This is a genomic window from Lentibacillus populi, assembly GCA_014642895.1.
GTDB classification, from domain to species: domain Bacteria; phylum Bacillota; class Bacilli; order Bacillales; family Amphibacillaceae; genus Lentibacillus_C; species Lentibacillus_C populi.
On the sequence record BMJD01000020.1, the window covers coordinates 1 to 56,749 of the forward strand.

65 protein-coding genes, 1 other RNA gene, 2 pseudogenes and 2 riboswitches (1 of these 70 cut by a window edge) are annotated in these 56,749 nt (G+C 39.8%); of the genes and pseudogenes, 19 read left to right on the forward strand and 49 right to left on the reverse strand.

Annotated features, from left to right (window positions below; genetic code table 11):
• Together IEX12_RS12580 and IEX12_RS12585 are read right to left on the reverse strand one after the other, a co-directional pair.
• On the reverse strand, positions 1–134 hold a 134-nt coding region (locus tag IEX12_RS12580; protein ID WP_188725284.1), incomplete at its 3' end, for a helix-turn-helix domain-containing protein.
• 766 nt (positions 135–900) lie between these two features.
• Positions 901–1,404 carry a DNA-deoxyinosine glycosylase gene (locus IEX12_RS12585; protein ID WP_155555630.1) on the reverse strand — a complete coding sequence of 168 codons (504 nt, stop codon included), beginning with the start codon at positions 1,402–1,404 and terminating at the stop codon, positions 901–903.
• A gap of 295 nt (positions 1,405–1,699) precedes the next feature.
• On the opposite strand from IEX12_RS12585, the gene IEX12_RS12590 reads away from it, so the two are divergent.
• On the forward strand, positions 1,700–2,635 hold the full coding sequence (locus IEX12_RS12590; protein WP_155555629.1) for an NADP-dependent oxidoreductase: 936 nt from the start codon (positions 1,700–1,702) through the stop codon (positions 2,633–2,635).
• 97 nt (positions 2,636–2,732) lie between these two features.
• Positions 2,733–3,338 carry a hypothetical protein gene (locus IEX12_RS12595; RefSeq protein WP_088049578.1) on the forward strand — a complete coding sequence of 202 codons (606 nt, stop codon included), beginning with the start codon at positions 2,733–2,735 and terminating at the stop codon, positions 3,336–3,338.
• A 19-nt stretch (positions 3,339–3,357) separates the two neighbouring features.
• Here IEX12_RS12595 and IEX12_RS12600 read toward each other — a convergent pair whose 3' ends face one another.
• From IEX12_RS12600 to IEX12_RS12610, 3 genes are read right to left on the reverse strand one after another with little or no spacing between them, the layout of a single operon-like run.
• The gene (locus IEX12_RS12600) at positions 3,358–3,543 is read right to left on the reverse strand and encodes a hypothetical protein (protein WP_188725285.1); all 186 of its coding nucleotides are present in this window, start codon (positions 3,541–3,543) and stop codon (positions 3,358–3,360) included.
• A 43-nt stretch (positions 3,544–3,586) separates the two neighbouring features.
• Positions 3,587–3,976 (reverse strand): type II toxin-antitoxin system RelE family toxin, encoded by a 390-nt coding sequence (locus IEX12_RS12605; RefSeq protein WP_088049577.1) that lies wholly within the window; start codon positions 3,974–3,976, stop codon positions 3,587–3,589.
• Between the two features lie 4 nt (positions 3,977–3,980).
• Positions 3,981–4,367 (reverse strand): hypothetical protein, encoded by a 387-nt coding sequence (locus IEX12_RS12610; protein WP_088049576.1) that lies wholly within the window; start codon positions 4,365–4,367, stop codon positions 3,981–3,983.
• A gap of 239 nt (positions 4,368–4,606) precedes the next feature.
• Here IEX12_RS12610 and IEX12_RS12615 point away from each other — a divergent pair, with 239 nt between their 5' ends.
• Complete coding sequence (locus IEX12_RS12615; protein ID WP_155555627.1) at positions 4,607–5,566, forward strand: DMT family transporter; 960 nt, start codon at positions 4,607–4,609, stop codon at positions 5,564–5,566.
• 37 nt (positions 5,567–5,603) lie between these two features.
• On the opposite strand, the pseudogene IEX12_RS12620 reads toward IEX12_RS12615, so the two are convergent.
• The 10 genes and pseudogenes from IEX12_RS12620 to IEX12_RS12665 form a co-directional block, all read right to left on the reverse strand.
• Positions 5,604–5,975, reverse strand: a pseudogene (locus tag IEX12_RS12620) (VOC family protein).
• A 142-nt stretch (positions 5,976–6,117) separates the two neighbouring features.
• A non-coding RNA gene (gene ssrS / locus IEX12_RS12625) (6S RNA) lies at positions 6,118–6,303 on the reverse strand.
• A gap of 130 nt (positions 6,304–6,433) precedes the next feature.
• Complete coding sequence (locus IEX12_RS12630; protein ID WP_188725302.1) at positions 6,434–6,682, reverse strand: sigma-G-dependent sporulation-specific acid-soluble spore protein CsgA; 249 nt, start codon at positions 6,680–6,682, stop codon at positions 6,434–6,436.
• Positions 6,683–6,706: 24 nt separating this feature from the next.
• Positions 6,707–6,847: a small, acid-soluble spore protein L gene (sspL, locus tag IEX12_RS12635; RefSeq protein WP_088049573.1), complete on the reverse strand. Its 141-nt coding sequence runs from the start codon at positions 6,845–6,847 to the stop codon at positions 6,707–6,709.
• A gap of 106 nt (positions 6,848–6,953) precedes the next feature.
• The gene (locus IEX12_RS12640) at positions 6,954–8,558 is read right to left on the reverse strand and encodes an acyl-CoA synthetase (protein ID WP_286171131.1); all 1,605 of its coding nucleotides are present in this window, start codon (positions 8,556–8,558) and stop codon (positions 6,954–6,956) included.
• A 131-nt stretch (positions 8,559–8,689) separates the two neighbouring features.
• The gene (locus IEX12_RS12645; RefSeq protein ID WP_188725286.1) at positions 8,690–9,385 is read right to left on the reverse strand and encodes an ABC transporter ATP-binding protein; all 696 of its coding nucleotides are present in this window, start codon (positions 9,383–9,385) and stop codon (positions 8,690–8,692) included.
• 20 nt (positions 9,386–9,405) lie between these two features.
• A complete protein-coding gene (locus tag IEX12_RS12650; RefSeq protein WP_188725287.1) occupies positions 9,406–11,928 on the reverse strand; it encodes an ABC transporter permease in 2,523 nt (840 codons plus the stop codon).
• A gap of 119 nt (positions 11,929–12,047) precedes the next feature.
• A complete protein-coding gene (locus IEX12_RS12655) occupies positions 12,048–12,578 on the reverse strand; it encodes a chromate transporter (protein ID WP_088049568.1) in 531 nt (176 codons plus the stop codon).
• Complete coding sequence (locus IEX12_RS12660) at positions 12,575–13,132, reverse strand: chromate transporter (protein ID WP_088049567.1); 558 nt, start codon at positions 13,130–13,132, stop codon at positions 12,575–12,577. The genes IEX12_RS12655 and IEX12_RS12660 overlap by 4 nt, the downstream gene beginning before the upstream one ends.
• Positions 13,133–13,477: 345 nt before the next feature.
• Positions 13,478–14,548: a M42 family metallopeptidase gene (locus tag IEX12_RS12665; RefSeq protein WP_188725288.1), complete on the reverse strand. Its 1,071-nt coding sequence runs from the start codon at positions 14,546–14,548 to the stop codon at positions 13,478–13,480.
• A 192-nt stretch (positions 14,549–14,740) separates the two neighbouring features.
• Here IEX12_RS12665 and IEX12_RS12670 point away from each other — a divergent pair, with 192 nt between their 5' ends.
• Both IEX12_RS12670 and IEX12_RS12675 read left to right on the forward strand, forming a co-directional pair.
• Positions 14,741–15,151, forward strand: coding sequence for an AbrB/MazE/SpoVT family DNA-binding domain-containing protein (locus IEX12_RS12670; RefSeq protein WP_088049565.1), 411 nt, complete (start codon positions 14,741–14,743; stop codon positions 15,149–15,151).
• Between the two features lie 97 nt (positions 15,152–15,248).
• Positions 15,249–15,449 (forward strand): type II toxin-antitoxin system RelE/ParE family toxin, encoded by a 201-nt coding sequence (locus IEX12_RS12675; protein WP_268811320.1) that lies wholly within the window; start codon positions 15,249–15,251, stop codon positions 15,447–15,449.
• A gap of 38 nt (positions 15,450–15,487) precedes the next feature.
• Here IEX12_RS12675 and IEX12_RS12680 read toward each other — a convergent pair whose 3' ends face one another.
• Complete coding sequence (locus IEX12_RS12680; RefSeq protein ID WP_088049564.1) at positions 15,488–16,855, reverse strand: FAD-binding oxidoreductase; 1,368 nt, start codon at positions 16,853–16,855, stop codon at positions 15,488–15,490.
• A 282-nt stretch (positions 16,856–17,137) separates the two neighbouring features.
• On the opposite strand from IEX12_RS12680, the gene IEX12_RS12685 reads away from it, so the two are divergent.
• Positions 17,138–17,647: a spore coat protein gene (locus tag IEX12_RS12685; RefSeq protein WP_088049563.1), complete on the forward strand. Its 510-nt coding sequence runs from the start codon at positions 17,138–17,140 to the stop codon at positions 17,645–17,647.
• A 284-nt stretch (positions 17,648–17,931) separates the two neighbouring features.
• Here IEX12_RS12685 and IEX12_RS12690 read toward each other — a convergent pair whose 3' ends face one another.
• Both IEX12_RS12690 and IEX12_RS12695 read right to left on the reverse strand, forming a co-directional pair.
• Complete coding sequence (locus IEX12_RS12690; protein ID WP_088049562.1) at positions 17,932–18,540, reverse strand: 3'-5' exonuclease; 609 nt, start codon at positions 18,538–18,540, stop codon at positions 17,932–17,934.
• A 70-nt stretch (positions 18,541–18,610) separates the two neighbouring features.
• Entirely contained in the window at positions 18,611–19,039 is a 429-nt protein-coding gene (locus IEX12_RS12695) for an RDD family protein (RefSeq protein ID WP_188725289.1), read from the reverse strand.
• 211 nt (positions 19,040–19,250) lie between these two features.
• A riboswitch (SAM riboswitch) is annotated at positions 19,251–19,398 on the forward strand.
• Positions 19,399–19,498: 100 nt separating this feature from the next.
• Between IEX12_RS12695 and IEX12_RS12700 the strand changes: the two genes are divergently transcribed.
• Positions 19,499–20,611, forward strand: coding sequence for a methionine biosynthesis PLP-dependent protein (locus IEX12_RS12700; RefSeq protein ID WP_088049560.1), 1,113 nt, complete (start codon positions 19,499–19,501; stop codon positions 20,609–20,611).
• Positions 20,612–20,940: 329 nt separating this feature from the next.
• Here IEX12_RS12700 and IEX12_RS12705 read toward each other — a convergent pair whose 3' ends face one another.
• The 3 genes from IEX12_RS12705 to IEX12_RS12715 are packed head-to-tail and all read right to left on the reverse strand — an operon-like array spanning position 20,941 to position 23,506.
• Entirely contained in the window at positions 20,941–21,942 is a 1,002-nt protein-coding gene (locus IEX12_RS12705) for an aliphatic sulfonate ABC transporter substrate-binding protein (protein WP_088049559.1), read from the reverse strand.
• Positions 21,943–21,978: 36 nt separating this feature from the next.
• Complete coding sequence (locus tag IEX12_RS12710) at positions 21,979–22,740, reverse strand: ABC transporter permease (protein ID WP_102415586.1); 762 nt, start codon at positions 22,738–22,740, stop codon at positions 21,979–21,981.
• A complete protein-coding gene (locus tag IEX12_RS12715) occupies positions 22,724–23,506 on the reverse strand; it encodes an ABC transporter ATP-binding protein (protein WP_188725290.1) in 783 nt (260 codons plus the stop codon). Before IEX12_RS12715 ends, IEX12_RS12710 begins: the two co-directional genes overlap by 17 nt.
• A 490-nt stretch (positions 23,507–23,996) precedes the next feature.
• Between IEX12_RS12715 and cysK the strand changes: the two genes are divergently transcribed.
• The gene (gene cysK / locus IEX12_RS12720; RefSeq protein ID WP_188725291.1) at positions 23,997–24,923 is read left to right on the forward strand and encodes a cysteine synthase A; all 927 of its coding nucleotides are present in this window, start codon (positions 23,997–23,999) and stop codon (positions 24,921–24,923) included.
• 121 nt (positions 24,924–25,044) lie between these two features.
• On the opposite strand, the gene IEX12_RS12725 is transcribed toward cysK, so the two are convergent.
• Positions 25,045–25,296 (reverse strand): type II toxin-antitoxin system MqsA family antitoxin, encoded by a 252-nt coding sequence (locus IEX12_RS12725; RefSeq protein ID WP_188725292.1) that lies wholly within the window; start codon positions 25,294–25,296, stop codon positions 25,045–25,047.
• A 25-nt stretch (positions 25,297–25,321) separates the two neighbouring features.
• Positions 25,322–25,666: a DUF4258 domain-containing protein gene (locus IEX12_RS12730; RefSeq protein WP_286171134.1), complete on the reverse strand. Its 345-nt coding sequence runs from the start codon at positions 25,664–25,666 to the stop codon at positions 25,322–25,324.
• A 150-nt stretch (positions 25,667–25,816) separates the two neighbouring features.
• Positions 25,817–25,914, forward strand: a riboswitch (SAM riboswitch).
• Positions 25,915–26,004: 90 nt separating this feature from the next.
• Here IEX12_RS12730 and IEX12_RS12735 point away from each other — a divergent pair.
• Positions 26,005–27,054, forward strand: coding sequence for a homocysteine S-methyltransferase family protein (locus tag IEX12_RS12735; protein WP_088049555.1), 1,050 nt, complete (start codon positions 26,005–26,007; stop codon positions 27,052–27,054).
• 42 nt (positions 27,055–27,096) lie between these two features.
• Entirely contained in the window at positions 27,097–27,834 is a 738-nt protein-coding gene (locus IEX12_RS12740; RefSeq protein ID WP_188725293.1) for a cyclase family protein, read from the forward strand.
• Positions 27,835–28,116: 282 nt separating this feature from the next.
• Here IEX12_RS12740 and IEX12_RS12745 read toward each other — a convergent pair whose 3' ends face one another.
• Both IEX12_RS12745 and proB read right to left on the reverse strand, forming a co-directional pair.
• Complete coding sequence (locus IEX12_RS12745; RefSeq protein ID WP_088049553.1) at positions 28,117–29,364, reverse strand: glutamate-5-semialdehyde dehydrogenase; 1,248 nt, start codon at positions 29,362–29,364, stop codon at positions 28,117–28,119.
• Complete coding sequence (gene proB, locus IEX12_RS12750) at positions 29,361–30,464, reverse strand: glutamate 5-kinase (protein ID WP_188725294.1); 1,104 nt, start codon at positions 30,462–30,464, stop codon at positions 29,361–29,363. The genes IEX12_RS12745 and proB overlap by 4 nt, the downstream gene beginning before the upstream one ends.
• A 457-nt stretch (positions 30,465–30,921) precedes the next feature.
• Between proB and IEX12_RS12755 the strand changes: the two genes are divergently transcribed.
• The gene (locus IEX12_RS12755; RefSeq protein WP_088049551.1) at positions 30,922–32,109 is read left to right on the forward strand and encodes an MFS transporter; all 1,188 of its coding nucleotides are present in this window, start codon (positions 30,922–30,924) and stop codon (positions 32,107–32,109) included.
• A gap of 52 nt (positions 32,110–32,161) precedes the next feature.
• Here IEX12_RS12755 and IEX12_RS12760 read toward each other — a convergent pair whose 3' ends face one another.
• Positions 32,162–33,097, reverse strand: a complete 936-nt coding sequence (locus IEX12_RS12760; RefSeq protein ID WP_088049550.1) for a fumarylacetoacetate hydrolase family protein — start codon at positions 33,095–33,097, stop codon at positions 32,162–32,164.
• A gap of 143 nt (positions 33,098–33,240) precedes the next feature.
• On the opposite strand from IEX12_RS12760, the gene IEX12_RS12765 reads away from it, so the two are divergent.
• Positions 33,241–33,624, forward strand: a complete 384-nt coding sequence (locus tag IEX12_RS12765; protein WP_159457749.1) for a calcium-binding protein — start codon at positions 33,241–33,243, stop codon at positions 33,622–33,624.
• 212 nt (positions 33,625–33,836) lie between these two features.
• Here IEX12_RS12765 and proC read toward each other — a convergent pair whose 3' ends face one another.
• A complete protein-coding gene (proC, locus tag IEX12_RS12770; RefSeq protein WP_088049548.1) occupies positions 33,837–34,679 on the reverse strand; it encodes a pyrroline-5-carboxylate reductase in 843 nt (280 codons plus the stop codon).
• 462 nt (positions 34,680–35,141) lie between these two features.
• On the opposite strand from proC, the gene IEX12_RS12775 reads away from it, so the two are divergent.
• Complete coding sequence (locus tag IEX12_RS12775; RefSeq protein WP_188725295.1) at positions 35,142–35,303, forward strand: hypothetical protein; 162 nt, start codon at positions 35,142–35,144, stop codon at positions 35,301–35,303.
• A 51-nt stretch (positions 35,304–35,354) separates the two neighbouring features.
• Here IEX12_RS12775 and IEX12_RS12780 read toward each other — a convergent pair.
• A pseudogene (locus IEX12_RS12780) lies at positions 35,355–35,880 on the reverse strand (hypothetical protein).
• A 4-nt stretch (positions 35,881–35,884) separates the two neighbouring features.
• Complete coding sequence (locus IEX12_RS12785) at positions 35,885–36,100, reverse strand: YdbC family protein (protein WP_088049547.1); 216 nt, start codon at positions 36,098–36,100, stop codon at positions 35,885–35,887.
• A 339-nt stretch (positions 36,101–36,439) separates the two neighbouring features.
• Here IEX12_RS12785 and IEX12_RS12790 point away from each other — a divergent pair, with 339 nt between their 5' ends.
• The 4 genes from IEX12_RS12790 to IEX12_RS12805 all read left to right on the forward strand — a co-directional run bounded on the left by IEX12_RS12790 (position 36,440) and on the right by IEX12_RS12805 (position 39,925).
• Positions 36,440–36,622: a YjzC family protein gene (locus tag IEX12_RS12790; protein WP_088049546.1), complete on the forward strand. Its 183-nt coding sequence runs from the start codon at positions 36,440–36,442 to the stop codon at positions 36,620–36,622.
• Between the two features lie 353 nt (positions 36,623–36,975).
• Positions 36,976–38,241, forward strand: coding sequence for a hydroxymethylglutaryl-CoA reductase, degradative (locus IEX12_RS12795; RefSeq protein WP_088049545.1), 1,266 nt, complete (start codon positions 36,976–36,978; stop codon positions 38,239–38,241).
• A gap of 92 nt (positions 38,242–38,333) precedes the next feature.
• Positions 38,334–38,570 carry a hypothetical protein gene (locus IEX12_RS12800; protein ID WP_088049544.1) on the forward strand — a complete coding sequence of 79 codons (237 nt, stop codon included), beginning with the start codon at positions 38,334–38,336 and terminating at the stop codon, positions 38,568–38,570.
• 2 nt (positions 38,571–38,572) lie between these two features.
• Positions 38,573–39,925: a tripartite tricarboxylate transporter permease gene (locus IEX12_RS12805; RefSeq protein ID WP_088049543.1), complete on the forward strand. Its 1,353-nt coding sequence runs from the start codon at positions 38,573–38,575 to the stop codon at positions 39,923–39,925.
• A gap of 202 nt (positions 39,926–40,127) precedes the next feature.
• On the opposite strand, the gene IEX12_RS12810 is transcribed toward IEX12_RS12805, so the two are convergent.
• The 6 genes from IEX12_RS12810 to IEX12_RS12830 all read right to left on the reverse strand — a co-directional run bounded on the left by IEX12_RS12810 (position 40,128) and on the right by IEX12_RS12830 (position 45,826).
• Complete coding sequence (locus IEX12_RS12810) at positions 40,128–40,403, reverse strand: hypothetical protein (RefSeq protein WP_088049542.1); 276 nt, start codon at positions 40,401–40,403, stop codon at positions 40,128–40,130.
• Between the two features lie 44 nt (positions 40,404–40,447).
• On the reverse strand, positions 40,448–41,614 hold the full coding sequence (locus IEX12_RS12815; protein ID WP_188725296.1) for a TraB/GumN family protein: 1,167 nt from the start codon (positions 41,612–41,614) through the stop codon (positions 40,448–40,450).
• Between the two features lie 194 nt (positions 41,615–41,808).
• Positions 41,809–41,928: a small protein YxzF gene (gene yxzF / locus IEX12_RS24020; RefSeq protein WP_503826792.1), complete on the reverse strand. Its 120-nt coding sequence runs from the start codon at positions 41,926–41,928 to the stop codon at positions 41,809–41,811.
• Between the two features lie 80 nt (positions 41,929–42,008).
• A complete protein-coding gene (locus IEX12_RS12820) occupies positions 42,009–43,688 on the reverse strand; it encodes an FAD-binding dehydrogenase (protein WP_286171140.1) in 1,680 nt (559 codons plus the stop codon).
• Positions 43,689–43,921: 233 nt separating this feature from the next.
• The gene (locus IEX12_RS12825; RefSeq protein ID WP_088049539.1) at positions 43,922–44,350 is read right to left on the reverse strand and encodes a cell wall hydrolase; all 429 of its coding nucleotides are present in this window, start codon (positions 44,348–44,350) and stop codon (positions 43,922–43,924) included.
• Between the two features lie 570 nt (positions 44,351–44,920).
• The gene (locus tag IEX12_RS12830; protein ID WP_159457748.1) at positions 44,921–45,826 is read right to left on the reverse strand and encodes a TetR/AcrR family transcriptional regulator; all 906 of its coding nucleotides are present in this window, start codon (positions 45,824–45,826) and stop codon (positions 44,921–44,923) included.
• A gap of 167 nt (positions 45,827–45,993) precedes the next feature.
• Here IEX12_RS12830 and IEX12_RS12835 point away from each other — a divergent pair, with 167 nt between their 5' ends.
• Complete coding sequence (locus IEX12_RS12835) at positions 45,994–47,529, forward strand: DHA2 family efflux MFS transporter permease subunit (RefSeq protein ID WP_088049537.1); 1,536 nt, start codon at positions 45,994–45,996, stop codon at positions 47,527–47,529.
• Positions 47,530–47,617: 88 nt separating this feature from the next.
• Here the strand turns inward: IEX12_RS12835 and IEX12_RS12840 are convergent, their stop codons facing one another.
• The 5 genes from IEX12_RS12840 to IEX12_RS12860 form a co-directional block, all read right to left on the reverse strand.
• Positions 47,618–47,914, reverse strand: a complete 297-nt coding sequence (locus IEX12_RS12840) for a hypothetical protein (protein ID WP_088050946.1) — start codon at positions 47,912–47,914, stop codon at positions 47,618–47,620.
• Between the two features lie 70 nt (positions 47,915–47,984).
• A complete protein-coding gene (locus IEX12_RS12845) occupies positions 47,985–48,134 on the reverse strand; it encodes an NUDIX hydrolase (protein WP_088049536.1) in 150 nt (49 codons plus the stop codon).
• 5 nt (positions 48,135–48,139) lie between these two features.
• Positions 48,140–48,586 carry a GNAT family N-acetyltransferase gene (locus tag IEX12_RS12850; protein WP_308777781.1) on the reverse strand — a complete coding sequence of 149 codons (447 nt, stop codon included), beginning with the start codon at positions 48,584–48,586 and terminating at the stop codon, positions 48,140–48,142.
• Between the two features lie 168 nt (positions 48,587–48,754).
• Positions 48,755–49,159 carry a VOC family protein gene (locus IEX12_RS12855; RefSeq protein WP_088049535.1) on the reverse strand — a complete coding sequence of 135 codons (405 nt, stop codon included), beginning with the start codon at positions 49,157–49,159 and terminating at the stop codon, positions 48,755–48,757.
• Between the two features lie 4 nt (positions 49,160–49,163).
• A complete protein-coding gene (locus IEX12_RS12860; protein WP_088049534.1) occupies positions 49,164–49,622 on the reverse strand; it encodes a stage III sporulation protein AH in 459 nt (152 codons plus the stop codon).
• Between the two features lie 411 nt (positions 49,623–50,033).
• On the opposite strand from IEX12_RS12860, the gene IEX12_RS12865 reads away from it, so the two are divergent.
• The gene (locus IEX12_RS12865) at positions 50,034–50,573 is read left to right on the forward strand and encodes a shikimate kinase (RefSeq protein ID WP_088049533.1); all 540 of its coding nucleotides are present in this window, start codon (positions 50,034–50,036) and stop codon (positions 50,571–50,573) included.
• A gap of 38 nt (positions 50,574–50,611) precedes the next feature.
• Here the strand turns inward: IEX12_RS12865 and aroD are convergent, their stop codons facing one another.
• The 9 genes from aroD to IEX12_RS12910 form a co-directional block, all read right to left on the reverse strand.
• The gene (aroD, locus tag IEX12_RS12870; protein ID WP_088049532.1) at positions 50,612–51,364 is read right to left on the reverse strand and encodes a type I 3-dehydroquinate dehydratase; all 753 of its coding nucleotides are present in this window, start codon (positions 51,362–51,364) and stop codon (positions 50,612–50,614) included.
• A 212-nt stretch (positions 51,365–51,576) separates the two neighbouring features.
• Positions 51,577–51,843 (reverse strand): cupin domain-containing protein, encoded by a 267-nt coding sequence (locus IEX12_RS12875; protein ID WP_308777784.1) that lies wholly within the window; start codon positions 51,841–51,843, stop codon positions 51,577–51,579.
• A 15-nt stretch (positions 51,844–51,858) separates the two neighbouring features.
• Entirely contained in the window at positions 51,859–52,260 is a 402-nt protein-coding gene (locus IEX12_RS12880; protein WP_088049530.1) for a DnaJ family domain-containing protein, read from the reverse strand.
• Positions 52,261–52,272: 12 nt separating this feature from the next.
• Entirely contained in the window at positions 52,273–53,148 is an 876-nt protein-coding gene (locus IEX12_RS12885) for a phosphotransferase family protein (protein WP_188725298.1), read from the reverse strand.
• Between the two features lie 14 nt (positions 53,149–53,162).
• Entirely contained in the window at positions 53,163–53,675 is a 513-nt protein-coding gene (locus IEX12_RS12890; RefSeq protein WP_102415597.1) for a GNAT family N-acetyltransferase, read from the reverse strand.
• A 69-nt stretch (positions 53,676–53,744) separates the two neighbouring features.
• A complete protein-coding gene (locus IEX12_RS12895; protein ID WP_188725299.1) occupies positions 53,745–54,413 on the reverse strand; it encodes an HAD family hydrolase in 669 nt (222 codons plus the stop codon).
• A 112-nt stretch (positions 54,414–54,525) separates the two neighbouring features.
• On the reverse strand, positions 54,526–55,536 hold the full coding sequence (locus tag IEX12_RS12900) for an SIS domain-containing protein (RefSeq protein ID WP_088049526.1): 1,011 nt from the start codon (positions 55,534–55,536) through the stop codon (positions 54,526–54,528).
• Positions 55,537–55,570: 34 nt separating this feature from the next.
• Complete coding sequence (locus IEX12_RS12905) at positions 55,571–56,641, reverse strand: SIS domain-containing protein (protein WP_200809507.1); 1,071 nt, start codon at positions 56,639–56,641, stop codon at positions 55,571–55,573.
• A 97-nt stretch (positions 56,642–56,738) separates the two neighbouring features.
• On the reverse strand, positions 56,739–56,749 hold the end of the coding sequence (locus tag IEX12_RS12910; RefSeq protein WP_155554946.1) for a PTS system mannose/fructose/sorbose family transporter subunit IID. Its footprint extends 847 nt past the window's final position; only the last 11 of its 858 coding nucleotides appear in the window; its start codon lies beyond the right edge, outside the window; its stop codon occupies positions 56,739–56,741.

Below are 56,749 nucleotides of genomic sequence, written 5' to 3' on the forward strand. Positions count from 1 at the left end.
TTCGATTGTCTGTATTTACGTTGTTTGTCGAGAAGTGCAGAGTTGTATGTTAGCCGACAATAGGAAAGCCAGGTCTCCAGTATTTCTATTTGTTCAGATGAAGGGAAAATTTCATATTTTTGATTCAGTAACATGAATGCACCTCCTAACCCTATTATGGATCATGCGTTTGGGGTTTGCAAGCATCTTACTAAAGCAAACCGAAATTCATCTCCCCCTTAGCCTTTAGGGGTTGCCAGTAACAGGCTTGAAGAGGGAGACTTCTTTCGGAAGGCAGTTAAAATTAAGTAACAGGTGTGGCTTTCCATTTATCTGGAAAGCTGTTTTATAGGTGATAAGTGGAAAGACATATGTATAAATAGGTAGTTTAACCGTAGTTAACCGATTTCCATGAATATTGTACCATTTTCAAATAATTACAAGCTTTTCCAATTGTTTTATTGTATAATGGAGAGGACAGGTAACGCAGGGTGGGCTTCACTGAAGCTGCATAGGGAAGCTTCTTTAATCGGCGGCTTTTATCCCCTAGGAAAGGGGCTGAAGCAATTGATTCCAATTGAGAAAGCGATTGAGTTGATGCTGATGTTCTCAACTCTAATATTGTTAGTTGTCAACAGCCGAGAAAAAAAGTAATCACCCCTGTCGATGACGTAAACGGGATAATTACTTTTTTCGTTCCCTATAACAAAGTCGTCGCGCCTTGCAGTACTGTCAGAGTCGCAAGTTGCCGCTTGCGGCTCACCTTTTTATTCTATTCTCTTTATTTCAAAAAAACAACAACAAAACAAAATACTTCGAAATTGAGCCATTTCTACTACATTAAATGCTTTGACTTCACATCTACCTTCTAAGAATATTATACCACAAAAGGTTAACCATCCGTTCGATACATGATAATCTTCATAAATATGTTAAAATCCTGCTCCACTCTTCTACCTTACCAGCAAATGACTTTGTATATCGTCCTGGTACTGGACTTGTTGATGGCAGTTTAATCACGTCAACATGTTGCAACTTTACCCCACCAAAAAACTTCTTAAACGTTTGAAAGGATTTTGTCCCATTGCATGCAATTAACCGGACACTCGAATGCTTCTTTACTAAGCCGATGACATCATTCGGTTCTTCATTTGTTATGTTTGCATCCAGACTGCCTTCCCTGAAACACGTTCCAATCGTGTCCCACAAAGCGATGTGATGCTGTTTTACAAAGCTTCGTTTTTCATCATAAGTGGCAAGCGGTGCCTGGTTAAATAATTCATAAAGTATATCCCAGAAATGATTCCTTGGGTTTCCATAATACTCTTGTTTCGCTAGTGACATTCCCCCAGGCATTGAGCCAAGAATAAGCACTTTCGGATCTGCAGGAAGAACAGGAGGAAATGACGTTAATTTTTCTTTTATTTTTCACAACTCCTTCCATGTTTTTGGAATGATTATAACGGGAAGTACAATGATAGCATTATTTAATACAAATTGGTAACACTACAGGTGTGTGTTCACCGATTAGGGCTTAAAGATCAAGGCAGCGCAGCTCCCGACATCTGGCTTGTACAGGGACAAGCTGATTTCTGCTATTTACGATTACTGAGCAGTTTCAATCGGAGATCCCATAACAGTGTTTGTAGTGACTTCTTGAACATCCTCTAAATATAAGTATCCATTTTTTGATATATTACGCGGAAAGAAGGTATTTTTGATGAAGGCAATTGTAATTGAACAATATGGTTCAGCTGATCAGCTTAAGGAAAGAGATGTGCCTATACCTGAAATTAAGGATAATCAGGTGTTGGTTGAATTATATGCTACATCGATTAACCCCATTGACTGGAAAGTTCGGGAAGGCTATTTAACAGAAAGACTTCCATTTGATTTTCCGATTATCTTGGGATGGGATGCAGCAGGAATCATTCAAGCGGTTGGTGACAATGTTTCCAGCTTTACAACTGGTGATCGTGTTTTTGCCAGACCAGCTACAACTGCAAACGGAACATACGCTGAATACACTGCTGTCGATGAAAACCTGTTGGCAAAAATCCCGGAAAATATAAGTTTTGCGGAGGCGGCTGTGGTACCTTTGGCTGGATTAACGGCATGGCAATGTCTAGTCGATTTTTGCGAGATCAAAGCGGGTGACAATGTGTTAATTCATGCCGGTTCTGGTGGTGTAGGAAGCTTTGCGATCCAAATTGCCAAAAATTTTGGAGCATACGTGGCCGCAACAGCCAGTGGAAAAAATGAAGCATTCCTGAACGAACTAGGTGTGGACAAATTTATTAATTACAAAGAAGATGATTTTGCCGAACTTATCGATGATTATGATATTGTTGTTGACACGATGGGCGGTGCTATTCAGGAAAAGAGCTTTGACGTGTTGAAAAAAGGGGGTAAGCTGGTCTCCATTGCCCAGCCTCCTGATGAAAGATTAGCAGCAGAAAATGGAGTGAAAGCTGGCTTTCTCTGGCTAGAACCGGATGGAAAACAGCTAACCGAGCTCGGAAAGCTTCTGGAAAATGGCAAGGTAAAGGCGAATATTGGTCATACCTTTCCATTGAATCAGGATGGGCTGCGGTCGGCGCATGAACTTAGCCAATCCCATCATGCAAAAGGGAAAATAGCAATAGAAATTAAATAACAACCTACAGCCTGAGTCAGCACGGTCTATTGTAACCAAAATACACAACCATCCATTTGCTGAATAAAATAGGCTCCAAAACAAAAGCTACAAGCATATGCTACGTTTCGGAGGGCAAACAAATGAATGGGAACAACTGTATCACAAAATATATGAAACAAAAGAAGATCTGCAAAACCTGGTAGGACAATATTGGCATCAATTTTCCGGTCCTGATACATGGTACTTTTGGTTTAATGTTGCCAGTGTAATAATACCACTTGCTATTCTTTATATCGTGATCGATAAGCAACGACTATTTGAAATTTGTTTCTACGGCTATACGGCACATGTTTTATGGCTAAATCTCGACAGTACGTTATCCGCCGGGAATTTTTTCGTTTATCCTCACAGTCTTACTTATCTAATCCCAACTGGCATTAACATAACAGCAGTTGTTTTCCCGATTACATTCATGTTGATCTATCAGTATTGTACAAACAACAGGAAAAATTTTTATTTATATTCCATTATTGGTACCATCATCTTTACTTACGGATTTGCGTCATTCTGTCTGGCGGTTGAGCTTGTAAAAATGGATAAGGGCATGAATGTAACCTATTTATTTCTAATTGATACTGCCGTTGTCTTTATTTCATTTTGGTTTACAAAGCTGTTCATTTGGATTAAGGAAAAGCATTTAGGACAAAAAGCAGAAAAATAGCAATGCGGAAAGTACATTGCTATTTTTCTTTATGATTCATTAGCTTGTCAATTTTATCTTCAAGACGGTTGTACTGCTTTTTTCTTTTGAGCCGCAAAACGATTAGACTGATGATAACAACGGTAAACAAAAGAAAAACAAGTTGTGCAATTATATCCCCAAGGAAAATATTAAAAAACAATGGATATCCCCTCTTTTCTCCCATGACTTGCCTCGGATAATGCGAAGGCGATACGGTTTCAGATAGTTTAGTCATTATTCTTTTCCATTTCTTCAGCAAAATTTAGTAGCCGTTCTGCCGCCAGTTGATAAACCTTATTCTTATCCCTTGGCCCAATTGCTATTATTTCCATTTTTATGACACCGCTATCACTTTCCGTAGGACGGTATATTATTCGAATGTTTAAAGCCCTTAGTTTAAGTTTCACAAACTTGTTCAAAGGTGCTCGAAGTGGTTCACCAATTCCCCTTGGCTTTATTAAAGGACCATTTTTTGCCCTTCTTACAATTTCCAACAGCACAATAGACCTGTTTCCTTTTTTGATTTTCTTTATATCTTGCGCAGCACTTCTAGAAAAACGAATATCAACATTATAGGATTGCAACACATACTGCTTTATCTTTTCTATCTCTCTCATACGACTACCTGTTATTTTCTTTCAGTTGCTTTATTAATTTTTCATAATCAAAATCACCATCATCGAATACCTCATCCAAGGTCAGTTGCGCCTTTTCCTCTTTTCTTTCTTTTGCGATATGATACATATAATCGTCTACAGCATGATCAACAACTTCCTTGTATTTTAATAAACGCTCGAAATACTCAAAGTCTACGATAACAGCTTGTGAATTTCTTTTTTTGCTGTTTTGGATGACATAGACTTCCTCACTTTCCCTGCCAACATATTGATTCAAAATATCGGATAGCTTATTGGTACGGGTTAGATCCGTAACGTTCAATACATTATCTTTTAAAAAGTTTAGTGTAGTACTCGAGATCGACTTATTGTTTTGTGAGTTCTTTTCCATTTTACCTTTTCCCTCCCAGGTTTCTAAGTGTAAGGTATGCAAAACATTATTTTTATGTTCTTATTATATCACATAAAGTGTGTTGTTTTATACACATATTAGGCCAATTTCACACCTCCTTTCCGGGTTCTGTTCGTTATATGCCTAGTAACATAATGTCCATAAATTATTTTTTACTTTTCGGATTATATTTCTGGTATGATTACATAAACATACTTATCAAAATAAGGGGGGAGACAATGAAAGCAACTGTTATTGGTATTTTGGCGGCTTTGTTTTTTTCCGTAACGTTCATCCTGAATCGGGCGATGGAGCTTGAAGGGGGCAGTTGGGTGTGGAGTGCTTCACTACGATTTATCTTCATGCTGCCAATGCTCCTTCTCATCGTTGGTTATCAAAAAAATATAAAACAGGTTTTGTCACACATGAAAAAAGCGCCTTTTTCATGGATCTTATGGAGCACAATCGGATTCGGATTATTTTATGCTCCGCTAACCTTCGCGACCATTTATGGACCAGGCTGGCTCGTTGCTGCAACGTTTCAAATTACAATTATTGCTGGATCATTGCTTGTTCCATTTTTAAATAAGGGAAAAAAACAGCGTATCCCGATACAAAGCGTCTTCATTTCCTTAATCATTCTATCCGGAGTTGTTATGATGCAACTGCAACATGCAGCCTCGGTACCGGTCAAAGCTGTCTTGTTCTGTGTAATTCCGCTAATCATCTCAGCATTCAGCTATCCGCTCGGCAATCGAAAAATGATGCAGGTTGTTAATGGTGAATTAACTACCTTACAGCGTATTCTTGGAATGACTATCGCAAGTATGCCATTTTGGCTCATTCTGTCGATTTATGGAATAACCTCCCAAGGTCTTCCTAGTTCGACGCAAATAACGCAAACATTTATTGTAGCCGTAACATCGGGAATTATTGCGACAGTATTGTTTTTCTATGCAACAGAGCTTGTTAATCACGATAACCAAAAGATGGCGGCTGTTGAGGCAACACAATCTGGTGAAGTCGTATTTGCTTTATTTGGGGAGCTAATTTTTTTGCGTGCACCTTTGCCAAGCTTGTTTTCATTCGCTGGTATGGCGCTTGTTATGATAGGAATGATGTTACATAGTGTGATATCCGCACTAGCAAACCGAAAAAAGATGCAACTATATAAGAAGGTTTCAGAGGGGAGTGAATAAAGCGCTATGGAAGCGAGCTAAATTACTCGTTCCATAGCTAATCCGCGCATTCCAAAAACTCCAGCCTGTTCCCAAATGGGTCATCCAAATAAAACCTGGTGGCACCAGGCAATTTATCATCCGTTTTAAACGCTACATTTTTTTGGCGTGTAAATATGCTTCATGGCTTCCAAATTTTTTACCCGAAATGCTGGATGTGCCTTCTTTGCCGGGTGAAAATCGTCTTCCACACCAATATGTACATGAACCGTTCCAAATTGAAACCAAACACCACCTCGATTCCTTAATGATACCGGTTTGTAACCTCTTCAAAACCCAATAAATCCCCGTAAAACTTGCGTGCACGATCCTCTCCACTGATCGGTGCTGCCAACTGCACATGATCGATCTGTTCAACCTTAAATAGCATTTGCTCATCTCCTTTCCCTTTCCATGATACTGTTCCTGATAAGAAATGCATAATACTATTTTGAATCGATATGTAAAAGGTACATTTATTGCAAAAACTAAAAGACCAGCTCTAATTAGAACTGGTCTATCACATTTAGTAGTTAACAGCCACAATTGCCGTAATTGTTATACAAAAGTTTTAAACCACCACTTCACAAAGTGGGTGTTTGCAGAAGCCTTCCTGTCTTCCGCTCTATGGCGGCCCGACATTAGAGCTCCGATCTAAAACTCCCTATTCTTACATTAGAGGTTAAAACTTATTATGATTACGAACATCGTAGCTTGTATTTATATAGTACAACTTCTCCCACTACATTTCAATGGTATTTTTGCCCATTTTTTATTTATCACACTAGGTAAATAGGATTATTAAATTTTCTAAAAAATGTTCAAATGTGATGTTTTCCTGAATCTCCACTAAAATAATAGTTCATATACCTCGTTCAGTTCCTTTACCCGTTCATCATGCTGCACATTTTTAGCGTAAGCGATTTCCCTTTTTAAGATAGCATCCAAATATCCAATTTCATCATCATCTAAATCCTTTACAAACTCACCTTCACCTGTATAATTTCCAGATTCCAGCATGTGATAAATTTTTTGGGCCATGTCATTTTCTATATAGTTGGATACGGATTCACGCAAATAATCTAGTGTGTGATCGATTGCCTCCACCTTCTTGCCTGTCTATTATAGTTTCGTGTTGCTTTTTTTCGCTCTTTGTTCGAGCTGGGATTTAGGCCGCTGTTCTTCCATATCTTCCGTGAGCCCCTGTGGATTAACGCTGGATCTAACCCGCTTTTTATTCCAATTATCCTGCTTCTCACTCATAACAACACCTCCAGTACTTAGTGTTGCAAAAATTTGCGTTATTATACAGCGCTGACAATTGAGAATGCAAAAAATAACGCTGCATTATCGCAACGTTATTTCTAATCTATTTAGAACTTAATTTTTCATACTGTTCTCTCAACGACCGCTTCAGAACCTTACCGCTCGGATTCTTCGGCAATTCATCAGTAAAATCTACGTACTTCGGCACTTTAAATTTTGACAGTCTAGCTCGGCAAAATTCGATTACTGCTTCTTTCGTTAAATTTGCTCCCGACTTTGGTACGATAATCGCTGTAACGGCTTCGATCCAATATGCATCGGGGATGCTGACGACTGCTACTTCGGAAACACCGTCCATCTGGTAAATCATTTCCTCAACTTCCCTGCTTGAAACGTTGACACCGCCTGTATTAATCATATCCTTTTTCCGGTCCACAACTGTCACATAACCTTCTACATCCATTACTCCAAAATCTCCGCTATGGAACCAGCCGCCGCGAAACGCTTCAGCCGTCTTTTCCGGATCATGCAAATAGCCTTGCATTGCATGTGGAGTGCGGTGAACAATTTCGCCGATTTTTCCGCGAGCTACCTCATTATCATTCTCATCAACAATTTTCGTTTGAACGTTTAATGTTGCTGTTCCTGCAGAACCCAATTTTCGCAATTGGTCTTCCGGCTGCAATGCAGTCGCAAGAGGGGCAACTTCTGTTTGACCGTAAAAGTTCCAGAAACGTGCATTTGGCAGCCGTTCAGCAAGTTCTTTTAAAATTTCCCGTGGCATAATCGCAGCACCATAATAGCATTTTTCCAACGTTGATAAATCACGCCGATCGAAATCCGGGTGGCGCAGCAGGCTAATCCAAACTGTTGGTGGAGCGAATACCTGTGTTGCCCCCTCTTCCTCTATTGTTTTTAAAATAACTTCGGGACTTGCAGCACCTAAGATAATTCCGCTTGAACCAACATAAATACTTGGACCTAAAAATACATGAAGTTGGGCGCTATGATAAAGTGGCAATGCGTGAATGGCGATATCACGTGATTCCATTTTTCCATCTACAATACTGCTGACATATTCACTTATCAGACTTTTATGGGTCAGCATCACCCCTTTAGGCCGGGATTCTGTTCCACTTGTATACAGGACATGGGCAAGATCATCGTCCATATTATCTGCTTCAACGAATGTTACTGGCTGCTCTTTACGAAGAGCCGACAATAGTTCCCATGCAGCCAGCTCATTTTCATTATCTGCTGGTACGTCCATCAAATACCGGTGCTTAATTTTAGCGCTTCCTGCTGCCTGATCAAGTACAGGTGCATATTCCTTCGAGGCAATGAATCCGGTTACTTCGGCATGCTCAATAATATATTGCACGTCTTCACCAGTGAGCATGTAATTAACTGGGATCATCACAGCGCCTATCCGTGCTAAGGCAAAATTCACCACAACAAAATCCAAACTGTTTTTGGACATCACCGTGATCATCTCACCCTTATTCATTCCTTTTGCCAAAAATCCATGTGCTGTCTGGTTCACTAAATCGTCCAGTTCCGCATATGTCAATCGTTTATCCTCGTATTTCAAAGCAAATTTTTCCGGAGTCCTATCCCTGGTCCTGGCCAATAAATCTCCTAATGTATTGCGTCTTGCCCTTTGCAGCATACTTGATAACTGATCATTTACATTTACTGAACCTTCCATTTTCCCATCCCCTAACATGGATTTTTGCTCTTTCCTTTCATCGGCCGAATATTCTACCTCTTATTTTATTTTAGATAATTGTAATTAGCAAGTACATAATTGATAAATCTTCAGTGCGTTCCAATTGTGTCTCATACCTTCGCAAACAACGAATCAGACTCTATTACACCATCCTTCATATGAATAATACGATTGCCATATTTCGCCGCTTCCTGGGAATGCGTAACCTGAACAATGGTTATTCCTTTTTCCTGATTAATTTTGCGAAATAGCTCCATGATTGCGGTTCCCGATTTACTGTCTAAATTTCCAATCGGTTCATCTGCCAATATTACCTTAGGATTAACGATCAAAGCCCTGGCAATGGCAACACGCTGCTGCTGCCCTCCCGACAATTCTCGCGGTGTAAAGTTTCGTCGATCCGTTAAGCCGACAATTTCCAGTTTTTCGTTCAGTTCGTCTTGATAATCCTTGCTCTTTTTTCCATCCATTGTTATTGGCAATAAAATATTCTCCGCTACTGTGAGATTCTGTACTAAATTATAAAACTGAAACACAAATCCTAGCTGTCTTCTTCGTATCATGCTTTTCTTTTTATCGTTCATTTTGTTAATATCTTCCCGTTTAAAATATACACTTCCTGAAGTCGGGACATCAATACCGCCAAGTAAATAAAGCAGTGTACTTTTCCCGCAGCCTGATGGCCCCATGATCGAGACAAATTCACCTTCTTCTATGGCTAATTCCATACGCTCAAGGACCGGTATCTCACGTTTGCCAACATAATAGCTTTTACATAATTGTTCTGTCTGAATAACACTGCCCACAAAATTAACCCCCTAGTAAACTATTCATACCGTAATTCATCCAGTACATTCATTTTGACAATCTTCCTGACGATAGACAGTGTTGATAAAGCCAGTAACACAAACACGAGTCCACAAAGAAGCGCAAATAATGAATAATTAAAATCAAACTGGATGACCAAACCAATTGCATGCAGAAATTTTGTTAACACAACATTCATTAGCAGCCCACCGGCACACCCAATCACGACAACGGCGATAAACGTCATGACCATTTCATAAAATAGCATTCTGACAATCTGATTTTTACTCATACAGACAGAGTAGAGTACTGCAAGCTCTTTCCTTCTCTGTCTGTATGACACGGTAAGATTGTTGGTAATTCCTAATAAGCCGACAATCAATCCCATTAAAATAACCGCTTTTATACCGACTAATAATGTATCAACCGTAGCCTTCTGGGATGCAAGAAGTTCATCAAATGTGTATATATCCATATTTGCATCAGCATACTTATCCTTGATGGTTTTTTTTACCTGATCCGCATCATATCCCTGACTAACCTTTAAAGCTATTTCATTATGGCTGCCGTTAAAGTGATCATTGAAGAGCTCCAAATTTACCAGCACCGATGATCTGTTTGATGTAAAACTTGCACTGTCCATTAGTCCGGCAACAACCATTTCCACATAATCTCCATCTTTATGAAGCGGTTTCCCTTGTTCAGTTAATGGCAGGAACTGGATGGTATCGCCAACAGCTACATCATATTTTCCTGCTTGATATTGATCGATAATGACACCATTCGGCAATGTGGCGATTTTTTTCATGGCATCATCTTTAAATACTACGCCCGAATAAAATGAATTAAATTTTTCAATGTTATCAATGCCAACTACGCCAAACTCACCATGATCCCGGTTTATTTGATAGTGGGCCAAGCCGATATATTGTTTTGAAATATCGGATACACCATCTACTTTTGCTAACTCTTGCTCATATGCGGCAGGGTCCTTCTCTAAATTGCCGATCATCACATCCGAGTCCCGTTTTATGATATCGCTTATATAATGATCAAGCCCGGCACTCGTAATCCCTACCACCATCAGTAACAGGACGACGACAATGATCATACTGGAATTATTGGCAACCATCTTATTATTTGCAACACTTTTGATTCCCAGCGCCATTTCACCGTTTGCACTACCCGCAACTAGTGTACTGCATAGTTTGACGATCATATTTATGAACAGCTGCATCAGGAGTACAATCGCAATGAACAACATTGCTAAGGCGACCAACCCGAAGGAAAGACTATCCTTCGTATTGAAGAAATAAACAACGAAGGCACCGACAAAGAAAAATACCCCAATTATTTCCGTTATGATAGATCGTTTTTGAACTGTATCAGGAGTATTAAGAATAATAGCTTTCAATGGTTTTCGATTTGCTTTTAAAATAGGCAGCATACTGACAAAAGCTGGGAAAAACATTCCAAAAACCAAAGCTGCTGTGATAAAGCTAATCCGGTATTCCACTACAGTTGCGACACCAAACTCCTTATACTCATTGAAAAAGTCAGCTATCGAAGGCAATAAGAAACATCCCAGCCCAATCCCTAAGCCAGCACCTATTCCCCCATATAAGATAAATTCCAACAAAAGAATTCCATTCATCTTCCGTTTACTAGTTCCTAAACTGCGAAACGTTCCCACAACAGGCATCCGCTCAGCAATGATAATTTTAGCTAGCGATGAAATGACATATGCGCTAATTAAGACAATAATAACAATAGCTAGAATCATTGCGGTCATGAATGTTTCGTCATCCCAATTGGCAGAAGATAACGAACTTGCTTTTTGGATAGAGAAGGCTGGATTTTGATCAGATAAACGGCTAATCTGTTTATCTAAATCTTCATCAGAAATCTGCAACAATGTACTCGATAGCATATCTTCTTTACCAAAAACCTTGTTGAGCTGACTTTTGGAAACAACTAATTGAATAGTATCGATTTCCGAATAAAAAACTCCATTCGTTTCACTTATCGCTCCAACTGTGTATTTGTATGTTTTGTCCTGCAAGGAAACCTTAATCGTGTCACCTAAAGATAAGTGAAAATCGGATGCTGTTTTTTGACTGATCATTGCGGTGTTATGATTCAGTTTAAAATCTTTTACCTTGTTTATCGGTTTGACTAATTCCATTGTCGATGCTTCATTTAAATCCATGCCAGTCATGGAAACCTGCAAATTCTCACTATTTAATTCACCTTTACCAGTTGCGTTAATCATATCCACCCGTTGTTCTACTCCGACATCGCTAATGTCCAGGTCAGCCACTTGATAAAACGGTGATCGATCATCAGAAGCTTTTGTAACAACAATATTGGCATTTCCATAGCTTCCCTGTACCATTGTTGTATATGTATCGTTCAATATCTGATTTACACTAAGTCCAATAAATAAAACAGCAGTTGATAATAAAATGGCCAATAAAACAATTGCTGTTCTGAGCTTCTTTTCGATAAGGTTTCTAATGATATGCTTCACGATACTCTGCAAATTAACCCCCCCATTTCTTATGATTTTGTAATGTTGATCTTTCAATATTAATTGACTTTATTGTAATATCCTGAAGATTTACAGTGCTCTGCTTCATGGCGATATCGGGAATGATCTCATTAAGCTAAAAATATTGCACCATATACCAACGCCCCAAGCACAACATATACTGGACTAATGCCCCGTTTTTCCAACAATATGTATCCACTAGCAACTAAGATGGCCGTGTGGATCCAGCCAATTTCCGTGTAGGAATCAAAAAAGAATTCGTACGTCATTACGCCTAATAACACAGCAATAGTGGGGCGGACAATTTTCGTCAGCCTTTTTACTTTTGGTGAATCTTTATATTTTAGTAATAGCCCTAATAGTGCAATCATCATAATTAATGACGGGGCTACAGAAGCAAAAAGACCAACAAATGCTCCAAGAATTCCCCCTTGTTCATAACCTATGTAGGCAGCCAGCTTCGTTGCAATCGGCCCGGGCAGTCCGTTGCCAAGTGCAACCATTTCACTAAATTCATTTGTAGTAAACCAGTGATAGCGATCGACAACCTCATGTTCCAATAACGGAATTGTTGCGGGACCACCACCATACCCCAGTATATTTGACGTAAAATTAGCTATAAATAGTTGCCAATAGATCATGATTCACCCGCCTGTCTTTCCTTCTCGCTGCTCTTCGAAAACAATGCTGACAAGATTAAGGCAATAATAAGAAACGCCGGATGAATTCCCAATACTTGCATTACAACAATACTAATGATCGTCAAAATAATGGTGGCACCCCAGCCCATCAGTGTTCTCGATTTTTTTATAAAGTCCCATGCCAAAACACCAATCATGACACCGGCAATTGGCAAAACCCCTTTAGCCATTCCCTGAACCCAGGGAACATCCTTGTAGGCGTTTAATACAGTTAAAAGCAATATCATTAACAATGCGGTTGGCAAAACCGTAGCAATAATGCATGTGATGAGTCCCCAAAAACCTTTCAGACGCCAGCCAATATAGCCGGATAGCTTTGTATTGATCGGTCCGGGTAAAGTATTGGCAAGTGCCAGTATGTCCGAGAATTCATCATCCCCCATCCACTTGTACGTTTTTACAACTTCCTTATGCATTAATGGTACAGCCGAAAGTCCGCCGCCATATCCAAGCATTCCTGCACGGAAAAATCCAATAAATAAATCCTTGTGCATCCCCTGATCACGACCTTTAGAAAGTTTCCAGATTAGTTTGGTATTTGTTCTTTATGCTATATTACCAGAGCGGCGGAAATTAATCATCGGTAACGGGGAAATTTTTTTGTGGAAATGATTATTGAAAATTTGGTTCGGATAGTATTTTACCGAATTCGGACAGTATTTGATCATAATTGAACAGTAATTGTATGAATTTGGACAGTATCTTACGAGTTTTGGACAGTAAATGACTCTTGTTCAACAGTGAACAAACCCTAGAACACTAATTCCCGTTACAGGATAAGCACAAACGCATAACAAAACCTGGCTCTCTTTTTGATCGCCAGGTTTTTGTCCATCATGTCATTTATAATTAATCATTGATGCATACGTATCCGCATCAAGCCGTTTAATAATCTCTACAAGAAGCCTCACACCATTTTCAATATCCTGTTTACTTGCCAGGGAAACGTGGCTATGCATATAACGGATTGGGGCTCCAATTACGATAGTTGGGACACCCTCTTTGTACATATGGATTTTCCCGGCATCAGTCCCACCACCAGTTATCACTTCAATTTGATAAGGGATATTATTGTTCCTGGCTGTATCGATAACCAAATCACGAAAACGGGTATTCGGAATCATGGAGGCATCAAGAAACGTAACAAGCGGTCCTTTTTGTAATGCCGGATGCTCAATATCACCACTGCTTGTCCCCGGGGTATCCTGGGAAACACCGACGTCGAGGACAATCGCGATATCAGGATCGATTGCATATGGCGAAGTTTCTGCTCCTCTCAACCCTACTTCTTCCTGAACATTTGCTCCAGCAAAAAGCGTATTTGGATGATCCATACCATCTAATTGTTTCGCCACTTCTACGGCCATATAGCAGCCAATCCGGTTATCAAGCGCCTTCGCCAGAACCGTATCATCATCAGGTAATCGTTCATAAGGGCAGATAGGAACAATCGGATCACCAACACAAACACCCCACTTTTCAACCTCTTCCTTACTATGTCCCCCAACATCAATATACATTTCCCGGATTGGAAATACTTTTTTCCTCTCTTCCGGCTGCAGCAAATGCGGTGGCTTCGAACCAATGACTCCGGTGAATTTTTTTCGCTCAGTTATAACAGTTACACGCTGTGCCAGTAATACTTGATCCCACCAGCCGCCAAGCGGAGTAAAGCGAAGAAATCCGTCCTTTGTAATACCGGTAACCATAAAGCCAACCTCATCCATATGACCAGCAAGCATAATACGCGGACCACTGGTATTCCCCGTTTTTTTTCCAAAAATACTCCCTGTATGATCGTACAGAACCTCACTGCATACTTGATCTAGCTCTTTCTTCATGATCTGTCTTACTTCATTTTCATAACCGGAAGTACTTTGCGCCTGTGTTAACTCTTTTAATAGTTCCATCACTTCACCTATTCATATCGTTTTAGGTTTAGTATGGATGGTGGTACATGGATTATGCATATCTTCAAAGTCTACTACCGATGCACCTGGAAAAAATCCTATATACAAAAAATAAAAAATATGGTATATATAAAGAAATAAAAAAATCAAGAAAAAAAGAAATAAGTATAGTTTTTGTTTGGAGGGAATAGAATGAATGTAACGAAATATGAAGTGGAGAGAAGGAATATGGACTACTCTGAACGCAAAAAGCAAATAAAACGGATTCGGGTTTCATCTGCCCACCAAATTACCATCCCGCAAAAATTTTTCGAAAAACTGAACATTACAGATGAGGTTTATGCTGAGTTTACCGGTGATGCCATCATCATTCGTCCTGTACAAGAAGAAGTGGATTTTTCAAAGGAAATCATTGAGGATATGATTCGTGAAGATGTACCAAAAGCATACTTTGCTGAGGAATTTGAAAAACGAAAAACAGCAATCCGCAACTCTGTCCATCAAATTAAGAAAGATGCACAAGAAACACTTGATGATATAAGAAAGAATGGGTATAAAGATCTAACCGATGAATTATTTGGAGATTTGAATGATGGGAAATGACTTATTACGGGCAGTTTATATGAATCCTATCAAAAAAACTATTAAAAAAGAAAAAAACAAAGAGTTAAAGAATATTTATCTGTAAACAATCAATTTAATCAGACATGATCCCTACATCGGTGAAATGAAAAGTGGGGATCTCGCTGGTATATACTGCTTTGATTATAAATATCAGGGAACTAATTACGAACTTGCCTACCGAATTGAAGAAGATGAACAAGGGGAAATCATTTTCCTTATTATGACTGGAACCCGAGAAAATTTTTATCATCAGCTGAAAACGTATTTAAAAAATTGAAATCGTCCCCCACTGTTAATAAGATGAGGGACAGGCCTTCAAATAACCTTATCCGGATTCAAAACACCGTCCGGATCCAACGCTTGCTTAATCTTCCGCATGACAGCAAGTGCAGGACCGTGCTCTTTTTCCTGATATTTTCGTTTACCGACACCAACACCATGTTCCCCGGTACATGTGCCGCCGCGGGTAAGTGCATAGTCCACAATCTGTTCGTTAACAACGTTCGCTTTTTCAATATCTTTCGGGTCATTCACATCGATCATTAATAGAATATGATAATTTCCGTCACCGACATGGCCAACGATTCCGCCGGCGAGACCCGATTTTTCAACAGCCTTACGTGCATCTTTAACTGCACCGGCAAGTTCCGAAATCGGCACACAAACATCGGTTACCATCTGTTTTTTCCCAGGATGGCCATGTATATAGGCGTATGCAGCATTATGCCTCGCCTCCCAAAGACGATTTCTTCCCGCTGTATCGGTTTCAAATTCGATATCCTGACAATTTCGATCAAACACGATTTCTCTGGTAAATTCAACATCCTGCTTAAGCCCGGCTTCATTTCCGTGAAACTCCAGGAACAATGTTGGTACCTCTTTATAGTCCGTATCACTAAAATGATTCATTTGCTTAATTGACTGTGCATCGGCAAGTTCAACCCGGGCAATCGGAACGCCAGCCTGCAAAATAGCAATAACCGCCTCCACCGCATCCTCAACACTAGTAAATGAAGCTCGTGCAGCCATAATATGTTCTGGAATTCCGTAAACTTTTAATGTCAATTCCGTGAAACAGCCTAATGTTCCTTCTGAACCAACAAAAATACCATTCAGATCATATCCGGATGACGATTTCGCTGCCAAGCTACCGGTATGTATGATCGATCCATCCGCAAGCACGACCTCCAAATCTCTTACCTGATCACGCATAATTCCATATTTGACCGCAGTTGTTCCACTTGCATTTGTTGCTGCCATTCCGCCAAGCGTCGCATCTGCCCCAGGATCAACGGAGAAAAATAACCCGTATTTTTTCAGCTCTTTATCCAACTGTGATCTTGTTACTCCTGGCTGTACGCGAACTAAAAAATCCTTCTCCCTTACCTCCAAAACCTTGTTCATTAAGGAGAAATCCACAACGATGCTTGACTTATAAGGAATAACGTTTCCTTCTAAACTCGACCCGACACCAAAAGGAACAACCGTTGTAGTATACTTGTTTGCCAATTTTACAACCTCGCTCACCTCTCGTGCACTTTCCGGAAATACAACCGCTTCCGGCAAATGCGGAGTATGGTAGGACTCATCCTTGCTATGCTGCTCTAAAATTGTTTCGTTATCCGATACCCGATCCGCATCCAATGCTTGCTGTAATTCTTCAAGAAGTTTCAAAACAGACATCCCCTTTTTGATATGTGAATAATCTAATATTCTCTATTCTTATCATATCATATTACCGCTTCTCTCGGACACTTCTCATTTAAGTTATGAGTATGTATTCAACCCTGACATCTGCCCAAAATCATTTTTTATAGTACCCATTTTTATTGCCCTGAATATAGTGAAAATGACTAGTTTAAGGTGAATGTTTAAAAGTACTGGTAAAAATGATACACCGAATTTCTTCTCGGTCCTTTTTATCTTCATTTTAAACACATATTTTAAAGGAGGAAAATTAAAAGAATGGAACAATCACGGAAGCACCGCCCAGAGCATCTTGCTTGGCATGAAACGCTTGAAATACATGAACTTGTCGCTTTTCAGTCAATTGGATTGATGAAATTAAAAAGTTCAGTAGGCGAAGTAAAAGACAACATGCTCCGAAACCTTTATGTCCAATGTATTAAAGATATAGAAAATAATATTAAGGAGCTTGTCCAGTTTTATTCGCTGGCACCTCGGGAAGACGATGAAGAAAGAGAGTTCCGAAACCTTGGAACCGGATTCTATGCAGGTGACCTGCTAATTTTGGCAAAAACCTCTGTAAAAAACTATGCAACAGCAATCACCGAAACGGCAACACCAATGTTACGGGAAACATTAATTAAACATTTGCAAAAAGCGATTGAAGCCCATGCAAACGTATTTTCCTATATGTATGACAAAGGCCTTTATCCCGCATATAATCTAGAAAAATTGTTAAAAAATGATTTAAAAAATGCCAATATGGCGTTACAAATGCATTATAAATAGTTTAGTTATGTCCATGTTCATTCAATTTAGGAGGTCGGGGGCAGTTAAGTTCGTGGTTGCAAGCATATAACTGTCTTCCCCCTGCTTAGTTAAAGAAATTGCATTGTGACAAAACAACTTTAAAGTAGAAATTGATCCTAATGTACGTGACAAAGAGATAATTAGTGCTGTACTTAACTCCTTGAAAACTAAGGGGGAGTTACAGCCCCTTAATGCGTGACTCCCCTCTAAAATAATTATAGAGGGGACTTTAATTCTATATCATGATTTATACCATGTTAATTTTAAAAATAAATCCGCTTCCTTTGATTTGTCCGTCTCATTTTTGGCGCCGTATAACCATGCTCGAAGATCCGACCCTTGCTCATTTTACAATAGGCAAGTAATGAATCGAGAATACCATCATACTGGTTAACAGCATGTTGAAACACGGTTGCTGCAACACGTGCATCCTCCAATGCATGGTGATGGTCAAATGCTATCCCATGATGGGCCGCAACCGTGTTTAATTTATGATTGCTTAAATCCGGCCACACGCGTCTTGAAATATTCGCTGTACAAAGATAATCCAGCTCCGGATAGGCTAAATGGAAATAATCCAGTGTGTTACGGATGACACTCATATCAAAGCTGGCATTATGAGCGATTACCAGATTATCGGCAAGGTATTTATGTAACGTCGGCCACAGTTCCGCAAATGTTGGCGCACTTGCAATATCACTTGGTGTGATACCATGAATAGCGATATTAAATGAACTGAATTCCATTAACGGATTGATTAGGGTGTAATACTCATCAATAATTTCATGTTCATTTGCCACTACAATACCAACCGCGCACGGACTGTGACGTTTGGCATTTGCTGTCTCAAAGTCAATAGATGTGAACTGCACAATTTCGCCTCCTTATTAATCATTGGTATATGATCGGCCGCTTCATACGTTACATGTACCGGCCGATTTCTCATTCTTCCCGGTAAACCACTCTCGTTCCACATATTATATCATGAAGTGCTTTCTTTTCCTTATTCCAGCCTGCCATCATGAATCCAATCAACAACGGAATTGCAGAAATAACATAGGCAAATGCTCTGCCAATCGATTTCAATAAACTGATCTGTGTCATATCTCTGCTGTTCAACACTTGAATCTGACATATCAGTTTTCCCAGTGAACCTTTGAATTTACTACCGGTAAAAATGATAACAAAAATAACAACATAAATAAGATTCGCGATGTCCTCTGATCTTGAGGTTTCCTCCAATCTATTGTTAAAAAACTCCTGATCGTTAAGCAGAAGCGCAATTAAAAATGCCATTAGCATCGTGATGACACCATCAATGAAATTAGCAAAAAACCTGATCCAGAATCCTGCTGGCTTGTAATCTTCCACGTTCAACACCTTCCATTGTCAGTAGTACCTTTCATTAAAAATCCAATGGGTATCATATTATTATTATTATAACAGTCTTGAATTGGCTAACGAAATGATAGCTTCTTTGGAGAATAAGCTTTTTTACTTTACCAATCCATAATTTTTTCTTGACTTTTTAAAATAGGGATTGTAATGTATTGATTAATATTAAAAAATTCCATATGCAAGATTCTTATCCAGAGAGGTGGAGGGACTGGCCCTTTGAAGCCTCGGCAACAGACTATAAAGGATGTTCAAAAAGTTACCAAAGAAAAAGCGAACACCCACTTATACAAGTACTGTGCCAATTCCAGAAGCATTATGCTTGAAGATAAGAAGAGTGGTCAAATCAAATCGTGAAGCCTCTTCTTATTTTCAAAGGAGAGGCTTTTTTACGTTTTAATTAGGTTCCCTTAATTTTTTCCAGGAGATGATGACATGACAGAGAGTAGTATTGAAACCAGATTAGTGCAATTAGGTAACAACAGTGACGAAACGACAGGCGCCGTCAACCCACCGATTTATTTATCAACGGCCTATAAGCACCATGGGCTTGGCAAATCAACCGGATACGATTACAGTCGGACCAAAAACCCTACCCGCTTTCTTTTAGAAGAAGGGATTGCAAACTTGGAATCTGGTGAAAGAGGTTACGCCTGCAGCTCCGGTATGGCAGCAATACAATTAGTACTTTCCTTGTTCCGTTCCGGTGATGAGCTAATAGCTGTTGCGGATATTTATGGCGGTACCTATCGTTTGCTTGAGCACTATGCCGATACCTACCAAATCCAAACAACATATAGTAATTTTACAGAGATCCCGGAGACAGAACAGCTTATTACAAATAAGACAAAGGCAATATTTATCGAAACGCCTACAAATCCCTTAATGCAAGAGATCGACATTAATCTGGTTGCGGAACTTGCCCGCAAGCACGATCTTTTACTCATTGTCGATAATACATTTTTAACGCCTTATCTACAACGTCCATTAGAACTAGGAGCTGACATTGTGATTCATAGTGCCACCAAATATATTGGCGGGCACAACGATGTGTTGGCTGGGTTAGTTGTTGCAAAGGGAAAAGAACTTTGTGATAACTTGGCTACTTTTCATAATGCATCGGGTGCTGTACTTTCCCCTTTTGATTCGTGGCTGCTAATAAGAGGGTTAAAGACCCTTTCCTTAAGAATGGAAAAACATCAGGAAAATGCCAGAAACCTTGCCACATTTTTAGATGATGAACCTAACGTAACTGATGTGTTATACCCCGGAAAAGGCGGAATGCTTTCCTTCCGTCTCAAAAAAAGTGAATGGGTTGATCTATTTCTACAGCGGTTAAAACTCATTACTTTTGCGGAAAGTTTAGGCGGAGTAGAGAGTTTTATAACATACCCGGCGACACAGACACATGCTGATATCCCAATCGAAGAACGAACAAAGCGCGGAATTGATGATCGCCTGTTACGTTTTTCCGTCGGGATTGAGCAAGTGAATGACTTAAAAAAGGATTTGCAGCAGGCACTTACTAAATTAGCAGAGGTGGAATGAAGTTATATATTCTGGAGGATCGTTTTAAGAAAAGCGCAAGCGCCCGTTTAGCAACGTACAAACTGGAGCACTCCGCAATGAGATAAAGGAAACATGCCCCTGCAAAAGGGGTATGCCGACGTTGGCCGCAAAGGCCGTTTTTAGTCGGCCTTCCTTCTCCCCGAACCGATGTTGACTTATCGTAATGAAGGAGTGTGAAGTTTGCTAGTTGCTGGGCGCTGGAGCTGGACATGGCCTACTCTAACGTAAGCAGAATAAAGCCTGAATTTTCATACTTTTATTTACTTTTAAACATAAGAAACAGCCTGCATTGGAGGCTGTTTCTTTTATTATTTATTAATAAAGCTTTTGTCAACGAAACCGGTAAAATCAGGTTTTTCTTTAAGAAATTGCAGATCATAGGAGGAATCTCCGAATGCCTGGATTGCCTCCTGGTCGATGTCATACACGAAATCTGTTCGCGCCCACGCACTTTCCATTACATCATGATCCAGTTTTTGACCTGTTATTTCATCAATACTTTTAATTGTGATATCAATCGCTTCTTCTGGATTTTCATTAATGAACTCAACTGATTCCTTATGCGCATCAATCAGGTTCTGGATAAGTTCCGGATCGTTTTTAATCATGTCGGAGCTGGTAACGAACACTGCTGCAGGTAATGTCTTGCCAAATGAGATTTCATCTGAATCAACGACAACGTTCGCACCCACCTCGGCTTCTAAAACAGATGCCCATGGTTCCGGGGCAGTGGCCACATCAACATCACCCTTCTCAAACATCGTTGTATATTGGGCCGGCTTCCCGGTTACATGCTTCATGGTTCCACCAGTTCTATCAGAGGTAATCCCTAATTTTTTCATGTAGGTTTCAAATTGAACATCATGTGTACAGCCAACACGGGGAGAAATAAACGTTTTCCCTTTTATATCTTCCACTGTTTTAATACCACTGTCTTCGCGGGATACAATAACTGTTCCGCCGGTTGATGATGATGCAACAACCGTAACATCTACACCGGAAATGAAATTATTCATTGCAGGTCCTGGACCAACAAGACCGCCCTGTATTTCTCCTGTTGCAAGTGCCGTCATAAATGCGGATCCATCGGGAAATGTCCGATATTCTACCTCGACATCATCACCCAGTTGATTTTCGTACATCTGCTTTTCTTTTGCAATCATTGCTGGCGCATGATTCAAGTTAGGGAAATAGCCAATGACGACCTTTTGCTTGTCACCGGATGAACTGGAAGCGTTAGAGCCCCCTCCGCACGCACTTAAAATGAGTAATACACCCATCATGAAATATACAAACCCTTTTTTCACCATCAAAACCCCTCTCCACTATTCATTTTTGATCTGTTATTATGCTGCTTCTTCCAAACCCCAACGTCTTAATACCTTATTTTCGATCCGGTGAAAGACAAGCTGATCGACAATAGAACCAATTACACCAATGATCATAATAATTCCAATGACGAGACTCATGTTATTAAAGTCGGATGCATAGGAAAGTGTATATCCTAACCCCGGACCTGTACTTAAAAGCTCGGCAGCCATTAAAGCACGCCAGCTAAAGGCCCACGCCAGACGTACACCGGTTACGGCATGTGGAACAGCGGCCGGAATGACCACTTTGAAAAATAAATCCAATCCTTTTGACCCCATTGTTTTAGCAGCTTTCAAATAAATTGGCGAAACATTTTTTACTCCAGTCCGTATGTTCATCGTCATGACAAACGTTCCACCAATAACAACGACAAATATGATCGATGTTTCTCCAAACCCAAACCAGATAATGGCTAATGGAACCCAGACAATACTTGGAACACTTTGGAGTGCCAGAATCATTGTTCCAAGCGTCTCATCGGCTGTTTTCACTTTTGCCAGTAAGACCCCAAGCCCTGTTCCGATCAAAATAGCAAGAAAAAGACCGATGAACAAATGTCGGAAACTTGCCGTAATATCGTAGACAAGTGTCATATCCTTGAAGCCTAAATACAGTTCGTTTACAACCGAAAACGGGCTGGGTATCATTGACTCCGGCCAGATACCTAATAATACAATTCCTTGCCAGACTAAAAGAAGAAAGACGAAAAACATGATTCTTTTAATGACTACCGGCATAACTGAGCTCCTCCTGCATCACTTTGTCTATTTCTGATTTTAGAACAGCCATTACCTTTTCCTCTAATTTTGCCATATCTGCTTGTAATCGCGGCCTGCCGAGATTTACATTAAAATCCGAAATAATTGTTCCTGGTCTGGCGCCCATGATGATAATTCGATCAGATAATTTAATCGCCTCCCGAATACTATGTGTCACAAAAATGACGGTTTTTTTCGTGTCCAGCCAAATCTTTTCTATTTCGTCCTGCAAAATGCTTCTTGTTTGTTCATCCAATGCGCCAAACGGTTCGTCCATTAATAACAATTCCGGATTCATCGCAAGTACTCTTGCAATCGATACACGCTGTTGCATGCCCCCGGAAAGTTCATGCGGATAATGTTCCGGAAACTTACTGAGCTGCACCATTTGCAAATATTTATCGGCAACGCTTAATTGCTCTTTTTTGGTCATTTTTTTTCGTATCGGGAACATGACATTTTCCCTTACATTCATCCAAGGGAACAAGGCAGATTCCTGAAAAACTACCCCTCTATCGGGACCGGGTTTGCGTATTTCCTCTTCTCCCAAATAAACAGATCCCGACGAAGGCTTCTGTAAACCGGCAACCATCGATAACAGTGTTGATTTTCCACATCCGGAAGGTCCTAATAAAGAAACGAACTCCCCTGCTTTTATTGTTAGATTAATATTGTCCAAAACTAACAATGGAGGGTTTGGTTTATTTTCAAATTGCTTTGATAATGCATCTATCTTCAAATCCATTGAATGCAGCTCCTTATAGATAATAATTCCTATCAAATTAATATGAATTAAAATGTATTTTAGCACGATATTCATCTTTTTCCAATAGGTAAATGCCTAATAGCCTAAATATTTTTAGATAAGAAAAGCGCAAGCGCCCGTTTAGTGGCGTATGTGCTGGACTGAACCGAAGGAGATAAAGGAAACACGGTGAGCTGAGGCCTACAGGACGTAGGTCAGTTCGGTGTTGCGACAGGACGTCGCGGTTTTAACCGAACTTCCCCTTTTACCGATGTTGACTTATCGTACGGAGGCGGGTGTTGTCCACTAGCCGCTGGGCGCTGGAGCTGGACATGGCCACTCTTGATCATGAATTAATATCGCTAAAAATTATACTTTACTTATAAAAAGGAGACAAAAGGTTATGAATATCGGGATGAAATTTGTTATCATGGAGTAAACCACTAGGAATTATTATGTAAAAATATATGTACACAGGGAGCTGTTTTATATGAAAGTTGCTCAAAACATGACAGAACTGATTGGCGAAACACCTGTTGTCAAATTAACCAAACTCGTCCCTGAAGGAGCTGCAGATGTTTTCATCAAATTAGAATCGTTTAACCCGAGCAAAAGTGTGAAGGACCGTGCAGCCTATAGCATGATCAAGGTTGCCGAAGACATGGGGTTAATTAAGCCTGGGGATACAATTATTGAACCAACAAGCGGCAATACCGGGATTGGTCTGGCGATGAATGCTGCAGCAAAAGGATACAAAGCCATCATGGTCATGCCGGATAATAGCACTTTGGAAAGAAGAAATATCTTAAAAGCCTATGGAGCTAAGGTTGTCCTGACCCCTGCAGATGAAAAAATGCCTGGCGCAATTAAAAAAGCACAGGAACTACAAAATGAAATTCCTGGCAGCTTTATCCCACAGCAATTCGAAAACGAGGCAAACCCGGCTATTCACCGGACAACAACAGCACTAGAGATATATCAACAAATAGATGGAAAATTGGATGCTTTTGTTTGTACAGCCGGAACAGGAGGAACAATTACAGGTACAGGTGATGTTTTGAAAGAGAAAATTCCAGGGTTAACCATCACCGTTGCCGAACCAAAAGGATCACCTGTTTTGTCAGGAGGTAAACCAGGCAAACATAAGCTAGTTGGTACAAGTCCAGGATTTATTCCGGATATACTTAATACCAACATTTATGATGAAATTATGCAAATAGATGACGGTGCTGCGGTCGATATGTATAAAAAACTTCCACGGGTGGAGGGGCTCTTTATTGGGTTATCTGGGGCAGCAGCCGTTTATGCAGCAATTGAGGTTGCCAAGCGTTTAGGTGCTGGAAAGCAAGTACTGTGTATGGCACCGGACAGCGGGGAGCGGTATTTAAGTATGGATTTGATAGAAGATAAAGACTAAGTAAATAACTTCGAGCCATTATCGGTGTTCTGCGGGAAAACTTAGGAATTCTGATGTTGTAGATTTAGTATATTTATAGCGAACAGAGAGACAACTGTTCGCTATTTTGTAAACAACATAATTAAAAATGGGTAATTTGATTAAATTTTCTTATGGAAGCGGGAATTGTTACCTGTTTTTCTTCAGGATAGATGGCTGCCTTTTTAATTTTCTCCATCCGCAATGTTGTTTCCGAATCAAAATAACTTTCCCCACATTGTTCGCAAACCAAAGCAGGCACATCTTCAATGATAATCTTTCTTCCTTTCCACTCGCGTTCTACAGTAATTTGTTTTTTTTCGATGCTGCCTTGGCAAATTCTGCATGTATTCATTCCCTTTCACTCCTTGTTCTTTCATTTACCCATTTAGCGGTTCCGGATAATATGCAGTTATAAAAATAGCACTCCCATCTTTTATGGCACAAACCGTGTGAACAGACTGATTCTTAATATAACTTAATATTAAGCAACTATGGCCTCGGGGATCATCAGGATAATCTTCAATTATTTCTCCCTCAATGAGCGAAATAACTAATTTTTCAATATCTATTTCCCGTTCGTCACATTTTTTTAAAGCATGAGCACTGAACCACCATTTTCCTGTTATTATATTCTTTTTTATCGTCTTTAGAATATCCAGTTTTTTATCCCCCTTACCTTTTACGTTTCCTTTCCAATTATTCCTTTGAAAATATTTTATCACGAAATAGCTAACTTTACAGTAGTCATTGAATTTTTGTGAATTAAATAACCATGGCTGTCACTCCCTCACTAAATTTTTGCTAAAATTTCTCTTGACATTCGTTCGTTTCCCCGATATAGTATGGATTAAGTTTTTAATTAAATATGAATTTTCTTATCCAGAGAGGTGGAGGGACTGGCCCGTTGAAGCCTCAGCAACAGACATTTGTACTGTGCTAATTCCAGAAGCGTTAGGCTTGAAGATAAGAAGAGCTGTTGATGTAATAACGAACCCTCTTCTTACTGACAGAAGAGGGTTTTTGTTATTGGTAAAAACCAACTAAACAGGGAGGAATAAGAATGAAGCGAAATTTGGAAGAACGTCTACGTGATGGAACCGTCATTGCAGGGGAAGGCTATTTATTTGAATTGGAACGAAGGGGGTATTTACAAGCTGGTTCCTTTGTTCCCGAAGTAGCATTGGATAATCCTGAAGCGCTTAAACAAGCATACAGGGATTACATGAATGCGGGTTCCGATGTTGTATTGGCTTTTACATATAACGCGCATCGGGAAAAGATGCGCATTATCGGTAAAGAAGAATTGCTCGAACCATTAAATAGAAACGCAATCCGTTTAGCGAAAGAGGTTGCCAAGGAGCATCCGGTTGAAGAAGCATTGGTTGCCGGCAACATTTCCAACACTAATCTGTTTGATCCGGAAGATCCGGCATCAAAGGAACGGGTTCGGGGCATTTTTGCAGAAATGGTGCAATGGTGCAAGGAAGAAGGAGTTGACTATGTTAACGGGGAAACATTTTATTACTATGAAGAAGCGTTAATCGCCTTGGAGGAAATTACGAAACAAGGATTACCGGCTGTCATTACGTTTGGACTGATGGGCGAGAATATTTTAAGAGATGGCTACACGGTAGAAGAAGCATGCAAATTCCTTTCCGCAAAAGGGGCGCTCGTTGTCGGGATGAATTGTTTCCGTGGGCCTGATACGATGCAGCCATATCTTGCTAAAATACGGGAGCATGTCAATGGCTATATTGCCGGTTTACCGATCCCTTATCGAACATCAGAAGAGCACCCAACGTTTTTCAACTTGCCTGATGGCGGATGCAGTTGTCATTTACCGTTAGAAACGACTTTTCCGACCGCGCTAGATCCGCTTTATCATAATCGCTATGAGTTGGCGACATGGGCAAAAGAGGCAAAGGGTATTGGCCTTAATTACATTGGCCTATGCTGTGGGGCATCCCCAGCAATGCTGCGTGCCGTAGCAGAAGCTGTTGGTGTTGAAACCGTTAATTCCAAATACTCGCCGGACATGGAGAAGCATTTCTTGTTTGGAAAAGACAAAACATTGAAACAGCATAATTTGGACTATCGCTTAAAGGCCTAATAGGATGTTCAAATTTTACGAAGCAAACATGGGGTGATCTTTTTGACAAACGAATTACTGAAAGCTGTTCAACTTATTAAAGAAAAAGAGTGGGTTGACCTGACACATGCTTTTGACCCGGAATCGCCACACTTTTCCGCATTTGAAGCGGCTAAATTTGAAACATTATTCGATCACGATGACGGATTTTTTGCCCAACGGTTCACATTTCCCGGGCAATATGGCACACATCTTGATGCGCCAATTCACTTTGTCCGCAACACTAGATATTTAGATGAGCTGGATTTAAAGGAATTCGTTCTACCGCTCATTGTGATCGATAAATCCAGAGAGGCAGCGGAGAATCATGACTATACGTTAACGGTTGAGGATGTAGTAGCGTTTGAAGCGGAATACGGAGAAATCGAACCGGGTTCATTTGTCGCATTGCGGACGGACTGGAGCAAGCGCTGGCCTGATCAGGAAGCGTTCGACAATAAAGATGCTGATGGCAATAATCATGCTCCCGGATGGTCATTGGAAGCTTTGCAATTTTTATACGAAGAAAGAAAGATCAAAGCGGTTGGTCATGAAACTTTTGACACTGATGCTGCTATTGATTTTCAAAAAAATGGATCCCTCTTAGCGGAATATTATGTACTTGACCAGGACACCTATCAGGTAGAGCTATTAACCAATTTAGATAAAGTGCCTGCAACAGGTTCCATCATTATTAATATCGTGCCAAAGGCAAAAAAGGCATCGGGATTTCCGGTACGTTCGTTTGCGATTTTACCTTAGGAAGATCTGATTATTCGTGTGAGGATATGATAACAATTAAAGACATTTTCCATTCAAAACCGGCTTTCTTAATAAGAAGGCCGGTTTTTTATGGAGAGTAGTATTCATTTGAAATACAAGTTTGTATTCCGCATTCGGGTTGATATTCTCACTCCCTGGTCTGTACTTCTTGCTTTCGAGTTGATATTCTTAGCTCCTGGGTCGATAGAAATCTAAACCAAAAATCCTCATTTTTCTTCTGTTGTTTTATACAACTAAGTTTTCAGGTCTGCCATCTATTCTTTAAGCACGAACTTGCCCATTGCCATAGATGAAAAATTTGCTTGATGTTAATGCATGTAACCCCATAGGTCCTCTGGCGTGCAGCTTCTGTGTACTGATGCCGATTTCTGCACCGTAACCGAACTCGGATCCGTCTGTGAATCTGGTAGACGCATTGTGATAGACAGCTGCCGCATCAACGTTTTGTAAGAATCGACTAGCGTGTTGGGCATTTTCTGTGATAATTGCCTCGGAATGTTTTGTGCCATATTTGTTTACATGCTGGATCGCCTCTTCACATGTCTTAACCTGTTTAACACTAACAGATAAGCCTAGGTATTCCTTGTACCAGTCTTCTTCCGTAGCTGCCTTGGCATGAGGAAATACGGAACAGATCCAATCGTCCCCGTAAATTTCCACATTCTTTTCATGAAGTTTCTGCAAAAGCTCGGTTCCATACCGCTTAAACCACTTCTCATGCAGCAAAAGCGATTCCACTGCATTACAAACAGATGGTCGCTGTAATTTCGCATTTAATACAATTTCCTCCGCCATTTGCTGCTTGGCTGTTTCATCGATAAAAATGTGGCAATTGCCTGCACCAGTTTCAATGACCGGAACACTAGATTCACGAACGACTGTCTCGATTAAATTTTTTCCGCCTCTAGGAATCAAGACATCCAAATAATCATGTAAGTGGAACAACTCTTTTGCCATCTCTCTGCTTGTATCCTCGATTAATTGAACGGCAGCAATGGGCAACGCACTTTTTTCCAGTGCCAAATGGATGGACTGAACGAGTGCCCGATTGGAAAACTTGGCGGAAGAACTTCCTCTTAGAATTACTGCATTTCCCGTTTTCAGGGTAAGTGTTGCGGCATCCATTGTCACGTTAGGACGTGCTTCGTAAATCATCCCGATAACACCAATCGGAACCCTTCTTTTTTGCAGTTGTAAGTCATTTTCTTTTTCAATCGTTTCCAGTATTTCACCGATCGGATCTTTCTCCTGAACCAACTGGTAAATCGCCTGTGCCATGTTATGAATTCGATCTTCGTTCAGCATAATCCTATCAAGCACTGCCTCAGGAAGTCCATTTTGTTTTCCTTCGTTAATATCCTTTTCATTTTCATTAAGAATCGTATGTTTGTCTGCCAGCATTTGCTCCGCAATTAGACGCAGTGCTGTATTTTTTTCCTCTGTGGTCACTCCTGTTAATACAAAGCTTGCTTCTTTAGCAGCTTTGCCTTTTCGTTTTACCTCCGTCACGATGTTTCCCCTCCTATTTTTTGTGCTTTTACCCAGCCATTTCGATGAATAACCTCGACAAATGGTACATCAGATCCTGCTCCATCAATTACCTTTTTTAACACTTCAGAGGAACAGCTTACCTCCCCCTTCCCCAACAACCCCCTTGAACCGTATACTTTAACTACATCTCCTTTTCGAAATGTCCCAGTTACTTTAAAAATACCCGCAGGCAATAGACTTTTTCCATGAAACAGGATCGCCTCTTCTGCCCCCTGATCCACGTATATTTTCCCCAACGTCTCCGAATGCAGCGCGATCCATTGCTTCTTGGTATTAATGGTTCTTGAGTTGTGGTCGGAAATATACGTACCATCCCCTTTACCATGTAATATATCAAGTAGCTTATTACCCCCCTTTCCACGGCCGATGAATACCGGGACACCAAGGGAAATTGCTGTTTTAGCTGCCTGTAGCTTAGACTTCATGCCACCTGTTCCAACTTTTGAACCAGTATTATCAAAACCGGCAATCATGTCATCTGGAATATTTTCCAAAAAGTCAACCCTTTTCGCAAATGGATTTGTTCGAGGGTTTACATTATAAAGACCATTAATATCCGTTAAGATCATTAACTGGTCCGCATGAATAAACCCGCTGACAAGAGCAGAAAGCATATCATTATCGCCAAAAGTCAACTCTTCAACCGCTACCGTGTCATTTTCATTAATGATCGGTAATATTCCTCGCTCCAGCAGCTCTTCAATAGTTGCAAATGCATTTCGATAGCGGTCCCGGCTGGAGAAGTCACTTCTGGTTAAGAGAATCTGGGCCGGAATAAGATGAAATGCGCTTAATTTATCGATGTAAGCCTGAATTAATAAACTTTGCCCAACCGCTGCCGCCGCTTGTTTTCCTTTAATTGTGACCGGTCTTGAGGAATAGCCTAATTTGATAAAACCTGCCGCTACTGCTCCAGATGATACTAAAATCACTTCATGTCCTGCTTGACGAAGTGCAGCAAGTGCATTGACATGGTCAGTAAATTTCTCTTGATCAATTTCTCCTTTATCATTTGTTAATGAACTGCTGCCGATTTTTACAACGATTCGTTTTTTCATTTTCCATTGCTCCTGCTTACCATTTTTTCAGATATAAAAGAGCCCTCTCATCCTTTATTAAAGGACGAAAGAGCTCACGCTTCCGCGGTACCACCAATATTGAATGTATGCACATTCCACTTTCTCCTGTAACGCCGGAGCCGGCGCCCATGTTTAAGATGGGACTCTGAAGGCAGGTTCTGTGACTTGGCTGTTGCGGCATCTTCCAGCTTCTAAATCCCGCTCTCTGATACATCAAGGTTCACATACTAATCCTTCGTTAACGTTCGTTTATTATATTAATCATATTATGCAAATGAAACCAGGGAATGTCAATAAGGTATTGAAATCCTCATTGAACAATTTCCAAGAATTATAAATATCTTAATAAAAAAATTCCCTTCAACCATAGACATTTGCCTGAAATTGTTTTACCATATTCCTTTGTGTTTACTATTCACAGCAAAGGGGTGGCATCATGACACGTTTACAAGCATCTAGAAAAACTGTTTTAGCTGTTTTTATGATTTCGACATTTGCAATTGGGATGACCGAATATGTCGTAACCGGCTTGCTTACACAATTTGCCGCTGATCTGAATGTTGCTGTTTCCACAACAGGATTACTTTTAAGTGTTTACGCAATCAGTGTTGCGATCTTTGGTCCCATCTTAAGCATGATTACAATTAAAATCTCAGCTAAACCTTTACTCGTTGGCTTCATGAGCCTATTTATTATTAGTAATATCATTGCAGCAACTGCTCCAAATTTTGAAGTATTGTTATTGTCCAGGCTATTTTCAGCGATCATGCATGCGCCGTTCTTTGGTCTTAGCATGTCTATTGCTGTTAATATATCGAAACCAGAAAAACGTCCTAGCGCAATCGCTGCTGTCCAAGGCGGGCTCACCATTGCCGTGATGCTCGGAGTTCCTTTTGGTTCCTATATTGGAGGCATGTTTTTATGGCGGTACGTATTCTGGTTTATTGCATCACTTGGCATAATTGCCTTAATCGGTCTTATCTTGGTTACACCTAATCTGAAACCCGAAGTAATACCAAAATTACGGGAAGAGCTGCGGATTTTCAAAAATAAGAATGTATTGTTCGTGATTGCGATTATTATTTTTGGATTTTCTGGCGTCTTCACGGCTTACACATTCATCGAGCCGATGCTTCATGAATTTTCCGGCTTTGGGGTTAAAGGTATTACGATTGGATTCTTGTGCTTCGGAACCGGCGCTGTTATAGGCAATTTTATCTCTGGTAAAATCAGTCCTGCTCTATTAACAGAAAGACTTATTTTGGTACTCATCATTTTAGCTTCTGTGTTAGCACTGTTTACCTTTTTAATTCAGATTCCGGCACTCGCCTTTGTTATGTGTTTTTTGTTTGGTGCAGGGACGTTCGGCACAACACCGATTCTCAATTCAAAAATTATTCTTGCCGGAACAGAAGCTCCGACATTATCCGGAACGATTGCTGCATCTGTTTTTAATTTAGCCAATTCAGTTGGAGCAACACTTGGATCCTTCTTCCTAAATACAGGGGTGAGCTTTATGATGATCACCCTAATCGCTGCCGGGATGATCACATTTGGTGCCATCCTTACCATCATCACGCATAAGGTTGAGGATAAAACCCTATTCTTACCAGTAAATGGCTGATGATGTATTTGAAACATTACAGAAACGTTACGCTGCAAGTTTTTGTTCCTATTCAATTTCCCGCGATAACCTTATTCTCCATCCTTCCTATCCCTTCAATTTCCAAGGTAACAACATCCCCATCTTGGAGGAACTGTGGTGGATCCATCGCGAAGCCTACGCCATTTGGTGTTCCGGTTAAAATGATATCCCCTGGTTTTAATGTGATTAAATTAGAAATGAATTCAATTAGGTAAGGGACATCGAAAATTAAATGCTTTGTATTGGAATCCTGGCGTTTTTCTCCATTCACAAACGAGCGGATCGCTAAATTACCTGGATTACTGACTTCATCTATTGTAACGACCCATGGCCCAATAGGTGTGCTGTGATCCAATGTTTTTCCCTGCAGCCACTGTGGAGTTCTTTTTTGTAAGTCACGAGCGGATATATCATTGCCAATTGTGAACCCAGCGATGTAATTAAGCGCCTCTTCCCTTTTCACCTGTGATGCTTCCTTCCCGATAATCACCGCTAATTCTGCTTCATAATCCAGCTTGCTTGTCGAAGATGACTTTTCAATCGCATCCTCCGGTCCAATCAAGGCATTACTGAATTTTGCAAAAAGCACGGGATTGTCAGGAATTTCACTTTTCATTTCCGTCGCATGCTCCGCATAGTTCTTGCCAACGCAAATGATTTTGGATGGGGTTGAGATTGGTGTATGTAACCGTACTTCTTCTCGATCATACATTAAAACCTCTTCCATATGTCCTGCCAAATAGTCATAGGCAGCTATTGCCCGTTCGATTGCCCGATTCCCCATTGAAAAAAAGATATTAGGATCTGCCGGAAGAAGGTATTCAATGGAATGGATGGAATCCTTATCCTGTTTGGAAGAAAGTAAAGCGTGATAACTATCCTGTAAATCAGCTATTTTCCCATTGATCACACAACCAATCCGATATGTACCAGCCTTGTCTATGAATTTATAACTTACGAGTTTCATATCAGCCACCTCTTTCATTTGTTATGACTATTTTAGCATTTTATATCCTACTCTGAAAATAACATAAATTTTTCCGCTAATGGACATTTTCGTTACCTATCTTTTATACTTAAACCACATAATTGATGCTGGAGGAAGATCGTATGGGTGAATGGAAAGTACAGGTAGCCAGAATATTGGGCGAACCTACTACATCTATATTGGAGAATTATTATGGAAGTGAATCAGCTGATTTATTAGAGGTCAATGATGAGCGATTGTTGACATTTTATGATTACTTACGTGATGAGCTGAAGTTTCCATTTATGGCACGATATAAACAAGCGAAAAATGCTTATGAGTTAGTTTGTACGCGGTTGGATCAAGAAACAAATGTAAATGAGGCAGATGGAATTAAGCTAGCATGCAAACATGGCGAAACAAAATGGATTATCCCACTGTCTGAAATGGTTGTGGATGAGAAGGATGTGAATTTCTCAACGATTATGCTATATCAGAAGTGGTTTCTGGGTTCCAAAGGAATATAAAAAAAGTCCAGAAGCCGCCTAGGCAGCTTCTGTTCAAAGGGACTTACTGTTACTCCTTCGTACCCCTTACCGTCCAACCGGATGCACCATTTTTTCAATTTGTTCCCACTTTGGGTTCCAAGAATGGTGTGGTGATAATTTTTCCCAAGGGTGTCATACGGTTCATCCCCATGAATCCAGATTCGTTTGGTGCAACACTAACGATAAAGGGCTTAAGAAGGAATCAATACACGATCAATCTCTTCACTAATTTCCCTTGAACGATTTGTCGCGTGACTTACAGCTTGTGAAATAGCTTCGCCGCCATGATACTTTTTAAGCGCTTCTAAGCCTGCCGCGGTAGTACCATTTGGGGATGTTACCTTTTTCCGTAACTCAGCCGGTGATTCATCACGATCCATAATCATTTTTGCAGCACCATAAAGCGTTTGTGCGGCGATTTTCCGTGCCATTTTACCATCCATTCCACTTACCTTTCCGATATTCTCCATTTGTTCTATTAGATAATAGAAGTAAGCAGGTCCACTTCCGGCAAGCCCCGTAAAAATATCCATTTGTTCTTCCTCAATTACGTATACTTTTCCCATTACCGATAGCAGTTCTTTAACCATCCTACTATCACTATCATTGGTATCCGTTCCAAGTGACATTGCTGTTGCCGATTCCTGGATCATACTAGACGTATTCGGCATTACCCTTATTACTTTCTGACCAGCATTTAAACGCTCTTCCATATAGGAGGTGGATATACCTGCCAATACAGAAATAACGACCTGATCGGGGCGGAGCAGATCTTTAATGGTAGCAAGAGTTTCCTCTGCTCCCTTGGGCTTCATTGCCAAAATAACGAAGTCTGCTTCCCTGAATGGCATTTCCGAAAACGTAACTGTTCTTACTCTATATTTATCTTCCATCCTATTTAAGCGATCCTGATTACCTTTATTTGTAACAATGATTTGGTTAACTGGCACTTTATCCGTTTTAATCATGCCGGAAATCATCGCCTCCGCCATGGAGCCAGCCCCTAAAAATGCAATTGTTTTTTGGTTTAACATGTAAATCTCTCCCGTTGATTAGTCTATCTTACATATACAACATTATGTAGGATAACATCTGTACATAATCTTTCAAGGGAGAACCGCAAATTAATGTGCATTTGAATCAATTAATGAGGGAAAACGGTACCATTGGATGCAAAGGAATAGTAAATCAAGTCACAACCGATTTAATTCCGGAATATCGGTATATATGACGATAGAGTCTTATACAAATGCCTTACGCAGTTTCACCATTATTTTTTTAACGATATTAAAATGATGCTGCTCCTGCATTGCTAATAATTAAATACATTCTATGCATCTGTAAACCCCAAAATTTTGGCTAAGAACAAAAGCAGTTTTGAAATAATGGTTAATTTGTTCACTTTTCAAAACAACTTCTCCCATCTTCTATAAGTATATTTTTTCCTTTTTAAAACAAACTAAATGACATCAAACTACAATGGAGGCAGTTCAAAAATGGAAAAACAAACGCGAGAATATCGAACTGGTCAAGGGGTACCGGCAAAAGGCGAATACATTTGCCAATCTGGTGAACGAGTTAAGTTTAATGAAAATGATAGTTTTCCTGTCTGTCCAATTAGTGGTGAAGAAACTACATGGAAACATGAAGATCGTTGAATGATCCGGGAAAGACAGGGGGCGTTTTGTGCCCCCTCTACATGCTTCAACTTATTTCCAAACAGACTTATATTTTTTTCGATACTTGTTCAATTCTTCGGTTTCAATCAAATCCAAAGCTGTATTCCTGATAAACGCGTTTTGTACATAATCATATAAATTTTCCAGGCCCTGAATGATGTCAAAGCGAATGTAATTTGTTTCTTGAACACAATTTTTAAACCGATCCACCAGATAATTCACAACCATCTCCTTTTGCTCTTCACCTGCAAGACCGACCTTCCAGATGGATTGTAAACTATGTCTGGCAGTAACAACCTTTTTATCCTTGGTAACTTCCCATAATGCAGGGAAATCGGAAAGCATTCTATTTTCAGAATCGCTTATTGCCAAATTAGCAAGAACTGTGCTGCCCTTGATCTTTTATGGTTATCTGGAGCTGTCAAATCCCCCTTTAGCCGATCCCGCACATCGTAAGCCCAGTCCACTTTTTCTCGGTAACAGCGAGAATAGTTTTGTATGCCTCATACTGAACGTCCTTATTGTTAGATTCGAGATCATCGAAATGAGATTGTATTCTACTATTGGTCTGCCAAAGCTTTCTTTAAATTTGCCAGCTCTTCTTCAGTCAGTGTAACACCTTTTCCCATCTTTTCTTTATTTGGAGCCCAGTCTCTAATATCATATTTCGGATCGCGCCCATTCCAGCTAATGAGATTAAGCTCCTTTGTCCAACCTTTTGGTGATTCAGAAAGTACGGCAACTGTTTTGAGAATCTCATATTTTAAATCTGCCATATTTATTTCCCCTTGTTATTTTTTATGATTATAGTCCATTATAGAGAGTCTTTCATTTTATGCAAATAAGGAAAATACCTTTTTGTTACTTCAAAACAAAGAAAAATACTCATTTTATATAACATTTTACAATTTCCACAATTAAAAGTCCTCTATTTTCCATTATTCATAGCAAAAAATAAAAATACTATTAAATCAAAAAAACATTGGAAGACATTGTGCGTCATTACAAGTAACACTATTCATTCGTAGCTAACCTTCCTTGACTTATGTACCATTTATCCTGAATGGACAATTGATAAATAGCCATAATAAGAAAAAAATAAGGAGTGAAACAACATGGGTGAGTACAGTCACTTTCGCTTTGGACAAAAAGCACCAAATAACGGTATCTATCGTGAAATTGGGGAAACAGGAAACAATGTAAATGATCCGAAAATCATCAAGCTTAAAGCTGGCGAGAAGTTTCCGCAAAACTCGAACCATGACCGCGTTTGGACATACGAAAATAAAGAACAGTAAAAAAACGAACAGTGCCCGTCACTGTTCGTTTTTCAATTACTAATCGGAGATAGTTCCTCTGGAAATCTGCAAATAATGACCATCAGCCACCGTTACACTGAAGCCGGCTTTCTTCTCTTTCGATATCTACAATCTACAATCAAGGTAAATGTAAAACTTATTTTCAAAAATCATATTGACATAGTTGGAATTTTCATTATATACTGTTTTCAACAATGTTGAATTTTATTAAACTTTGTTGATTTAAGTGGATGTTGCAAAAATTTAATACACTTTCTGTAAGCGTATTCTTTTAACAGGAATTAGCATCAACCTTTCATACAACCATAAAACATCTTTAAGGAGGATTCATCATGACATCATTTATTTCCGGATTTTATAAATTAACCCCGGAAAAGCGACTAAGCAAATTAGCGTCCCTTTTAAAATTAACAGATGACGAAGTAAAAATAATCAGAGGGGAACAGGGATTTACCACACAAAACGCAGATCGAATGATTGAAAATGTGATTGGTTACTTGCCGGTCCCACTTGGCATTGCGGTTAATTTCAAAGTGGATGGGAAAGACTGTTTTGTTCCTATGGCAACCGAAGAACCATCCGTCGTCGCCGCTGCCAGCCATGCTGCAAAGTTAACTTATCATACAGGCGGATTCACTACTTCCTATACGGGTTCCATTATGCGTGGGCAAATCCAAATTATCAACTTGCGGGACCCTTATGGTGCCTTGGCTCGGATATATGAACATAAGGAGGAAATCATCCAGCTTTGTAATGAGCAAGATCAAACACTAGTTTCGTTTGGTGGTGGTGCAAAAGATTTAGATGTACAGATTATCCAAGGTGAAGATGGTCAAAAAATGGTTGTTGTGCATTTATTGGTGGATACAAAGGATGCAATGGGAGCCAATGCAGTAAATACAATGGCTGAAGCGACTGCCCCACTAATCGAAAACATAACAGGCGGGAATGTTGTTCTAAAAATTTTATCCAACCTTGCGGATCAGCGAATCGTCAGGGCACGGGCAATATTCGAAGCTCCATTTCAGGATAATCAGGAGACTTTAAAAAAATTTATAAGTGCACATCAGCTGGCACTTGTCGATCCATACAGAGCAGCAACTCATAACAAAGGAATTATGAATGGTATCTCTGCCGTTGTACTGGCAACTGGAAATGATACGAGAGCAATTGAAGCTGGAGCACATGCCTATGCTGCCTTCTCAGGAAGATATCGTTCCTTAACCCAATGGGAATTAGGAGAAAACAATTCAATCATTGGTACAATTGAGCTTCCATTAGCCGTTGGACTAATCGGTGGTGCAACACAGTCACACCCTGTAGCCAAGTTAGCAACAAAAATTTTGCAGGCCGAAACTGCTGAAAGACTGGCAGCAATTATTGCCTCAACAGGGTTAGCCCAAAATTTTGCAGCTATAAAAGCACTTGTTAGTGAAGGTATTCAAAAGGGCCACATGAAATTGCACGCCAGGAATATGGCTGCGATGGCGGGGGCAAACGAAAACGAAACGGATCAAGTCGTTGAACTTGCAACAAAGCATGAAAAATTTCGCTTTGATGATATTAAGCGATTTGTACAATTAATCCAAAAGCAATAACATATAGCAAACTATGACTCTATCATTCACCTTACTTTTGATCATCATCCACATCTGTTATACAGTATAATGGAATGAGGGAGGTGTTACCGATGAAGGAAGAAGATAAAGGGTACGTCGACATCTGGGGGGACAATGTAAAAATCAAAGATCTTGGTATTTCCATGATCCTTTGCATTGGCCTTGCACTTGGCGGCTACATTTTAGCTCCAGACAACTCTACTCAGCCTTTACTTTTTGGTCTATCGGGAGGAGTACTTGGGTTTATCATCAGCAGTATTATCATTAAACCGAAACGAAATATTACAAAGGTGAAAGGAGATGATTAGTCTTGGATATGTTAATTATCATTCAGATGATTTTAGCAAGTATTGGCGGTGCTGTCCTGTACACACTGATCGGAATCGCGCCAGGGACCGATGAAACGGCAGTACTTGCTCCTGTAACAATTGCACTCGCCCTTACAGGGATATCACCATATGTTATTCTAGCCTTTTTCATTTCGGCCATTGTAGCTAAAAAATTGACCGACTCGATTCCCGTCGCTATCGCAGGCATCCCGGGAGGCGTCATGGCTGCTCCAATGGTAGAGCATGCGATGGTATTAAAGTCATATGGGCTGCCGGATGTTAGTATAAAAAAAATGTCTTCCGGTTCCGTCATTGGCACAATCATTTCTATTCCTGCAAGCTTCCTGATTGCCAATTTGATTCTGCCCTATGCCGATAGGATTAGTCAGTATGCGGGCTTAATCTTTTTCTTAGGAGCCGTATTCCTGGCATTAATGACAAAAAATAAAGTCTTATCATTAGCCATTATCATCCCATTTGCCTTACTTATTCAAGGTTTACGCCACTTATACTGGGGCCTGGATATTATCCCTGATGATAGTACTGTTTTTATTTCTTTTTTCTTAGGAATTACGATTGGCCCAATTGCATTTAAACTATTTGAGCTGCTAAATAAAGAATATCGTAGTAACCAGCCTAGATTAGGGAATAAGGAAATCACGTTTAAGGAATCGGAAAAGGAAAAAGGCATTCCCAATCCTTTTAAAATTTTAACGAAAAAAGAATCCGCAACATCTGCATTAGGCAGCTTTATCGGATCTGTTACATTTTTTCTCTCCCCGGTAGGCATGACGGTATTTTTGGGGGAATTTTTAACGAGACATGTGAAGGATCCCGTTCAGCGCGCATCAAGAGCAATTTCGACGATGGATGGTTTAACAAATGCTTCCTATATTTCGGGAACCTTAATACCGTTAATTGCGATTGGACTGCCATTGTCACCTATGGCGATCGGACCTGCTGCGGGATTATTTAATGCACCACCCGTCTTTACACCAGAGCATAATATTCATCATCTACTTTCGATGGGTGAGATTATGACGGCAACGATTATTGGTGCTGTTATCGCATTATTAATAACATTTTATGTAACCATCAAATATGCGAGCCAAATTTGCGCTTTTGTATTTAAATACATACCACATGAAGCCCTAATTGGACTTTTCGCCGGCCTCGTTGTGATGCTTGCCTATATGGATGCTGGATGGCTCAATATATTCGGGACGATTTTAGTTGCACTTGTTTCCGGCCTGCTTCATAAAAACGGAGTAAATTATGGGGTGCTGTTTATGATATTATATGCTGCCCCTTGGCTTTTAGGGGTGTTAAGTTAAGTGCTGTTGATACGAACAGAGCCTGGCACTGTTCGTATCACAACCAATAGGTTTATATTCCGTTTGATGTTCCAAAAAATGTGAACTTCGTTTCAGTCTGGAAAAGAAATATGGTTTATTAATCTGGATGGCCTTGCCGAATAATCTAAAATAACAAAATGTTTTGTTGCTTGTATCCAAGATACTTCCCTACACCAGATCATTAATACCCCCTAAATGCCTCAATAAATTCGTTTGGAGATGACTTCACCATAAAGCTATACAAACCTTTAATGGTATGTAAATACAGAAGTCCGCCTTGGTCTCCCATTTTTCTAAACGATACGTCCAGTACTTGATGGACAGGGAACTCATTTTTTGCCGTTACAATTCGATCTTGATATAAATACATTTTATTCTCTTGTTTACGTTCCTTTTTTTCTACACTGTTTACTTCTCTTTCTACTACGGTGTACGTTTGAACAGCTATCGGATCCATCAAATTCCTCCAATTAGGTAACATAAGTTGTTTCCGAGTCATGACTACATATTCTGGAAAAACAACCGAATAACATCAGCACCGCCGATAAAGGTTCCCAATGAGCTTCCTATATTAGCTAAAACAACAATCAAGAGAATTCGGGTTACTTTATTATGCCAAAAGCCCTTCACACTAAAAACATCTTCCGAAAGGTTTTCAAAGTCTCTAACGTTAGGCCTGCGGATAAAGGCTTGGACAATTCCAGCAAACCATCCCGCGGCAATTAGCGGATTCAACGACGTGATTGGCGCCGCTATAAAAGCAGTAATAATGGCAAGTGGATGTCCTAATGCGATTACCACCCCAAGTGCTGAAAGGGACCCATTCCATATAACCCAACTGATCGTCTGCTGCCATCCAGCTGACGGGTTAGCAAAAAAGGTATATGCAATAAGTGCAATGATTAGAACAGGGATTGACCAGCCGATAATTTTGGGCACCTTGGATTTAGGTGGACGCTCTGATAAACGCTCCAAATCATGATCCTTCTTAATTTCTTTTTTTATTCCGGGAACATGTGCCGCTCCGAGTACAGCTACAACCTTTTTACCTGGTGCTTCTTTGATTTTCTGTGCTAGATATTGATCACGTTCATCAATCAATGGCGTTTTTAACCTTGGAAAGCTCTCGGTGAATTCACTTAAGATGGTATTGATCGTATCCTGTGACTTCATCCTTTCCAGTTCTTCTTCAGTAATACTTTCCTTACTAAAAATACTGCCAATAACTTGCATGAGCAGGGTGGCTTTCCCTTTTAGTCCGATTCCTCCCCAAATGCGGGAAAAGGTTATCTGGATATTTCTGTCTGCTAATACAAGGTTAGCACCAGTCGCTTCTGCTGATTTTATTCCCTGAATCATTTCCTGACCAGGATTGATTCCGAATTGCTTTGCCATTCGTCTTTGAAACGATGATATGGCAAGATTCATTAAAAGTAATGTTGCTTTCTTTTCTTTAATAACCTTAAAAATATCTGTTTCCTGCCACTTATTTCCATCGACAATCGATTGATAGCGTTGTTCGTCCAATTCAATACAAACTGAGTCCGGTTTTTCCTGTTCAATGACTTCCTTCACCTGTTCTGCGCTATGCTTTGAAACATGGGCTGTCCCAATAAGTATATATTCTTTATCGTCTAAATACAGTCTTGTAATATTTTCCTCCGACATGGCTACCTTCCTTTTACTCCCAGCATAACAAACAATATTTCTTCTATTATATAATGATAAACCAGATCGGACGAAAATAGAATTAATTTCTATCTTTTCACATGCTTTTTATAGTGAGCTTCCTGAAGATCAGTCTTTATTTAACAACTCAGCATACACTAACATTAAAAGCTAAACTGACTCTGGATACCAGTTTAGCTTTTATAATCATTTCTCCGGCGTCTTTTGGCAATAAATTTACGAATGATAGGATAAATAATTGGCCCATACTTAATCAGCCTTCTTAGTAAACGTCCGATTCTAATCTCCTCCATCTTGAAATTAAAAACCTGTAATAGTTATAGTCCCTCAAAATGGAAAAAATTAAACAAATATACTTCAGCTCATTCTTGTGTTATCCTACTCTTTCCGCAACAGCCCTGCCTGTCTCGCGGCCGGTAAAAAGACAGCCGCCGATAAATGTACCTTCCAGTGAACGGTAGCCATGAACACCCCCGCCACCGAATCCAGCAACTTCTCCGGCTGCATAAAGACCAGGTATGGCTGCCCCAGAATCATTCAAAACACTGCCCGATAGATCCGTTTGTAATCCGCCGAGCGTTTTACGACTTAAAATATTTAGCTTAACAGCGAAAAGTGGACCGTTTTTCCGATCTAGTATTTTGTGCGGGGCTGCAACACGAATTAATTTATCACCTAGGTAATGACGGGCACCACGCATTGCAGTTATTTGCAAATCCTTCGTAAATGGATTATCCATTTCCCTGTCTCTTGCCAAAATCTGCCGTTCAACATGCTCAGCCTTTAATCGTTTTTCACCGATTAGTTTGTTCATCCCGATCACAAGGTTATCAATATTGTCAGCTATTACAAAGTCTTCCCCTTTATCCATAAACGCTTGCACAGGAGATGGTGCACCTGGTAAAATCCTGCTAAATACTTTTTTGATACTTTGTTCTGTTAAATCGGGATTTTGCTCGGAACCGGAAAGAGCAAATTCCCGTTCAATAATTTTTTGCGTTAAAATGAACCAGGAATAATCGTAGCCAGTCTTTTGGATCGCTTCCAGTGTACCCAATGTATCAAATCCGGGAAAATTAGGTGCCGGGAAGCGATTTCCTTCTGCATCAAGCCAAATAGATGACGGACCGGGAAGTATTCGAATACCATGGTTAGGCCAAACGGGATTCCAGTTTTTAATTCCTTCTGTGTAATGCCACATCCGATCCCGGTTAACGATTCGGCCGCCTGCTTCTTCGGTAATCTCCAGCATTCGGCCATCAACATGTGCAGGAACACCGGAAATCATTCTTTTCGGGGCCTTACCAAGACGACTTGGCCAATTTTTTCGAATCAGATCAAAACTAGCGCCAATACCACCACTGGAAACAATTACTGTCTGAGACCGATATTCAAAGTCATCCACTATTTCTCTGGAACTTTTCTCGCCGCGTTCAACGGTGCTTAGAGCAAGAACAGAGCCACTCGCACCAACAATTGCATCGTTATTTGTTATTAGCTGATCAACACGATGACGGGGTTTGTATGTAACGATTCCGTTCTTTATATGCTCCCGAACACGTCGTTCAAATGGCGCAACAATTCCCGGACCTGTCCCCCAAACGATATGGAAGCGAGGTACGGAGTTTCCATGACCTTCTGCTAGATAACCACCCCGCTCTGCCCAGCCAACAACCGGAAAAATCCGAACACCCATCTCATGTAACCAGGCACGTTTTTCCCCAGCGGCAAAATCCACGTATGCTTCTGCCCATTTTCTCCCCCAATAATCCTCATCTTCTTCTCGATCAAAGCCAGCCGTACCCAGCCAATCCTGCCATGCCAATTCTTTTGAATCCTTTATCCCCATCCTGCGCTGTTCCGGGGAATCGACTAGAAATAGACCACCGAACGACCACCATGCCTGGCCACCAAACGAGCTTTCGGGTTCTTGGTCAAGCAGCAAAACTTTTTTACCAGCATCAGCTATTTCTGCCGTCGCTGTCAGACCGGCAAGACCAGCACCGATTACAATTACGTCATATTCCATGAAAATATCCCCCTTTGTCGATATCGCACGGACTTCCGTCAATGTTGTGCTTTAAACACATTCTCTTCAAAATCCTTATTACTATAATTCAACATAAGCTGGCATTTCCCTTTTTAAAAAAGAATTGTATTTACTTTTACCGGTACATTTTACCTGTGTTTAGAGGATGAATGGTCTTAAAATATAAATGAATTGTATAATAAATAGGTAGTTAAATCAGTATGGCGCCTTCTGCAAACGAAAGGCGCCATAACCGGTTAAAACGTATGGTAAACCGCTTCACACTCTTCACCTGTTGGCTCATAGAAACAGTGCAGCTTATAACGCCCTACAAGTGGCTGATCATACCAAGTTGGCGGGCAGTCACCTTCTGGTCTAAAATACCACAAACTGTATTTTGCCGGCCAATGACTGTATCCGTCTATTACTCTGCGCGCTAACCGTTTATCGACCTCCCGGGCTCTTTGATAAAAATAGCCATGAATAGTAGCCTCAAACGCATGCGGCTGGAAAACCATATCCCGGATGCTGCGTAAACCCGTAAAATCTGAACAATTAGCCCTTACCCGGTTAATGCCAACGTTACCGACAAGCAGCATACCGAGTTTTCCTTCCCCTTCAGCCTCCGCCCTAAGCAATCTCGCTAAAAGGTCAATGTCCTTTTCTGTAGCTCTCACAACGGCCATGACTCCACCTCCATTTTTGTTTCATCTTTATTAATGTTGCGGATTATCCATATCAACAACCAATCGATTCAGCTGTCGGAAAGTTGAGAACCTCAGCCTTACAGAAGTTTCCGGTGTGTACTTCTGCCCTTTTTTACACAATACAGTCTATGGATATTTCTCGAGTAGGTGCAAGCGTTTATTAAATTTGCGAATTCTGACAAGCATTAGGGGACATTCTACAAAATAAAATAGTTTGAATACGTATGAATGCTTTGATACAAATAAAACTATGAACAGAAGTTTTCTATGCAGATAGGGGGAAAGGCGGAAGAAGTTTCCTTGGCTTACGATGTCACTGTCGAAAAGGTCGCTGCAACCTTAAATATAAAAGGGGTTATCAATCAAAGCTTTACCTCTAGTGAATAAGGATCGGTCACCTTTACACCATCAAAACGGATCAACACAGAGGTAAGTTGTTATGTTGAAGTAGTGGATATAAAAAACAGCCTGAATTAATTGGAGAGCATTAGAGAGAAATTATATCGCTAATAATTTCTCGCTGTATTCACGGCGTACAGGATCTCCTACTTACTTGCCTGCCTCAAGCCTCTTAATTAAAACCCACACCATTTTACTAATTTGTCTTACATTATGTTCTTCGATTGATTGTTCACAAGCCTTTCCTAATGAGATAAGTACACTTTCCAACAAAAAGAGGCGGGGTTTATCCGCTTGCAGCTCGTTCTGTAAAAACCGAATGTATTCCATTTTTTTTGAATCATCCTGTTTATTCCGATCCATTTTTTTAATAAGCTTTTCCAGTTGAGCGATGACGTGTTTTTTTGTTTCTGATACATCAAATACATCAAAGTTCTCACAACTCATTGACATACCGAGCCAATTTTCGGGAAAAAATACATTGCCGCTTTGCAATTGTTCCTTAATCATTGGTTTTAAGCGATCAAGTGCAAACTGAATCACATCTTCTGAGGCGATCGCTTCGTTCGTTCCCAGCTTCCAGACATGCATAAGCTGATGAACCATACCAAGGAGGATCGTTGCATGATCAAGAGCATACCGATTTGTATCAACCTTAAAAATTTCGGTCAATCTTCTCGCTATCCATTGTAGCTCCGCAGCATGTTGTTCTTTTAAAAAGATCTGTAAATCAATATCATCTGAAAAGGAAACAGAAGTAAAGAGTGCCATGATATTGTGCTCCCGGTTCATATTCATGCGGACAGCTATTTGGGCAACGAAAACTTTCTCATCATCTTTTTTCTTTCCATGAGCAAGCTCTCTCCGTTTTTGATCACCCTCTTCTTCTACAAACTCCAATATCGCCATTAGGCATTCATTTTTCGATGTGAAGTAATTATAAAACGTTCCTTTTGCTACCTGTGCCTCCTCCAAAATATCCTGTATCGAAGTAGATGCAAACCCTTTTTCGATAAATAAATGGTGTGCAGCATCAATGATTTGTTTTTTTCTCAAGCTCATCATATCACCTTTTTTATAATAGTGGTCTACTATTAAAATAGCTCTATAACGCATATATATCAACAAATATTACTTAATTGAATTTTTATGTTGCAAAAACTAGACTGACGGTATAGAATATATTCTATGCTTAATTTAAATACTGAAAGAAGGAAAACAAAATGTCTGAAACCAATTCTATCCAGAATAAAGCCCCCTATGGCATGATCATCATCTTATTTATTGGTGCCTTTGTCGCCATTTTGAATGAGACACTTTTAAATGTTGCACTTCCATCCATTATGGAAGAATTTGATGTTAATGCTACAGCCGTTCAATGGCTATCGACGGGTTATATGCTAATCAATGGGATCTTAATTCCCGCAAGCGCATTTCTAATTCTGCGTTTTACAAACAAACAATTGTTTATTACAGCAATGGCTTTGTTCACTGCTGGTACCTTACTTGCCAGTCTGGCTCCGACATTTGGTGTACTTCTTGCAGCACGGATGATTCAGGCTTCGGGTTCTGCAATTATGATGCCTTTGTTAATGAATGTGATGCTGACAGCCTTTCCGGTTGAAAAAAGAGGGACCGCGATGGGGACATTCGGACTCGTCATGATTGTAGCACCAGCATTAGGACCAACGCTATCCGGCTGGATTGTTGAGCACTACAGCTGGAGAACGCTATTCGATATTGTATTGCCATTTTCCATTTTAACACTTGTTCTATCTGTGTTTAAATTGAAAAATATTACACCACAACGTGCGATAAAACTGGATATTCTATCGATCGTCTTATCCAGTATCGGTTTCGGCGGCCTGCTTTATGGCTTCAGTTCTGCTGGAGACAAGGGCTGGGATAACCCCCTTGTATATGGAACGATAGCAGCTGGAGCAATTGCATTAATTGTTTTTACCTTACGTCAGTTGCGGATGGACGACCCAATGCTGGAGTTCCGGATTTTCAAATATCCAATGTTTGCTCTATCATCCGCAATCGCAATTGTAATAGCGATTGCCATGTTCTCCGCGATGATTTTAATGCCAATATATGTGCAAACCATTCGCGGAATTTCCCCAATGGAATCCGGTTTGCTTATGCTTCCGGGTGCGATCGTGATGGGGATTATGTCGCCAATTACAGGTAGACTTTTTGATAAATATGGTGCACGCACACTGGCTGTCATTGGTTTAACGATTACGATTGTAACGACGTATTATTTTAGTCGGATAAATATGGATACCTCCTATACGAATCTTGTATTACTTTATACATTCCGTATGTTTGGAATGTCCATGGTAATGATGCCTGTTATGACAAATGGTTTGAACCAGCTGCCGATGAAAGACAATCCGCACGGGACTGCTATGAATAACACATTACAACAAGTTTCCGGCGCTATCGGTTCTGCCTTGTTAATTACTGTGATGAACAATCGTACAGAATCAAAAGCTGAAGAATTGGCAGCCAATGCGATGGCAAATATGGATCCAAGCGCTGCACAGCAATCCGCACAAGCAGCAGCTGAAATGAAACAACAGCTTCTAAATGAGGCAATGCTAGATGGAATCAACTTTACCTTTTTCATCTCTACACTGATTGCGGTAATTGCGCTTGTATTAGCATTTTTTATTAAGCGAGTAAAACCTCATCATGCAGATAAACATGTGGATGAAACAGTTGTTAAGCCATCAGAAGTGGTAACGGAGTAGAATAAAAGCAGATATAAAACCCCAAACGTCGGTTGTGGTTACTTCCGCGTTTGGGGTTTTGTATTTTTAGATTAACTCATATTGGGTATCAATTCATGGCTGCTCCAATAATTAATGGCAAGATTAGTAATGACAGGGCCAAGCAAATTAATATCCACGATACTTTCTTTGGCAACTTCTTTCTTCCTGCCCCCTTATACCAGCCGGAAAATTGCAATCTATTTTTATATAACAGATAGAGCAACATATAAATCCCAATTGCACCAAGCCATTGATACTTTTGGACATTTTTTTCTGTATATATCTCACCTATCAGCAACCACGCTAAACCACCAAGCAGGATAAAAATGAAAATGATTCGAAGTAATTCCAGGAAAATTCTCATGTTTACACACCGTTTCTCACTTAATATTTCTTTTAACAACATATGTAATCGAATTGTTTTTTGTTGAACTCTACCTCCATTTATCAAAGCTCTCAACCAACTCTACACCACCAGAAGGGACGGACCAAAGCTTTCTCTCCTCTGGCCTCCCCTGTTTCACCATAAGGATTTGACCATTTTCATTCACACAAACACCAGCAGAACCAAACCACTTTTTCATCCATTCTATTTCCCCTTCAAAATTTTCTTTTTCCATTCCGTATTTAACATCGAACATATTAATGCATCATGAGACTGTTTATTTTGGTATAAGTAGCCTCTTAATTTCCCTTCAAATACAAAACCGATTTTTTTCAGCAGATTATTTGAAGCTGTGTTATCAGGGAACGTCACTGCTCCTATCCGGTATAACTCCAAATCTATAAAAGAGTATCCTAATACTTCATTAACCGCTTCTGTTACATACCCCTTCTGCCAATAAGAAGGATGCAGCTCAAAACCTATTTCTGCTTTTTTTCCTTTAATGTTCAGATTGTTTAAACCGACCGTTCCAATAAATTCTTGTGTGTTTTTTAACACCATACCCCAGCGAATCCCACGCTCGCTTTTATAATTTTCCCGGAAATGATTAATTATTTGTTGCGCTTCCTCTTCGCTATGCAAACTTTCCATTCCGTAATATTCCGTTACGTCGTCCCTAGACATAATATCGAAAAAACTTTGTTGATGTTGGTGACCTTTTCAACTAAATTTAGCCTCGCTGATTCGAGTGTTGGAAATGACATTTAACTTCGCTCCTCCATTCTTTCTATGAACATTTATAAAACCTTCAAACCCACTTTATATCCCGCTTGTATTCCTAAGTACAACTCTCCAGCCATCAGGATCTTCAATCGTAATACCTTTCTCTTCCCAATAAGGATTTTCTGGTGCCACTTCTTCATATCCCATCCGAAACAGTCTCGCAACAATTCTATCAACTTGAGCTTTATCCGGAATATAGAAAACTAGTAAGTTATCTTCGGTTGGTGCTGGGCACGGGCTTCCATTTTCATGTGTAGTAAATTCGAGGTGATAGGAAGAACCAGGGAGTCCATAAATTACCCCTTTATATCCCCGGTGGCCAGCAAAATCGGTCAAACGGGGCAGTCCTATTCCGTTTTCGTAAAAATTAATTACTTCTTCAAATTTGTCAGTTGGTCTAGCAACTCTAATTTGCGCTACTGAAAAATCATTAAATTCCATTATTTCACTCCTCAATTTCAAATGCGATTCCATCAATATTTTTAATTTCACCTAGTAAATATCTATCATCCGTGTCGATATAAGCTTCTGATTCATGTGCAATATTAACCAGCCAGGGCTTTCCTTCTATGAAAAAGGACAAATCCTCTGGCAAATTATGCTGTTCCCAGGAATATAATGATTTGGATACTTTTTTAATAACTTGTTTGGCGTGGTCATCCGTTCGATAATAATATACGTATGCCCACTTTCCCCAACCCAATAACTTTGTACTTGGCCATTCTTTTTGTTTTTTCCTTTTTATTAGAGAACTACTCAATTCCTCAAGCACGTGGTCAAATTCCTTAGTTGACCCCATATCTTTTCTGACTACCAGTATAAACATATCACTGGCAGAAAAAGCTAAATCAATCAATTTTTCATATGATTCATTCTTCACATCTTCCAGGAAGTTAATTATCATAAGAAGCCCCCATTCCCTTTTCCATTTCACTCGGCTTTTTCAATAATTATTAAAAATATAAAAAGGGTAAAACAACCAATAATCATCGATAAAGGTAATCATAAAAAACCAAGGATTATTCCAGAAACAGTAAACCCGATTACAACATCCCATCTGTTTTTGATTATATGAAACCATATTGCAACAAACATAAAGGTTAATCCAACCGTTAACTGCCTGATCGAAAGACCCGCTAAATAGCTAAAAATGTAATTGCTTAACGCAGTAAGCCAATAGTATGATGCCTCCCTCTAATGGCAAGTATATGTGTTATTAGATTATAATCTGAAGTATCCATTCTTTCAATCACATTTGGACAAATTTATTACCATATATTATAATTATTAAAACTATTTTAAAGGACGCTAATTTATGACAAACAATAAAACTCCAATCGGAGAAAAAAGCATTGTACTAATTGGTTTTATGGGTGTAGGAAAAACAACTGTCGGTCAATTGCTCGCTGATAAACTAAACCGATCCTTCATCGATATTGATGAAGAAATTGAAAGAGAATATCAAATGCCAACTACAGAAATCTTTAAAACTATCGGTGAAAAAAAATTCCGGGAAAAAGAAAAGGAAACCGTCATTTGTTTCGCAAATCAACGTGGTAAAATCATCTCGTTAGGCGGCGGGGCATTTATGCAAAAAGAAATAAGGGATGCCTGTCTTCAGAATTGCATCGTTTTCCACCTTGACATTTCCTGGGAGTACTGGAAAGACCGCTTCGGAACATTAATAGAAAGCCGGCCCCTTTTACAAAATAAAACAATGGAAGAGGTTGAGGCTTTATTCCACGAACGAAAAAAGACCTATGCTGACCACCATTCAAATGTAATGACGGATGGCTTTACTGAAGAAGAAGTTGCTAAACAAATCATAAACTTAATAGAGTTGCCGGAGAATTAAACGATTAATTGCCGACTAACATAACCGGTCGGCAATTTCTAACCCCATTCCCCCACAATCTCTTGTGTGGATCTTATCAAACTTCTTAGTTTTTCGATCGGCACCTGACCCGGTGCAGAACTTTCCTTCCCTACACTAAACGTAATAACCGACCCATAAGCCCAGCCCATAATTCTGCTTAAGCTTCCCATTTTCCCCATCGACATACTTACAATCGGAATGTCTAAAGCATCATCAGCCTGTTTAGTAAATTCCAATAATCGTAATACATCCTCTTTGCTTTTTGGCATTACCGCAATTTTTGCAACATCTGCACCAAAAGATGCAGTACGTGACATATGCTCCATCATCTCTCTATTAGATGGAGTACGATCAAAGTTATGATAGGATAAAATCAACTGTTTATTATATTCTGTTGATAGCTTTCTTAACTGCATAATATGGTCGGGGGCATTAGATGCCTCGAAATCGACCATTTCCGCCATTGTACTTTTACATATTTTACTTAATAGATTAACTTTCTCTTCTTCGGTAAGTGGTATTTTTTCGCCACCTTCCTTTTCCGAGCGAATAGTAATAAGAATCGGGATATCACTAGCGGTTGAAATTATGTCCGCAATTGATAAAACATATTCTTCATCCTCGATCCCTTCCAGGAAATCGGCCCTCCATTCGACTAAATCAGGTTTTTTAGGAAGAATTATCCTTAATTCTTCCGTTATTTCTTCCTTGTTTTTACCGGTTAAAGGGGTACATATGTAGGGGATTTTTTTATTCTGGAATAATTTCATTTTCTTATCTCCTCGTATTATAGTGGAATGTTCCTTTGTTGTTTGTTAATCAAAGACTTTAACGATTAAACTGTCATTTCCTGAGACCGATTTTGGCTACCCGGGAACGCTTCTGTCTGTCAAGTATCAATGTTACCCGCAGAAAACAAAGGTTTCAACCCCTCTCCTTCCATAATAATGGCTATCAACCCTTGCTCCGTTATAGTTTCATGTCATTCGTCTTTACTCCAAAAAACGGCGTTGCCTTTCTGTATGTTTAAAAACTCCTCATTTTCTCCGCGCACCTTCCCCTTTCCATCCAGTACAATCAACAATTGCGGCACTGTAGCCTGATGATATCCAATAACTCCATTTTTCTCCAGATGTACATACCCAATTTGCATTGGCAAATCCGTTTTAAGTATTCGGTTCATGATGAAATTCGAATTAAACTCAGTAATCCTAATGCCCGTTTCCTTAAAAATCCGGAAAATCTCCACAATACCGCGCCCCTGTCATAAGTAATCCCGCTCATCAACCTTATTTTTTTGCAATGACGGCGGACAGGCATAATTATAAGCTTTAATTTTCTTATTCATTTCCTTGATTAATTTACGAATCTCCCCGCCCTCTGCACTTGCAAGCTTTTCCTTTAACCCGTCAATTTCCTTATTTAATTCTACCCATTTTGGCAGTACATGGTTATCCTTTAATGTCTTGTTAAACTGTTTGTACGTGCTGCTGAAATAATTGTTATCCAGCTTTAGCGGTTTTCCTTTGCCAGGCAAATTATCGAACTGCCCGTCTCTTTCCGCCTTTCTGACAATTTCCGATAAATGATCGGTATATTCAAACCGTTCCTTTATTTCTGTTTCCTGCTTCTTGGCATCCTTTTGTGAACCATCATCTTTACACATTCCATCACCCGCTCACCTATATTTTTTCAAACCATTCACAAGTGCTTCATTATCATTATTCTCCACACCGTGCAACGCTTCCTGCAATGCGAATGTTTTTTGATAAAAAACTGCCCGATTTGCAACTTTATCGCCATTCGGATATAAATCAATACATCTTGCAAAGAAGTCGTGTCCGTAGCTTGCTAAAATACCGGCAAAATCATATGCTGGATCACCTAATCCGGAACCACCGAAATCAATGATTCCCGTTATCTCCATCTTGGCAGGATCCCATAAAATATTGGATGCACCAAAATCGCCATGAATTAACGTTGGTGTAAAGCGAAACTCATCAATTGCAGCAAAGAAATCCTCAAACAGTGCTGAAACTTCTGCTTTTGCATCAGTGTGCATGTAGCAAAAGAGTTTCATTTGAATTCGTTTATACATATTTTCATATTCCTCTTTTAAATCGATGGACTGGCTCGGTAAAAGCTTTTTCACTTCTTTTTCCGAAACAGCATGCAGTTGGATGAGAAAATTCACCAGCTGCAATGACAGTTTCTTCTGTTCAAGATCACTACCAATCTGCTTTAACTGCTCATTCCACATCGGAAGCCCCGGGATCATTGGGTATCCCACAAATACTTTTCGTACTTCCAGTTCATCAAACGATTGATAGATTGGCTCAGGGATTGGTTGTGAACTATAGCCTCTTACTAACTCCAAAATTTTTGTTTCATCTAACAATCGATCTATTCCAGCTTTATATTTTGGAAAGCGAAATACAAAGGATTGGTTAATAATGAAAACAGAGTTATTTTGACCTATCTCATTAATTTCAACGTCCTGAATCCTCAATTCTGGATAAACCTGCTTAATTCGGTCAATGTAGGCCGCTAACATGATAACACCTCCATTTACGTAGGAATCGTGTTAATATTATCCCAGCCATAGGCAATCTCTGTAAACCTTTTTCCGGCAATCTTTTCTTCTTTTGCATCTACCCTTTTTCCGCCAATTGCTTTGTAAAAATTACTGGCATTATTTTCTTCCAACACCCAAACCAGCATCGAACTGATCTGCAATTTCTTAAGCACCTCTACTACTGGTTTAACGAGCAGCTTACCAAGTCCCTTACCCTGATACGCTTCCAAAATATAAATCGCATATAATTCACCAGTATAATTTTCATATCTTCCTGTTCTTTCTTTCCCTCCAGTCGAAAAACCAACAATTTCCCCTTGGTTATTCTCCGCAACAAACACGTGTTGTTCGGCAATATTTCGTTCCCACCGCTCCGCCCGCTCGTCACATGATAGCTTATTTAAAAACTCCTGCGGAAAAATATCTTTATATGTCGTTCGCCAGCTGTCTACATGTACGCTGGCAATTGCACCAGCATCAGCAACCACAGCTTTTCTGACCAGCATGCCTCCAACTCCCTTTTATAATTTTTAGTTCAAGCTTGCTCCAACAACGATCTCCACTCAAATTCTGTTTTACTTGGATCCGGTTAATCCATTCATCACATCAATTACTTCTTCTAAATTGGAAACGACTTGGTAAGCATCCTTTTGCATCTCGTCATTTGCTTCAATTAAATCTGGAACAATGATACACGGGATATCCGCTTTAACCGCTGCCCGCAATCCATGTAGTGAATCTTCCAAAATCAGTGCCAGCTCGGGCGGTACATTGGCCCGTCGGCACGCTTCCAAAAAAACATCCGGTGCCGGTTTCCCATTTTCTACTTCTTGGCCGCTTACATAAAAATCAAATCGCTCCATTAATCCTGTCATCGTTAAATACTTTTTAATCGTTTCCCTGCTACTTGACGAGGCGATACATTTTCTCACACTGTTTTCATCCAAGTTATCGAGCAGTTTTTCCACCCCGGTTTTCATTATAATACCTTCAGTTTCCAATATATTTTTAAATTCCTGATCATACCCCTTAAAAATTTGATCGATCAGAGACTTCTTTCCACATATTTCTCTGATTATTTCCTCACTGCCTTGATCGCTGATACCAATCATACGTTTATATGTTTCTATTGGAAAATCAAACCCGGCAGCTTCCATCGATTTACTCATCGCTTTAAAGGAAGTCCGTTCCGTATCAAATAATAACCCGTCCATATCAAATATTACCAGCTTTACATCTTTCATTATCCAACCTCCATTTACAGTGCTTCCCCTGCATTTTATCCAGCTTTGAGAGCCCATTTAAAATGGCAGAGAAGAAACTCTCTGCCTTGAATTATATCATAATGTTTCGTGCTTAATAGTCGAATTGACGATAGTAACGGCGGATATCTAAATCGTGACCTGTATATTTTTCATAATGGAATGCCAGTCGATCAACTAATAAAGTTGTTGAAATTGTTGGCGCCAATATCCAGCGGAAATCATCGTCAATTCCTTCTAATTCATAGTCTTTTGTATCAATTACTACTAGTTTTTTCGTGTATTGCTTACAGAACTTTTCAACGCGCTCATCAAGCACACGACGTTTCCCCTCCCCTTTCACAAGGAAAACAGGTACATTATCACTAACCAATTCGAGCGTCCCATGGAAAAATTCCGAAGATGATACTGCTTTTGTGCGAATCCATTGCATTTCTTCCACAACACACATGGAAAAGAGATAAACTTCTCCCCACATTTCGCCATCGCCGACCCAAATATTATATGGTTCATTGTAATAGTTTTTGGCAATTTCGTCTGCAATTGGTTCAAATTTTTGTTTGGCTTTTACTAGATTTTCAGGTAGTTTTTCCAATTGATCAGCAAATTGGTTATATTTCGGAAACTCGTTCCGGTTGGCGAGAAGTCTGAATACTAGCATGAACAATTCCATGTACTCAAACTCAACGCCGTCTTTTGCTCTATTTGGAATGACCCAGCGACTCAATTTCTCCAAAGGTGCATCTGGAGTACCAACAAGGGAAACAACGCGATATCCATTTTCCTTGCACCATTCTGCAGCACGTACCGTTTCTTTTGTGTCACCAGATTTTGAAGACATAATAACAATGGAATCCTTTGTTAATTGCCGATGACCTGTAAGGACAACTTCAGCTGCCTGCTCAGCGTATATTGGTACATCTGTTAATTGTTTAAGCATTTCTACAACAGGTAACATAATGGCAATGGAACCGCCTACTGAAATAAAGAATATGTTTTTATATCCTTCCTTTGAAATCTCATCCGCAATTTGTTCTATTTTCCCACGTGTTTCATAGGTAGTTTTTCCATCTTTCAAATATAATTGTTCGTCAAATTTCAACATGTTATTTTCCCCCTAAGATGTTTGGTTTAGTTTGTTATATTTTACTTTTTAGAACCTCATCGAAATCTACAAAAATATCTTTTTCAATATCTATTCCTCTGCCTGAGGTAATTCGATATGCAAGGATCTGAAAAGGGATGACCAGCAACAAAGTGCTCTTAAATTCATCAAGTTCAATTCCGACTGACATCGTTTTTTCATTATCTTCCGTCCCGGTAGTGATGGAAAAGCAATGATCCGTGTATTTCGAGAAATAGGCTTTTAGCTTTTCAGCTCTTTCCGAATGCTGACTCTTTGTCTGGATAAAGACTATTCCATATGATTCGTCCACTTCCAGATATGGACCATGCATAAATGCTTCCAATTCAAATCCTTGCGTTGGAACGCGAACAGTTTCGGTAAATTTCGTTTCACTCTCTTTTGCCGTTCCGACTGTCGGTCCATAACCAATCGTTGCAAAGCGTGGAATTCGATTTAATTCCTCGGCAAATTGACGGTAAAAGCTCTCCGATCGTTCAATAACATACGGTATTTTCTCAATTGCAGTATTAAATTCTGCTATTTCCTGCAATTCCTCCTCTGCAGTCAGGCTTCCAAGCGCATTCCCTGAAACAAGCCCCATCAGCATCAATGTTAAAACAGTAGCTGAAAACCCTTTGGTAACATAGCCAACCTTTTCTATCCCACAGCCAATATCAATGACCAAATCCGCATCGTTTGTAATCGGACTATTCAAATTTGCTGTTAAGACAGCAGTAGGGATATTCCCGGTCGTATTTGCTTTTTTCAATGCTTCAATGGTTGAAGAGCTATGCCCGCTCTGTGAAATGGCCAGAATAAAATCTGTCGTTGATTTCAACTTTTCATAATGCACAAACGTGAACGGTTCTATCACATCTATGGATACACCGGCAACCTTTTCCATATAATACTTGGCACTTAGAGTTGCATTCAAACTTGATCCCGTTGCAAGGATAAGCCAGTTTTTGGGCCGCTTCCTATCAATAACCTGTTTAAACGATTCGAGATTTTCCTCGTATTTGCCCATGATGTCCTTGCATGTTTTTCCTTGTTCATTAATATAATCCATCATCGTCTCTTTCAACTTCAACACCACCCTGCTTATTTAAAATCCTGAAGCTCCCCTGCATACACAGGAGAATCCAGCATTTTTTCTATCTTTCAAACCATTACTAATTGCATCAACCAAAAA

What these genes read in the sequence shown, in the direction of transcription:
- IEX12_RS12590 (WP_155555629.1), top strand. Translation starts at nt 1,700, where the DNA reads ATGAAGGCAATTGTAATTGAACAATATGGTTCAGCTGATCAGCTTAAG.
- IEX12_RS12595 (WP_088049578.1), top strand. Translation starts at nt 2,733, where the DNA reads ATGCTACGTTTCGGAGGGCAAACAAATGAATGGGAACAACTGTATCAC.
- IEX12_RS12600 (WP_188725285.1), bottom strand. Translation starts at nt 3,543, where the DNA reads ATGGGAGAAAAGAGGGGATATCCATTGTTTTTTAATATTTTCCTTGGG.
- IEX12_RS12605 (WP_088049577.1), bottom strand. Translation starts at nt 3,976, where the DNA reads ATGAGAGAGATAGAAAAGATAAAGCAGTATGTGTTGCAATCCTATAAT.
- IEX12_RS12610 (WP_088049576.1), bottom strand. Translation starts at nt 4,367, where the DNA reads ATGGAAAAGAACTCACAAAACAATAAGTCGATCTCGAGTACTACACTA.
- IEX12_RS12615 (WP_155555627.1), top strand. Translation starts at nt 4,607, where the DNA reads ATGAAAGCAACTGTTATTGGTATTTTGGCGGCTTTGTTTTTTTCCGTA.
- sspL (WP_088049573.1), bottom strand. Translation starts at nt 6,847, where the DNA reads ATGAGTGAGAAGCAGGATAATTGGAATAAAAAGCGGGTTAGATCCAGC.
- IEX12_RS12640 (WP_286171131.1), bottom strand. Translation starts at nt 8,558, where the DNA reads ATGGAAGGTTCAGTAAATGTAAATGATCAGTTATCAAGTATGCTGCAA.
- IEX12_RS12655 (WP_088049568.1), bottom strand. Translation starts at nt 12,578, where the DNA reads ATGATCTATTGGCAACTATTTATAGCTAATTTTACGTCAAATATACTG.
- IEX12_RS12660 (WP_088049567.1), bottom strand. Translation starts at nt 13,132, where the DNA reads ATGCACAAGGATTTATTTATTGGATTTTTCCGTGCAGGAATGCTTGGA.
- IEX12_RS12665 (WP_188725288.1), bottom strand. Translation starts at nt 14,548, where the DNA reads ATGGAACTATTAAAAGAGTTAACACAGGCGCAAAGTACTTCCGGTTAT.
- IEX12_RS12670 (WP_088049565.1), top strand. Translation starts at nt 14,741, where the DNA reads ATGAATGTAACGAAATATGAAGTGGAGAGAAGGAATATGGACTACTCT.
- IEX12_RS12680 (WP_088049564.1), bottom strand. Translation starts at nt 16,855, where the DNA reads ATGTCTGTTTTGAAACTTCTTGAAGAATTACAGCAAGCATTGGATGCG.
- IEX12_RS12685 (WP_088049563.1), top strand. Translation starts at nt 17,138, where the DNA reads ATGGAACAATCACGGAAGCACCGCCCAGAGCATCTTGCTTGGCATGAA.
- IEX12_RS12700 (WP_088049560.1), top strand. Translation starts at nt 19,499, where the DNA reads ATGACAGAGAGTAGTATTGAAACCAGATTAGTGCAATTAGGTAACAAC.
- IEX12_RS12705 (WP_088049559.1), bottom strand. Translation starts at nt 21,942, where the DNA reads ATGGTGAAAAAAGGGTTTGTATATTTCATGATGGGTGTATTACTCATT.
- IEX12_RS12710 (WP_102415586.1), bottom strand. Translation starts at nt 22,740, where the DNA reads ATGCCGGTAGTCATTAAAAGAATCATGTTTTTCGTCTTTCTTCTTTTA.
- IEX12_RS12715 (WP_188725290.1), bottom strand. Translation starts at nt 23,506, where the DNA reads ATGGATTTGAAGATAGATGCATTATCAAAGCAATTTGAAAATAAACCA.
- cysK (WP_188725291.1), top strand. Translation starts at nt 23,997, where the DNA reads ATGAAAGTTGCTCAAAACATGACAGAACTGATTGGCGAAACACCTGTT.
- IEX12_RS12725 (WP_188725292.1), bottom strand. Translation starts at nt 25,296, where the DNA reads ATGAATACATGCAGAATTTGCCAAGGCAGCATCGAAAAAAAACAAATT.
- IEX12_RS12735 (WP_088049555.1), top strand. Translation starts at nt 26,005, where the DNA reads ATGAAGCGAAATTTGGAAGAACGTCTACGTGATGGAACCGTCATTGCA.
- proB (WP_188725294.1), bottom strand. Translation starts at nt 30,464, where the DNA reads ATGAAAAAACGAATCGTTGTAAAAATCGGCAGCAGTTCATTAACAAAT.
- IEX12_RS12755 (WP_088049551.1), top strand. Translation starts at nt 30,922, where the DNA reads ATGACACGTTTACAAGCATCTAGAAAAACTGTTTTAGCTGTTTTTATG.
- IEX12_RS12760 (WP_088049550.1), bottom strand. Translation starts at nt 33,097, where the DNA reads ATGAAACTCGTAAGTTATAAATTCATAGACAAGGCTGGTACATATCGG.
- IEX12_RS12765 (WP_159457749.1), top strand. Translation starts at nt 33,241, where the DNA reads ATGGGTGAATGGAAAGTACAGGTAGCCAGAATATTGGGCGAACCTACT.
- proC (WP_088049548.1), bottom strand. Translation starts at nt 34,679, where the DNA reads ATGTTAAACCAAAAAACAATTGCATTTTTAGGGGCTGGCTCCATGGCG.
- IEX12_RS12775 (WP_188725295.1), top strand. Translation starts at nt 35,142, where the DNA reads ATGGAAAAACAAACGCGAGAATATCGAACTGGTCAAGGGGTACCGGCA.
- IEX12_RS12785 (WP_088049547.1), bottom strand. Translation starts at nt 36,100, where the DNA reads ATGGCAGATTTAAAATATGAGATTCTCAAAACAGTTGCCGTACTTTCT.
- IEX12_RS12790 (WP_088049546.1), top strand. Translation starts at nt 36,440, where the DNA reads ATGGGTGAGTACAGTCACTTTCGCTTTGGACAAAAAGCACCAAATAAC.
- IEX12_RS12795 (WP_088049545.1), top strand. Translation starts at nt 36,976, where the DNA reads ATGACATCATTTATTTCCGGATTTTATAAATTAACCCCGGAAAAGCGA.
- IEX12_RS12800 (WP_088049544.1), top strand. Translation starts at nt 38,334, where the DNA reads ATGAAGGAAGAAGATAAAGGGTACGTCGACATCTGGGGGGACAATGTA.
- IEX12_RS12810 (WP_088049542.1), bottom strand. Translation starts at nt 40,403, where the DNA reads ATGGATCCGATAGCTGTTCAAACGTACACCGTAGTAGAAAGAGAAGTA.
- IEX12_RS12815 (WP_188725296.1), bottom strand. Translation starts at nt 41,614, where the DNA reads ATGTCGGAGGAAAATATTACAAGACTGTATTTAGACGATAAAGAATAT.
- yxzF (WP_503826792.1), bottom strand. Translation starts at nt 41,928, where the DNA reads ATGGAGGAGATTAGAATCGGACGTTTACTAAGAAGGCTGATTAAGTAT.
- IEX12_RS12825 (WP_088049539.1), bottom strand. Translation starts at nt 44,350, where the DNA reads ATGGCCGTTGTGAGAGCTACAGAAAAGGACATTGACCTTTTAGCGAGA.
- IEX12_RS12835 (WP_088049537.1), top strand. Translation starts at nt 45,994, where the DNA reads ATGTCTGAAACCAATTCTATCCAGAATAAAGCCCCCTATGGCATGATC.
- IEX12_RS12840 (WP_088050946.1), bottom strand. Translation starts at nt 47,914, where the DNA reads ATGAGAATTTTCCTGGAATTACTTCGAATCATTTTCATTTTTATCCTG.
- IEX12_RS12845 (WP_088049536.1), bottom strand. Translation starts at nt 48,134, where the DNA reads ATGAAAAAGTGGTTTGGTTCTGCTGGTGTTTGTGTGAATGAAAATGGT.
- IEX12_RS12850 (WP_308777781.1), bottom strand. Translation starts at nt 48,586, where the DNA reads ATGGAAAGTTTGCATAGCGAAGAGGAAGCGCAACAAATAATTAATCAT.
- IEX12_RS12855 (WP_088049535.1), bottom strand. Translation starts at nt 49,159, where the DNA reads ATGGAATTTAATGATTTTTCAGTAGCGCAAATTAGAGTTGCTAGACCA.
- IEX12_RS12860 (WP_088049534.1), bottom strand. Translation starts at nt 49,622, where the DNA reads ATGATAATTAACTTCCTGGAAGATGTGAAGAATGAATCATATGAAAAA.
- IEX12_RS12865 (WP_088049533.1), top strand. Translation starts at nt 50,034, where the DNA reads ATGACAAACAATAAAACTCCAATCGGAGAAAAAAGCATTGTACTAATT.
- aroD (WP_088049532.1), bottom strand. Translation starts at nt 51,364, where the DNA reads ATGAAATTATTCCAGAATAAAAAAATCCCCTACATATGTACCCCTTTA.
- IEX12_RS12880 (WP_088049530.1), bottom strand. Translation starts at nt 52,260, where the DNA reads ATGTGTAAAGATGATGGTTCACAAAAGGATGCCAAGAAGCAGGAAACA.
- IEX12_RS12885 (WP_188725298.1), bottom strand. Translation starts at nt 53,148, where the DNA reads ATGTTAGCGGCCTACATTGACCGAATTAAGCAGGTTTATCCAGAATTG.
- IEX12_RS12890 (WP_102415597.1), bottom strand. Translation starts at nt 53,675, where the DNA reads ATGCTGGTCAGAAAAGCTGTGGTTGCTGATGCTGGTGCAATTGCCAGC.
- IEX12_RS12895 (WP_188725299.1), bottom strand. Translation starts at nt 54,413, where the DNA reads ATGAAAGATGTAAAGCTGGTAATATTTGATATGGACGGGTTATTATTT.
- IEX12_RS12900 (WP_088049526.1), bottom strand. Translation starts at nt 55,536, where the DNA reads ATGTTGAAATTTGACGAACAATTATATTTGAAAGATGGAAAAACTACC.